The sequence below is a fragment of the Anaerococcus hydrogenalis genome, from assembly GCF_002871895.1.
Taxonomy (GTDB): Bacteria; Bacillota; Clostridia; order Tissierellales; family Peptoniphilaceae; genus Anaerococcus; species Anaerococcus hydrogenalis.
The window spans coordinates 173,015-230,685 of the sequence record NZ_PNHP01000001.1; the positions used below are offsets into that span (position 1 = coordinate 173,015).

Below are 57,671 nucleotides of genomic sequence, written 5' to 3' on the forward strand. Positions count from 1 at the left end.
CAGAACACGCAATGGATGCTGAGTATGCAAAAAGATTGGGAGTAAATATTGATGAATTAATTTTGGCTCAACCAGATACAGGTGAACAAGCACTTGATATTGCAGAATCTTTGGTAAGATCTGCTGCAGTTGATCTTATTGTTGTCGATTCAGTTGCTGCCCTTGTACCAAGAGCAGAAATTGAAGGTGAAATGGGAGATAGCCACATGGGTCTTCAAGCAAGACTTATGAGTCAAGCCTTAAGAAGATTAACAGGAATTATTTCAAAATCAAATACAACTGTAATTTTTATCAACCAATTAAGAGAAAAAATTGGTGTTATGTTTGGAAATCCTGAAACAACAACAGGTGGTAGGGCCCTTAAATTTTATTCTTCAGTAAGACTTGATATTAGAAGAATAAAAACTATCCAACAAGGCGATAACATGGTTGGAAATAGAACTAGGGTAAAGGTTGTAAAAAATAAGGTGGCTCCGCCATTTAAAGTCGTAGAATTTGATATCATGTATGGAACAGGAATTTCTAAATCAGGTGTGATTTTAGATTCTGCCGTTGATAAAGATATAGTAGAAAAAGCAGGTTCTTGGTATTCTTATAATGGAGAAAAACTAGGTCAAGGTAGGGAAAATGTAAAACAATATCTTGAGGAAAATGAAGATATCTTAAATGAAATTGAAAACAAATTAAGAGAAAGTATAAATCCAGACTCTAATAAAGAAGAAAAAAAAGAAGAAGAAATCCAAGAGGATGAAGAATAAAAAAATAAACACGAATTAATAGAAATTCTATTGTTCGTGTTTTTTTATTTGTCAAATAGGCTTAATTGTTTGTGGTCTTTTTGGGATAAATTTGATAAAGAAATTCCAAGAAGTCTTAATTTTTCATTAGAAATAATTTGATCTAATAAGTCTTTTCCAATTTCAGAAATTTCTTCTTTTTTTGAAATAGGTGATGAAAGGGTCAAAGATTTGGTGTGGGTTTTAAAGTATTCTGTTTTTATTTTTAAATTTATTGTGTAGGCTTTTATATCTTTTGCTCTCAAGTCATCTTCAATTTTTTCTGAAATCTCATCTATATAGGAATATAAGATTTTCATATCCTTGGTATTTTTTCTAAAGGTGAATTCTCTTCCAATAGATTTTCTTTTTGAATATGTTTCAACTTTTCTCTTATCTTCACCCCTTATAACCTTATAAATGTATCTGCCCTGTTTTCCAAAAAGAGATTCTAGAAATTCTTGGTCTAATTTTAATAAATCTCTTATTTTATAGATTCCTATATCCTTTAATTTTTCAACTGATTTATTTCCAAGTCCGTGGACTTTTTTTATATCTAAGTCTTCTAGTATATTAGGTATATCATCTTCATTAATTTCTTTAATTCCAAAGGGTTTGTTCCAGTCACTTGCAAGTTTTGCCAAAAACTTGTTGTAGGAAATTCCTATAGAAACCCCAATACCCGTTTGTTTTAAAACTTGATTTTGAATTTTTTTTGCAATGATTTTTTTATCTTCATTATTATCAATAAAAATATAGGCTTCATCAATTGAAACTTGTTCTTTAATATGAGAATAAGATTCTATAATGTCAAAAACTTCTTTTGATTTTTCCTTATAATAAGTCCTATCTACCTTTATAATAATTAAGTTTGGGCAAAGTTGCCTTGCAATAAAAACTGGCATAGCAGAATGGATTCCGTATTCTCTTGCCTTATAATTTGCAGTTGTAATTATTGATTTATTGGAAAGTCCTCCCACAGCCATGGGATGATTTTTTAATTTTGGATTTCTTAGCTCTTCACACGATGCATAAAAGGCATCACAGTCTATATGTAAAATTTTATTCATGATATCACCATTGTCATTATACTATAATTAATAATTTGTGAAATTGTTTTATAATGGACTAAAAGGGTTAATATTTGTTATAATAAGCTAAGGTGATTAAATGAGAATAGATAAGTTTTTAAAAAATTCAAGAATAATTAAAAGAAGACAAGTTGCAAAGAATGCCTGCCTAAATGAAAGAGTAAAAATCAATGGTGATATTGCCAAGGCGGGTACAAATGTAAATCCTGGTGATATTATAGAAGTAAGCTTTGGAAAAAGAAATCTCAAGGTTAAGGTTTTAGACCTAATTGATGGGGCTAAGAAAAACGATGCTGGTGAGATGTTTGAGGTTATAGATGAATAAGTACGAAAGATATATAAAAAATAGGTCTAAAAAAAATACCAGATTTTTAATCATGGTTTTTCTTGTATTTATTTTAACATTTTTTCTAACAAGAGCCTTTAATAAGAATATGAACAGGCAAAGACTTAGTTTAAAAGAAAATATTACCGAGACAAATACAAAAATTTCCAAGGTTAAAAAAGAAATAGATACTATAAAAAAAGACTATGAAAATAGAAACACAGATGACTTTAAGGAAAAAATAGCTAGAGAAAAGCTTGGAATGATTAAGAAAGACGAGTATGTGTACAAAGACGAAAATAATAAGTAGCTTTAAAAATACTGTAGAAAAACATAGGCTTATTGAAGAAAATGATACCATAATTGTTGGGGCAAGTGGGGGACCTGATAGCCAATTTTTAATCTATTTGTTAAATGAGTTAAAAGATTTTTATAAGATTGATATCATCCTTGCTCACTTAAACCATATGCATAGACAAGATGCGATTGATGATGAGAATTTGGTAATAGAAACTGGGAAAAAATTATCTCTTAAAACTTATGTTTCCCACAAATCTATGGATGATTATGCTAAAGAGAAAAAAATTTCATCAGAAAATGCTGGTAGAATATTAAGGTATGAATTTTTTAATTCTCTTAAAAAAAATTATAAAAATGCAAAAATTGCGGTAGCCCATAATATGGATGACCAAGCTGAGACTGTTCTAATGAGAATTATTAGAGGTTCAGGCCTTGATGGGCTAAAGGCTATGTATTATAAAAATGGCCCTATAATAAGGCCTATAATGGATTTTAAAAAAAGCCAAATTCTAAAATTTTTGGACTATAATAAGATAGACTACCATATAGACTACACAAATTTACAAAGAGACTACACAAGAAATAAGATAAGACTTGATATAATACCACAAATTGAAAAAATAAATCCTAATTTCAAAAAGTCCTTGGTTAATTTATCGGAAGTTTCAAAAAATGACTATGAAATCTTAAAAGATATAGAAGATGATATTTTTGAAAAAATTCTTGTAAAAAAAGTAAAAAACAAATTAAGTTTTGATAAAATAAAATTTGAGAACCTATCAGATCCTTTAAAAATGAGACTTATAAGAAGGGCTATTTTTGTTTTATATGGAAATATTAAAGATTTTTCAAAGATAAATATAGAAGAGTTACTTAAAATTACAGATCTTGATACTGGTAAAAAAATAATAAAAAACAATTTAACCTTACAAAAAAATTATAAGACTTATGACTTTTTTATAAAAGAAAAAGAAAATAAAGAGAAAAATCAAAAAGAAATATATTTGACAATTAATGATGATAAAATTTTCAACTCTTTTAAGTTTAAAACAAGTATAATATCTTATGAAATATATAAAAAAATTGAAAAGGGGAAAAGAGAATTTTTTGCTCTTGATGATTTGGATGATATTTCAATTAAGGTAAGGTATAGGATAAATGGAGATTATTTTACCTACCTTAAAGATGGTAAGAGAAAAAAGCTCAAAAATTATTTTATAGATGAAAAAGTTGATAAAAATTTGAGAGATAAGATTCCACTTTTATTTATTAATGATAAGCTTTGTCTTATTGTGGGTAAAAGACGAAGTGAGGATTTTAAGGTAAGTGAAAAAAGTAAAAAAATTTTAATGGTAAGTGTGGAGGAGTTATGAAAACCGATTTAGAAGAAATTATAGACCAAGTGCTAATTGATGAGGAAAGCTTAAATAAAAGGATAAAAAAACTTGCAAATCAGGTAAATGAATATTACGAGGACAAAAACGAATTGGTACTTGTAGGAATTTTGAAAGGCTCAATTATGTTTATGGCCCAACTTGCCAAAAGTATTAAAATCAATTGTACCTTAGAATTTATGGATGTATCTTCATATGCAGATGGGACAGAATCATCTGGTAATGTAAAAATAATAAAAGATTTGGACACTGATATTTCTGGAAAAGAAGTTTTGATAGTAGAAGATATAATTGATACAGGAAGAACTCTTGATGCCCTAAGACATTCTCTAATAAAAAGAGGAGCAAATTCTGTAAAAATTATTACCCTATTGGATAAACCTGAAAGAAGGGTTATAGAGATAAAACCAGATTGGACAGGTTTTAAAATTCCAAACGAATTTGTAGTAGGATATGGACTTGATTACCAACAAAAATATAGAAACTTACCTTTTATTGGAGTTTTGAAAAGAGAAGTTTACGAGTAAGATAAAGATTAGAAATTTTAAAAAAATTGGCTTTATTTCATTTTTGAAAAAAGCCTTATTTTTTAAGTTAAAATAAAAAATAGGAGGAAATATGAACAATCAATTTGACAGATTCATAATATTAATTTATTTAGGACTTATAGCTTGGCTTGGATATAAATTTTTTAAAAGCATTAAATCCAAGAAAAATTTAGAAGGTCAGGTAAGTAGTTTTGGTAAAAGATCAAGTACAATGGAGTATATTTTATTTGGACTTTTAATTTTAACAGGTGCAATAAACCTATACCAAGGTATAAAAACAAATAATAAATCAGCCTTGATGACAGCATCTGTAATGATAGTTATGGGCCTTGTATTTTTCCTAAATACAAAGACAAAAATATATATTGCTGAAAACGGAATTTTATTAAATGATTCTTTCTTTACTTATAAACAATTAAAAAGATGGGGCTTTGACAAAGAACGTGGAAATTTAGTTATTCTAACAAAAAAAGACCATCAAGAAAGTCAAGAATCAACCCAAGTTAAAAAAGAAGATATAAATGAAATAAATAATCTAATTAGAAAATACAAACTAGGCAAGTAATCTTGAAATAATGGGCAAGATGATGTATCATAAAAGAGTTAATGTTTAGATTATAGAAATTTAGGAGAAAATATGCTACTAGTAGTAGATGTCGGCAATACAAATACAGTAATTGGCGTTTACAATAAAAAGAAATTAAAAACAAAATTTAGGATAACTACAAATCAAGTTGTAACTAGCGATGAATTAGTGCAAATTTTATATAATATTCTTGCAATCCACAAAATTGATAAGGATAATATAGAAGATACAATCATCTCATCAGTAGCTCCAGATGTTTTATATTCATGGCAATCTGCAAATAGGAAATTTTTTGGCAGAGAAGCAATAATTGTAGGAATAGGAACAAAAACTGGAATTGATATAAAATATGATAATCCAAGAGAAGTTGGAGCTGATAGGATTGTAGATGCTGTTGCAGCTTATGAAATGTATGGTGGACCTACTATAGTAGTAGATCTTGGAACGGCATCAACCTTTGATGTTGTAAATAAAAAAGGCCAATACTTGGGAGGATCAATTGCTCCGGGACTTAAAACAAGTCTTGATGCTTTGATAAATAGAACAGCTCAACTTCCAAGAATTGAACTTCATGATCCAAAAACAGCCATTGCAAAAAGCACAACAGAGGCTATTAATGCTGGAATGATTTTTGGATATATTGGTCTAATAGATGGAATAATCGAACAACTAATAAAAGAAATTATAAAAAAAGAGAAGATATCAAAAGAAGAAATAAAAATAGTTTCAACAGGAGGCTATTCAGAACTTCTGGCATCAGAATCAAGATATATAGAAATAGTAGAAAATGATCTTACTTTAGAAGGCTTAAGATTAATATATGAGAGAACAATTAAAAAATAAACAAATAATGCTTGCTCCCTTGGCTGGAGTTTCAGATGTTGGTTTTAGGTTGATCTCAGAAAAATATGGGGCAGACAAAACATTTACAGAAATGGTATCAGTAAACGCCCTATATTATGATAACAAGAAGACTAATGATCTTCTTTTTATTTCAGAAAATGAAAAAAATTGTAACATACAATTATTTGGATCAAAACCTGAAGTAATAGAAAAAGTAATTAAAGACAAAATAAATTATATAGACAGTTCCAAAGAAATTTCCTTTAATATGGGTTGTCCCGTTGCAAAAATCACAAAAAATGGTGAGGGAAGTCAACTTATGGCAAATCCAAAATTAGTTGAGGAAATTTGTAAAACTTTGAGAAAATCTACTGACAAAAAATTAAATATAAAATTTAGGCTAGGAATTGACGATAAACATATAAATTACCTAGACATAGGGAAAATTGCCCAAGATACAGGAATTGATTATGTAATTTTGCACGCAAGAACAAAAGATCAAATGTACTCTGGACATGCAAACTGGGATCATATAAGAAAATTAAAAGAAAATCTACAAATTCCAGTTATAGCTAATGGGGATATTTTTTCAGTAGAAGACTTTATAAAGGTAATTGATCTTACAAAAGCTGATGGAGTTATGCTTGCAAGAGGAGCTATGGGTAATCCTTTCTTGTTTAAAGAGATAAAAGATTATATAAAAACAGGAAATTATAATAAGCCAAGCCCCATAGAAATAGTTGATCAACTTATAGACCAATACAAGTTGGAATTAAAATATAAAGAAGAAAAATTAGTAGTCACACAAATGAGAAAACACCTATCATGGTATATAAAAGGACTTGAAAATTCTAGTAAAATACGTGATTTGGTTAATAAATTAAAAACAATAGATGAAGTGATGGATGAGCTTGAAAATTATAAATCCACACTGAAAGGATGAGAAAATGACAGAACAAAAAGAAGTAATTCTATCAAAAGAATATTTACAAAAACTACAAGACGAATTAGAATATTTAAAAACAAAAAGAAGACCAGAAATTGCTGAAAAAATTAAAGAAGCAAGATCATTTGGAGACCTTTCTGAAAATGCTGATTATGACGAAGCGAAAAATGAACAAGGTGAAGTAGAATCAAGAATTGCAAAAGTTGAGGATATGATAAGACATGCAAAAACTTTTGAAGATTCTACAAATAAAGATGAAGTAAGTGTAGGAAGTAAAGTATTAATTCACGATGAAGAATTTGACGAAGATTTTGAATATAAAATTGTAGGAACTGCAGAATCTAACCCACTTGAAGGATTTATTTCTAATGAATCACCAGTTGGTGAAGCCTTGATTGGAAAGAAAAAAGGGGATAAGGTAGAAGTAGCTACACCAAACGGAAAGTGCTATTACACAATTAAAGAAATAAGATAGGAGTGAATATGGCAAATAAAAATCAAGACCTAAATGAAATGCTTCAAATAAGAAGAGAAAAGCTAGAAAAATTAAAAGCTGACGGCAAAAATCCTCACGCAATTGTAAATTTTAGAAATAGAACCCTATCAAAAGAAATTAAAGATAATTTTGAAGAATTTGAAGGAAAAGTTGTAAGAGTAGCTGGTAGAATTATGGCTAGACGTGGTCATGGTAATATGAGCTTTATGGATGTACAAGATTCTCTTGGTCAAATTCAAGTTGTAAATCGTAAAAATGTTATGGGTGATAATTTTAAAGAAACAAAGGGCTATGACATTGGAGATTTGATTGGAATTGAAGGTAAAGTTTTTAAAACTAACCAAGGGGAAGTTTCAATTGAAACAGAACATGCAGATTTATTGACTAAATCTTTACAAATTTTACCAGAAAAATGGCACGGATTAAAAGACCCTGACATTAGATATAGGCAAAGATATGTTGATTTAATTGTAAATCCAGAAGTAAAAGATGTATTTGTTCTTAGAAGTAAAATAATTTCTGAAATCAGAAGATTTTTAGAAAACAGAGGCTTCTTGGAAGTAGAAACTCCAATTTTAAATACCATAGCAGGTGGAGCTACAGCAAGACCATTTATAACTCACCACAATAGTTTAGATATAGGTATGTATTTAAGAATTGCATCAGAGCTTTATCTAAAAAGATTGATAGTTGGTGGATTTGATAAGGTTTATGAAATAGGCAGAATGTTTAGAAACGAAGGAATGGATGCTACCCATAACCCAGAATTTACAACTATGGAATTATACCAAGCCTATGGTGATTTTGAAGATATGATGGAAATCACAGAAACTATGGTAGAATATGTAGCAAATAAAGTTAAGGGATCAACAGTTGTTGAATTTGACGGAAATGAAATAGAACTTAAGGCTCCTTGGAGAAGAGTTTCTATGATTGATGCCGTAAAAGAATTCTCTGGAGTAGACTTTAACGAAATTACAGAATACGAAGATGCAGTAAAGATTGCTAAAGAAAAAAATATAGAAGTTAAGGATTCAAGAGGAGAAATCATTGCAGAATTTTTCGATGAATTTGTTGAAGAAAAACTTATCCAACCTACATTTATAGTTGATTATCCTGTAGAAATTTCTCCACTTGCAAAAAGAAAAAATGATGATCCTAGCTTAACTTATAGGTTTGAAGCCTTTATAAATGGTTCAGAAATTGCAAATGCCTTCTCAGAATTAAATGATGCTGTTGATCAAAAAGAAAGATTCTTAGATCAAGTAGCAAAAAGAGAAGCAGGCGATGACGAAGCTCAAATGATGGATTATGACTTTGTAAATGCTCTTGAAGTTGGTATGCCTCCAACAGGTGGACTTGGAATCGGAATTGATAGGTTAATTATGATTCTTACAGGTCAACATTCAATCAGAGACGTCCTACTTTTCCCAACAATGAAGCCAATAGGTGAAGAGAAAAAAGCAATAGAGAAAAATCAACATTCAATTGAAGAAGCAGCAGAAGAAATAGATTTTACTAATGTTGTTGTAGAAGATTTATTTGAAGATCAAGTAGATTTTGAAACATTTTCAAAATCAGATTTTAGGGCTGTAAAAGTTTTAGATTGTAAAGAAGTTCCAAAATCTAAAAAATTGTTAGAATTTACTCTTGATGATGGAAGTGGAAAAAATAGAACTATCTTATCAGGCATAAAGGCTTACTATAGTCCTGAAGAATTAGTTGGAAAAACACTTCTAGCAATTACAAATCTTCCTCCAAGAAAAATGATGGGAATAGATTCATGTGGAATGATTTTATCAGCTATCCATGAAAAAGATGGGGAAGAAAAACTAAACCTAATAATTTTGAAAAATAATATTCCAGCTGGAGCAAAAATTTATTAATAAACTTTAAGAAGTAGTTTTACTAATTCTCATACTGTTGACAAACTAAATTTTCAGCCATTTCGAGCGAACGTAGTGAGTCGAGAAATCTCATGAGATCTCTCCATGCGTTCGTTTCACTCACTTAGTCGAGATGGTACTTAGCTTAATTTTTATTTCGAAATAAAATATTAGCTGAATTCATACTTTGTCTACGCTCTGAGAAGTAGTTTTACTACTTCTTTTTTTGTAAAAATTTTTAGTGCTTTTATAAATTAAAAAATATCGTAAGATAAATACTAGATAGAAAGGATTATTTATGATAAAAAATATTATTTTTGACCTTGATGGTACAATTTCAAAGTCAGCTGATGGGATTTTGAATGCTTTTGAATATGCCTTGGACAAGATGGGTAAGGCTTATGATAGGGATGAATTATTTAAATATATTGGTCCTCCTTTGAGAGATTCTTTTGTAAAGGAATTAGGGGAAGACTTGGCAGATGATGGGGTAGAATTTTATAGGTCATATTATTTTGAAAAAGGAAAATACCAGGCATCTATTTATGATGGTATGAAAGATGTGATTAAAAACTTATATGATAAGGATTATAAAATTTATCTAGCTACAAGCAAGGGCAGAAATTCAAGTCTTGAAGTTTTAGAATCTTATGGAATTTTACAATATTTTTCCTATGTAGAAGGATCTACAGATATCTTAAATACTAAGAAAAAAGTATTGGAAAATATAATAATAGGAAATAAGTTAAAAAAAGACCAATCCCTTATGATAGGTGATAGGTCTTATGATATAGATGCTGGTTTTGATTTAGGTATTAAAACTATTGCAGCATCTTATGGATATGGAAAAGATGAAGAATATAAAAATGCAAGTTTTATTGCAGATTCTCCATCTGATATAGAAACTATAATTAAAAATATTTAAAATCTTGTTTTATAAAAGATTCATAGCGTAGACAAACCCTCAAGCACGAATATCTAACTCCCAAAATTATTGATTTCTAAATTTTAAAATTCTAAAATCGCAAACTCGCTAAGGCGAGGACAGATAAATAGCTTAAAATTGTGCCAGTGGCACGATTTTAATATTTATCCCTCGGAATAAAACTAAGAATTAAAATCTAATTGAATTTAATTTATTTAATAAATAATCATAGCTTTAAATTTTAGAGTGCGATTTTTGACGAATTTTTAAATTTGAAATCAAATCAATTTTTTCCGTATGCTATTCTTAGCGTGAGGATTTGTTTACTTTGTCAAAAGTCTGAAATCTTGTTTTTACAAGATTTTTTTATTGAAAAAATTCCTTGTATAGTTTTTCTATGGCAATTTTTTCATATTTTTTGTTTATAAAGACAAAGACAGAATTTTTGCTTGCTCCTTGAATTATAGACTCAAGTTTTATATCTTCTTCATACAAAACTTTTGAAATTTTATAAAGGGTATTTCCTACCCTTTGGCTTAGGCCTTCTCCAACTATAGCAATTGCAGAAATATCATCTATAATTTCAAATTCATCAAAGGAGAAGTTTGCCTTTATTGTATTTAATATATTTTGCATTTGAAATTCAGAGCTTATATATTTTTTCCTAACCAAAATTGCAAGAGAGTCTATTCCTGTTGGAATATGCTCAACTGGTATATGTTGGTATTCGAAAATATCCAAAAGTTTATTAATATATCCAATCTTTTTATTCATCAAATATTCAGTAATATTAAAGGCAATAAAGTCACCAACATTTGAAATTCCTATTATTGGATTTTGACCGACGTCTTCTCTTTTTGTCTCAATAATTGTCCCACCATTATTAGGATCATTTGTATTTTTTACATGGATTTTTATATTGTGAGAAAGTAAGGGAGCAACAGCATCTTCTTGGAAAATCTCAAAACCATTGTAGGATAGCTCTCTCATCTCCTTATAGGTAATATTTGTAATCTCTTTTGGATTTTCAATTAATTTTGGGTGGGCAGTATAAATATAGGACATATCTGTATAATTTTCATAAATGTCACAGTCAAGGCCCCTTGCAATTATAGAACCTGTTATATCAGATCCACCCCTTTGGAAGGTTATAATTTTTCCCTGAGGAGTATAGGCAAAAAATCCTGGTATAATAAAAAGCTCATCCCTATCCTTAAATTTATTTAAATTTTCATAAGTTTTTTCTAAAATTACAGGCTCACTTAGGGTGTGTTCAACTAATATCCCAGCATCTTTTGGAGAAAGATAAGCACAATTTATTCCTAAAGATTTTATGTATTTTGCAATTAGTCTAGCATTAAAATCTTCCCCACAAGCCTTGATTGCATTTTCTAAATAAAAAGAATCCTCTATGTTTTCCAAATAAGAATTTAAAATATCCCTATAATCTTGTAAAATTTTTTCATCAAGCTTTAAATCATTTACAATTTCTTGGTATCTTTTTATAACTGCTTCTAGGCTATCCTTGTATTTTGGATCCTTATTTCTAAATTTTTCATATAAGTCTATCAACATATCGGTAACTTTTATGTCTTCATCAAATCTTTTTCCTGGAGCAGAAACAGTTACTGCCCTTATGCTTTCATCAGACAAAACTATATTACAAACTTTTTTTATTTGTTCGGCGTTGGCCACAGATGAGCCCCCAAATTTGCACATTTTTTCATACTTATTCCTTTCTAATTATTTATTAAATTTTTAAAATTATTATACATGATATTTCTAATATAACACAATTTTAAAAATATTTCTGATTATTTTTTAATTTTATTATAAAATTGATAGAGGAGGAAGTATGTTAGAAAAAAATTTTTATAAAAAAGATACCCTATCTCTTGCCAAAGATTTATTAGGAAAAATAATGGTTAGGAGGGTTAATGATAAAATAATGAAGGCCAAAATTGTTGAAACTGAGGCTTATCTTGGAATAAAGGACAGGGCCTGCCACACTTTTAATAATAATAAAACTGAGAGAAATAAAATTTTATATATGGATTGTGGGACCTTATATGTTTACCAAACTTATGGAATTCATTTTTTATTAAATATTTCAAGTGTTGGAGAAAATATTCCAGAGGGAGTTTTGATAAGGGCAGTCGAACCCTTATCAGATTTAAATATTTTTAGCCAAAATAGGTTTAAGAAAGATTACAAGGATTTATCATCATATCAAAAAAAGAATTTAACAAATGGCCCTGCCAAACTTACCAAGGCCCTTTTAATTGATAAGAGCCTTAATGGAAAAGATATTTTTGGAAAAAATTTATATATAGAAGATGCAGATTCTTCATTTGAAATTTCCGTCGACAGGAGGGTTGGAATTGATTATGCAAAAGAAGCTAGGGACTTGTCCTATAGATTTTTTATAAAAAATAATCCTTACATTTCCCTAAATATGCAAGATTAAAATATAATTATGAATTTTTTTAAATAAAATCCATGATTTATTTGACGAATGTGAATATTAATGATAAATTATTACATAACAACTTAACAATATAGTCAAGAGGTTGCGGTTATGATTAGTAAAGATTGAAAGGCATAACCGCCGAAATGCCCATGGCGTTGGTTGTATTCAAAATATGGATACAACTGTCAATAAGAATATGCCAAATCTTATTGGAGGACTTACTATGTTGCGGCGAAAGGAATCGTGGGCCTTTTGCTCACGATTTTTTTAAAAATTTGCTTTAAAGATTTAATTTATTAAATCTGATGGAGGATTTATGTTAGAAAACAACTTTAAAAATAATAAGGGCTTATTAGAAATTGGGGGAGTAAGTGTAGAAAAACTTGCCCAAAAATACAAGACGCCCCTTTACATATACGATCAAAAACTCATAAAAGATACGGCATCATCTTTTGTAGAAAATTTTAAATAAGAAAAATTTGATACAGAAATAATTTATGCGACCAAGGCCTTTTCAAACCTTTATGTCTTAGGACTTTTAAATGAATATAAACTTGTTTTTGATTGCGTATCCAAAGAAGAAATTTTTGTAGCCTTAAAGGCTGGCATCAAAGGAGCAAATATTCATTTTCATGGAAATAATAAGACAAAAGAAGAATTGATATATGCAATAGATAATGATATTAGCCTAATAATTATTGATTCAGAAGATGAATATTATTTATTAGATAAAATTTTAAAAGAGAAAAAGAAAAAAACATCTTGCCTATTAAGGATAAACCCAGATGAAAAAACAGACACCCACAAATTTATCCAAACTTCAAATGCAGATTCAAAATTTGGACTAAATATTAGAGATGAAAATACAGAAAAAATTATAGAAAAGATAATAGAAAACCCAAACATCAATCTTCTAGGCTTTCATGCCCACATTGGAAGTAAGGTTAAAAACTTGGAATTTTTCAAGGAAGAAGCAAAAATTATGGCTGATTTTACAAAAAATATCCAAGATAAATTTAAGAAATGTTTTTCCCACTTAAACTTGGGAGGAGGATTTGGAACTAGGGAAAATCTTCAAGATGAGGACCTTGATTTGGAAAAATTTCTTAAAGGTTTGATTGTTTTTATGGAAGACTTGTTTGAAAAAAATAAACTTTCTATTACAAATCTTTCCATAGAACCAGGAAGATCTTTGATTTCAAAAGCAGGCTCAATTCTTTATAGGGTTGGTTCAACAAAAGTCACAATGGAAGGCTATCCCTTGATTTTTGTTGATGGAGGAATATCAGATAATATTAGACCAAGCCTTTATGGGGCAAGATATTCTGCTATCCTTGCCAACAAACTAGATAATGAAAAAAATCAAACCTATAGGGTTGGTGGAAAACTTTGCGAATCGGGAGATATATTGATAGAAAAAGTTAAGCTTGCAAAAGTAGAAAGGGATGATTTATTATTAGTTCTCTTTGCAGGAGCCTATACCTATTCCATGAGTTCTAATTATAATAAACTCCTTAAACCAGCAGTTGTTTTTGTGGAAGATGGGAAAGATTATTGTGCAGTAAAAAGACAAAGTTTAGAAGATTTGATAAAAAGAGATTTGAAATATAAAAAAGGAGATCAATAATGGAAAATTTAAATGTAGCAGTAGTTGGAGCAACAGGACTTGTAGGAAGAAAGATTCTTGAAATTTTAGAAGAAAGAAATTTCCCAATCAAAAATTTAAGGGCCTTTGCAAGTGAAAAAAGTGCAGGAAAAAAGCTTGATTTTAAAAATGAAAAAATTACAGTAGAAAAATTAGATGAAAATTCATTCTCAGATGGTGACATTGATATAGCAATCTTTTCTGCTGGAGGATCAGTTTCAGAAAAATACATACCAATAGCAATAGAAAATAAGGTGAAATGTGTAGACAATTCATCATTTTTCAGGATGGATAAAAATACTCCCTTGGTTGTGCCAGAAATAAATAAAAATGAGATAAATAAGGACACCATGCTTATTGCAAACCCAAACTGTTCAACAATCCAATCAGTTCTTGCAATTAAGCCTATTTTTGACAATTTTTCAATAAAAAGAATTGTCTATAACACTTACCAAGCAGTATCTGGTGGTGGAGAAAAGGCCTTGGAAGATTTGTACAATAAAACAAACAAAAAATGGAAGTACAAAATTTACAACAATGTCCTCCCACAAATAGATGATTTTACAGAAAATGGCTACACAAAAGAAGAGCTAAAAATGATAAATGAAACAAGAAAAATTCTTGGAGATGAAAATTTAAAAATTACAGCAACTACAGCCAGAGTTCCAGTAGAAAATTCTCACGCTATTTCAATAAATATAGAATTAGATAGGGATTTCGACCTAGATGAGATTAAAAATTTAATAAAAAATCAAGAAGGCGTAGTTCTTATGGATGATATAGAAAAGGAAATTTATCCCCTACCAACAAAGGCTACAGGCCATGATGAGGTTTATGTAGGAAGAATCAGAAGAGACTATTCTCTTGGTTATGGAATAAATTTATGGTGTGTGGCTGATAATATAAGAAAAGGAGCAGCTACAAATGCAGTGGAAAATGCGGAAATTTTATTGGAAGTATAAATGTTATTCGAAGGTAGTGGGGTTGCCATAATTACCCCATTTAACGATGATAAAAGCGTAGATTAAAAGTCTTATGAAAATTTATTAGACTTTCATTTAAAAAATAATACAGATGCAATAATTGCCCTTGGCACAACAGCAGAAGCCGCTTGCCTAACAGAAGAAGAAAAATTAAAAATTGTTGATATAAGCGTTGAAAAAATTCAAGAAAAATCAGATGTAATTATTGATTTCTCATCAAAAGATAGCCTAAATCAACTTTTGACCTATGCCACAAAAAATAAAATTCCCCTAGTCCTTGCTTCAACAGGTTATGATGAAAAAGACCTAGGAAATATAAAAAAAGCCAGTGAAAAAATCCCAATAATTCAAACAGGAAATTACTCCTTGGGTGTAAATGTTATAGTCTATGTATCAAAAATTTTGGCAAACCTATTAGAAGGATTTGATATAGAAATAATAGAAGCCCACCACAATAAGAAAAAAGATGCCCCAAGTGGTACAGCAAATATGATTTTTGATGCAGTAAACCAAGCAAAGGGAGGAAATTTAGAAAAAATTTATGGAAGAAGTGGCTTTACAGAAAATAAAGATCCAAACGAGGTTGGCATCCATGCCCTAAGAGCAGGAACAATAAACGGAGACCATGAAATTATTTTTGCAGGTCAAGATGAAGTCATAAAACTTTCCCACCATGCCCAAAGCAAAAAAATATTTGCCCTAGGATCATTAAAAGCTGCGAAATATATAATAAAAGAAAAAAAGGGCTTAATTGATATAAAAGATGTATTAAATATAGGAGAATAAGATGATAAGAATAGGAATAGTTGGTTACGGAAATTTAGGAAAATCTTGTGAGAAATTAGTAGAAAAAACTGAAGATATGAAACTTGTAGGAATATTTTCAAGAAGAGAAATAAAAAAAGACGGCTTTTACAAAATAGAAAATATAGAAAAATTCAAAGATGACATTGATGTTTTGATTCTTTGTGGATCCTCAGATAAGGACATAAGAGTCCAAGCTCCACTCTTAATCAAAAATTTTAATACAGTAGATAGCTTTGATACCCACAAAAATATCCCGTCATATGAAGAGAAAATGGGAAAGCTTGCAGAAGAAAATGAAAAAATAGCAATAATATCTACAGGCTGGGATCCAGGTTTATTTTCAATAATTAGAACATACTCAGAGGCCATTCTAGAAGAAGGAAAAACTTACACTTTTTGGGGTAAGGGCATAAGCCAAGGTCACTCTGCAGCAGTAAGAAATATTGAAGGAATAAAAGATGCAAGCCAATACACAATTCCAAAAGAAGAATTTATTGAAAAAATAAAAAATGGAGAAAATCCAAAATTTACTCCAGAAGCAGCCCACATTAGAGAAGTTTTTGCAGTGGCAGAAGAAGGCTATGACAAAAAAGACCTAGAAGAAAAAATAAAATCAATACCAAATTATTTTGACAAATACCACACCATAGTCCACTTCATAAGCCAAGAAGAACTAAATAAAAATCATAAGGGCATGCCTCATGGGGGAAAAGTAATTAGGGTAGGACAAAGTCCAAACCAAAACCAATCAACCATAGAATTGTCCCTAGTCTTAGAAAATAATCCAGACTTTACAGCAGCAGTAAACATAGCCTACGCAAGGGCAGCCTACAAGCTAAAAAAAGAAAATAAAAAAGGAGCCTTTACAGTATTAGACATAGCTCCAAAATATCTATTAAAAGAAACAAGACAAGAATTAATAAAAAAATTCATATAAAATTTTCCCTCCGTACATATAAGGAGGGAATTTTTAATTTATAAAACTTTTTAAATGCCTTAGTTTTTTTAAAAAAAGATAACAAAAAAATAATAATAAATAAAAATGGAAAAACCTATGACATAATTTTTTGTCATGGTATAATGATACCAAGTTTGTACTAAATTGAAAATAAAGTAAGAAAGGTAAAAAAATGAACAAGAAAAAAGATATTATAGCATTGGCCTTATCTGTTTCATTTGTAATGGGAGGCGCAAGTATAGCCCAAGCAGATGAAATAAATCCAGATAACCCAAGCTATATAAGTGAAAATCAACAAAGAGAAGATGAACCATCTGTTCAAAATCTTGGAAATGATGATAAAAATATTACAGAAGTAAATAATTCTGACACAAAAGAAGAAAATCTTCTTCTATCAGAAGAAAAAACACCTGAAGCTCAAGGAGCTGGAGAATCTGGAAGTCAAGCTCAAGAAGATAAAAACCTTCAAAAAGCAGATGATCCAAACTATGGTGAAGATGAAGGAAAAATCAAAGACTACGATGGATCTGAACGTTATAAACAAACAGACCTCCAACCGGGAGATCCAAATCAGACTCAATATAAAACTGATGAGAAGAAAGTAAAAGACGGTTTTAAATTCGAATTTAAAAACCCATCTTCTACATCACCAAGTAAGACTGAATATGGTTACCAAATTACCATAGACAAGAAAACTGGTCAAAGAACCTATACCAGTATTACTGTTACAGACGGTGGAAAGGTATCTGTACCAACAGGTGAAAAACCTATGATGGGCCAAGGAGAAAAACTTACTCCTGAATCTCCTGATGTAACATACCAACCAACAGAGAATAGTACGATGGACAGTGCTGGACCACAAAGAAATTTAAACTACGAAGCCAGCGAAGAAACCCTAAAGCACATTAATAACAAAGAAAATTCTTCCACCTCCTTTGGTATGAAGGATAATTACACTCAAGATAACCCAGGAGTTAAGTTTTTTGCTGGTAACTTCGCCTTAGGTTACAAGGTAAATCCATGGCCAAATGAAAATGATAAGCTTGAGCTATTAAAATTAAATGGGTCCTACAACAAAAAGGTTTTTGTCCAAGGCCAAGATATAGATACCGGAATCAAGGTAGATAATATTGATGAAAATGCCAAAGAAAGACTAGTAGGCCAAGTTTATAACCCAATTACAGGAGATATTGTTCCCGGAGCAAGTGCCTATATTGGAGATAATGGCAATATCCACATCAAGATGCCGGAAGGTGCCCTAAAGAAGGATGAATCTGGTAAAACTATCATCAATGAAGACTCAATCTTCAATACACCTGACTACAAGGCCCTTCAAAACCTTGATGTCAAATTCTTTGCCCGTCCAAGAACAGCAGAAGAATTTAAAAAGATAGCAGAAACACCAGACGAATTTGGTTACACAGGAACCTACACAGGATCAGAGGCAGGTACTTCCGACATCAATCATAAGGGAACTAATGTCACAATTGACAAGCAAGGCATCGACCGCTACGACCACTACAACCTAATTGGTGGCTTCAAGCTAAACCTAGATGATACAAGATACTATGACCAATCATTTGAAGATGGCAATGGTAAGGATACATCTAAGGTGACATCATCAGAAGTAAAACCAGGCGAACCATTTAAGGTAGGTATGGTAAAACCAGAAAAACCAAAAGAGACTGATAAGTCGGCAGCTGAAATGAATGCAGCTGAAGGCAGGGGAGAAGCTTCAGGTAGGCTTATCATGGACTTTATAAACAAAGAAAATAAAGGCAAGGCACCAGAAGACCAATGGAAAGTTGAATTAGGCAAGGGTGACATTGCAAACTTTACAATCACACCTCCAAAGTCTGCCAAGGCAGGAGACTTTGTAGCTATCCCTATAGAATACACCTACACAAACGGGTCAAAGGACGTACACTGGTTCCACTTTGTAGTCCAAGAATCAACTTATATCAAGCCAGAATACGATGCCCAAGTTAACTTCCCAGTTAATGAGCAAACATCTGAGGCAAAAGTAACAGAAGATGGTAAGAGATTAACACCAGAACACTACACTCTTCCAGACACCCTAGAAACTGATGAAGCCGGCAATAAACTAGCTACAGATGATAAGGGAAATAAATGGACTGTAAAAGTTGATGAAAAAACAGGTAAAGTTTCTGCTAAGCCAGTGGACCCTACAGCCTTTGACGGTGGAGAAAAACTTACAGTACCTGTAGTTGCTCACTATGTAGATGAACAAAAACCAGGAGAGGACATAACCGAAGAATCATACGCCTACTTCGTAATCGAAGAAAGAGCAAACATGACCGCTCGTTATAATGCAAAAGCTGGTAAATCAGGAGATAAGCTTTCTTCAGATGTAATCCTAAATACAGAAGATCATTACAACAGAAGACCAGGTAAGTTTACCATTGATTCACCAACCTACACAGATGATAAGGGTAATGTTTGGAATGTAAGTATCGATGAAAAAACTGGTAAGATAACTGCTACAGTACCAAATGCTGAAGAAGGCAGGACAGTAGACGGAGCTCTCCTAAATGTACCAGTAACAGCTCATTATTATGAAGAAGATGGCAAGCTAGAAGTAGGCACAAAGAAGACAGAAGCTCAATTTATGGCTTATGGGACTAACGGAAAAGTTGAAAAAACTGAAGAGATTCCTTTTGAAACAAAAGTAGAAAAAGATCGAAATCTTAAAAAAGGCGAAATCAAAGTCATCACCGAAGGTAAAAAAGGATCTAAGAAAGTAACCTATACAATCGAAGATTCAAAAATTACAAAAGAAGATGAGCAAGAACTAGAAGCACCTCAAGAACGTCTAATCCACGTTGGTGAAGGTGTAAATGACGGTACTCACAAGATTGAAGAAAAAGTTGAAGTAGGTTTTGAAACTGAAATCCAATTTGACGACAGTCTTGCTCCAGGGGAAACCAAAGAAATTCAAAAAGGTGAAGCCGGAGAAAAGAAGAGGGATATCACTCTTACAATCGAAGATGGCAATGTAACAAAGACTGAAACAGGAGAATTTACTGAAACAAAGGCTCCTACAAAGAGAATTATAAAAGTAGGTAGAAATACCGAAGGCAAGGTAGAACACAAGGAAGAATTACCATTTAAATATAAGGTTGAAGAAGTAGATACACTTAAAAAAGGTGAATACAAGATCGTAAAACCAGGTAAGGTTGGTACAAAAACAACAACTTGGACAATCAAAAACTCCAAAGTCGATGGCGAGCCAACCGTCACAGAAGACCCTGCAGAAGATGCCCTAATCCAAGTAGGTAAGGGAACAAATGAAGGTACTCACGAAATAGTTGAAAAGAAAAACATAGATTACAAGACCGTAATCGAATACGATGAGAACCTAGATGCTGATCAACAAGAAGTTGTTAAGGAAGGAAATCCAGGAGAACAAGAAAGAACAAACACACTTGTTATCAAGGATGGAAAAGTTTCTGAAACTAAAGAAGGCGAATTTAAAACAACTAAAGAAGCAACTGATAGAGTTGTAAAAGTTGGTACAAAACCAGTAACAAAAGTTGTAGAAAAACCATTCAACACAGAATATGTTTATGACGAAAACCTCGAATCTGGAAAGACTGAAGAAGTGACTCCAGGTAAAAATGGCAAGGTAACTATTACAACAACTTATGATAAGGACCAAAAGAAGGTCGTAACTTCTGAAACAGAAGAAGAAGGTCAAAACAGAGTTGTTAAAATCGGTGGTAAGACTAATGGTACTGAAAAAATCAAAGAAGAAATTCCTTTTGAAGTAGAAGTTAGAAAAGACCCATCACTTAAGAAGGGCGAATGGAAATATGCTACTGATGATGAAGGAAATGAATTAAAGGGAGAAAAGGGAGAACAAGAAAAAAACCTAACTATCGTTAATTCAAAGGTAACAGAAACATCTGAACCAATAGTAACAAAGAAGGCTAAGAAGGCAGTAATCTTAGTTGGTGATGAAGACTTCACAGGCAAGATTAAATCTGTTGACAAAGACCCAATTCCATTTGAAACTGAGGTAACAGTTGATCCTAGCCTAAAACCAGGTGAAATTGTAGAAGATCAAAAGGGAGAGCTAGGCGAACAAGAAACCGAGCTAACAAGAGAAATTAAAAATGGTACAGCTGGTGAAGAAGTTCGTGGAGAAACAAAACGAACAAAAGAACCAGTTAAAAGAAAGATTAGAGTTGGTGCAAAATCTGATGGAACTCACACTTACACCAATAAGAAACCATTTGAAGTAGAAGTAAGGGTAAACCCTGAACTTAAGAAGGGTGAACACAAGGTAGTTCAAAAAGGTGTTGAAGGTGAAGAAGAATTTACAGTAACTATCGAAAACTCTAAAGTAACAAAAACTTCAGAACCAAAAGAAACAAAAGCACCAGTTAAAGAAATTATCGAAGTGGGTAGTGATGACTTTACAGGTACTTTTGAAACTAAGAAAACTAAAGCAGTTGAATTTGAAACTGAATATATCGTAGATGAAACTCTAGAACCAGGTAAAACAGTAGTCGATAAAGAAGGAAAACTTGGTGAAGAAGAAATAACTGTAACTCATACTATAGTAAATGGAAAAGTAACTAAATCAGAAGAAAGTAAACCAGTACAAACAAAAGCTCCAGAAAAGAGAATTGTAAGAGTAGGTAAGAAACCATCTGAAGGTGAAACTACAAAGACTATCGAAAGAGAAATTCCTTATGAAACAAAAGTAATCTATGATGAAAACCTTGAAGCTGGATTCCAAAAAATCGAAAATGAAGGAAAAGCAGGCAAGGAAGAAGTTACAATTACCCAAAAGATAAAAGATTCTAAGCCAGTTGGAGAAGCAACAGAAACTACAAAGACTATCATAGAAAAAGAAGATAGGGTAGTTAGAATCGGTGTTAAGCCAGTTGTTAAGGAAACTGAACTTGGTAACAACACTGAGTATAGACACAACCCAGAGCTTAAAGCTGGTGAAGAAAAAGTTATCGAAGAAGGCTCTAAGGGATCTGTGAAATATACAACAACCTTCAATAAGGAAACTGGTAAGCTTGAAGTAAAAGAAGAAAGAACTGAGCCAAAGAATAGAGTTGTAGAATATGGTTCTAAGACTGATGGCGAATTCACTTACGAAAGCGAAAAAGCTTACGATATCATCATTAGAGAAAACCCAAATCTTGAAGCTGGAAAAACTAAGGTCATTCAAGAAGGAAAACCAGGTAAGACAGAAACCACTGTTAAGATAGAAAACAGCGAGGAAGTGTCAAGGGATACTAAGACAATCACAGAAAAACAAGATAAGATTATAGAAATCGGAACTAAAAATGTCTGCGAAATTCCACCAGTAAAACCAGAAGATCCAACAAAACCAGACGAAAAAGATCCAGAAGATCCAAATAAACCAGGCGAAAAAGATCCAGAAGATCCAAATAAACCAGGTGAAGAAAATCCAAAAGATCCAGAAAAACCAGGCGAGGAAGATCCAAAAGATCCAGAAAAACCAGGCGAAGAAGATCCGAAAGATCCAGAAAAACCAGGTAAAGAAGATCCGAAAGATCCAGGAAATCCAGGCGAAGAAAAACCAAAAGAACCAGGCACACCAGGTGAAACACCAGAAAAGCCAGGTGAACCAAATAAACCAGGAAACCCAGGTGAAGAAGATCCAAAAGATCCAGGAAATCCAGGCGAAGAAAAACCAAAAGAACCAGGCACAACAGGCGAAACACCTGAAAAACCAAATGAACCAGGCACACCAGGTGAAACACCAGAAAAACCAAATAAATCTGGACAAAGACCTGAAAATCCTAAAAAACCTGAAGATAAAAATGTAAATGAAAGTAAAGATAAGCAAATTAATCCATCAAGAAAATTGGAGAAAACAAAAACAGTAATAAATAAGGATAATACTAATAAAAATCCAAGTACTGGAGTTGCAAGCTTATCAACAGTTTTATCAAGTCTAGGAATTTCATTGTCAGCTTTGGGCTTTTCAAAGAAAAAAAGAAAAAATAAATAAGAACAATAAAAAAATGTTAGATTTTTAGTCTAACATTTTTTTGTGTCTTATCAAAATAAGTCCAAGTCAAGGAATTTTCTAGTATTTGAAAATTTATTTTCTTACTTTCAAATATTTCACCGTCAATATTGGCGAGTATTTTTTCACTTGACCTTATTTGACCCTTTTTAATTTTTATTTCGTCTAAATATTTTGATTTTTCCAATAAACCAAACTTGTACCTAATAATAAGGGAAGGCAACAAAAGATTTGGTAGTTTTTTGGCATAAACTAAGTTTAAAAGTCCATCATCAATCTTTGCACTTGGGGCAGGATTAAAACCAGACCCATAATAGCCACCATTGCAGATAGCAGATAGTAAAAATTTATCTTCAAATTCTATAGCCTTATTATCCTTATCATAAATTTTAAAAGATAGGTCCTTGTAGGATAAATGTTTTAGAGCTTTTATAACTCCAAGAAGGTAGGCTTTTTTTCCTAAATGTGGATTTTTATTCAAAAATTCATAAGCTTTTTCTAATACTAGGGTATCAAATCCTATGGAGAGAACATTTATACCGATTTTATTGTTTACTTTTATTAGGTCGATTTTTCTATCTTTCAAATTTAAAAGATTTTCCACTTTAAAATTTTTGTAGGAAAAGTTTTTGGAAAAGTCGTTTCCTGTTCCCATCGGTATAAGGCCTAGACTAGTATTTTCTAAATCATTTTCGTATATTACATTTGCAATTTCATTTAAAGACCCATCTCCACCTGCAACTATTATTGTTTTTTTTAAGTTTTTGTATTTATAAATAAAATTTTTGGCAGCAATTTTCCCATGGTCTTTATAAGAAGTGTGAATAATTTCTACATTTTCTTCTAGGTCTTTTTTATTATATATTTTTTCTATATCATGTTTTTTTATATCGAACTCGGTTTTTCCAGCCTTAGACGATAAAATAAATAAGATTTTTCTCATAAAATTTCCTTTGCCTATAAATTATACCATTTTTATATTTTTTACAAAAAATGATATAATTGCCCTATTGAATAGAAAGGAAGTTTTATGAATTTTGTTGATTTTTTAGAAATGGAATATGTAAAAGGCGATGATGGATCTATAATTACAAAAATTCCAATCAAGGATTATTGTATGAATATTAACGGCATTATCCATGGGGGCGTAACTATGACCTTGATTGATACGGCTTGTGGCAAAGAAGCTTCTAAATATTTTGATGGAGAATTTGTGACTAGCGACGGCTATGTTAATTTTTTAAGGGCAGGTAAGGATACTGAATTTTTGTATGCAAAATGTATGGCAAAAAAAGTTGGTAGTAGGCTAATTAATATTGATTGTGATGTTTTTGATGATAGGAGAAAAGTGATTGCTATTGGCAGGTTTACTTTTATGAAATTGTAGGAAAATGTTGTATTTAATTCTTTTTTAAATTTATTTTACAAATTTGAAATGTATGATATAATGAAACAAGTTCAATAGGACACCAACACCTTGGTGTACTAAAGTAAAAAGGAGTTAAATATGAACAAGGAAAAAAAATTTTCATCTAGGTTAGGTTTTATCCTAACAGCAGTAGGAAGTGCCGTGGGCATGGCAAATGTTTGGGGATTTCCTTACAAATTTCAAGAAGGTGGGATGTTTTTCTTATTATTTTATTTAGTTTTTGTTTCTCTTTTTGCTTATGTAGGTTTATCAAGTGAATTTGCAATAGGTAGAAGAGCTGAAACTGGAACATTGGGCTCTTATGAATATGCCTTAAATTCAAAAAATAATAATAAAATTCATTCTTTTTTTAGTAAAAATATAGGGATTTTACCTTTGATAGGGTCTTTATTTATAGCTATAGGATATGCTGTTATAGTTTCTTATGTCTTGAAGGCCTTGGTGGATTCTATTACTGGTGAGCTTATGGTTGTTAATACCAAAACTTGGTTTGAGTCTTTTGCTAATAAAGATTATTCTGTAGTTTTTTATCATTTTATTATAATTTTAGCTACACTTCTAACATGTCTTAAGGGAGCTCATACTATTGAAAAATCTAATAAGATCATGATGCCATCATTTTTCATTTTGTTTTTAATTATTGCAATTTTTATTTTGACTTTGCCAAATGCTATTGATGGTTACAAGTATATGTTTAGGTTTGATTATGATAAACTATCTTTAAATACAGTGATAAATGCTATGGGTCAAGCTTTCTTTTCTCTTTCTGTTACTGGAAGTGGGATGATTGTTTGTGGATCTTATCTAGATAAAAAGGAAGATATTTTATCAGCAGCAAAATCAACAGCAATTTTTGATACCTTGGCGGCCCTTTTATCATCTTGTGTTATTGTTCCATCTATTTTAGTTTTTGGACTTTCACAAGCTGGTGGTCCTGGTCTTTTGTTTGAGGTCTTGCCAACAATTTTACAAAATATTAGGGGTGGAAGAATTTTTGCTATAATTCTTTATACAGCAGTTGTTTTTGCAGGAATTTCTTCTCTACAAAATATGTTCGAAGTAATTGTTGAATCATTGATGCATAGATACAAAAAAATAAAGAGAGTTTATGCTTTACTTATTATTGGTCTTATTACATTTTTGGTTGGTATGAATATGGAAACAATAGGAAAATGGGGCCCATGGATGGATCTTGTGTCAATTTACATTATTCCAATAGGAGCATCAATTGGAGCTATAACTTGGTTTTATTTTTGGAAAAAAGAAGAACATTTGGAAGAAGTCAATATGGGAGCTAAGAAAAAAGTTGGAGAAAAATGGCACAAGCTTGGAAAATTTGTATATGTTCCAATAGCTATTGGCCTATCAATACTTGCCTTAGTATTTAAGGTTACTTTTTAAAATTTATGGAGATTAATAATGGAAAATAATTCGAAATTTACTAACAAATGGGGATTTATTATGGCATGCGTTGGAAGTGCAGTAGGACTTGCCAACGTATGGGCATTTCCCTACAAAATAGGAATGAATGGGGGACTATCTTTTTTATTACCTTATTTGTTCTTTGTATTTTTATTTGGTCGTGTGGGACTTTCTGCAGAAAGTGCAGTTGGAAGAAAATATAAGTCAGGTCCTATGGGAGTTTTTAGAGAAGTTTGGAAATCTAGAAACAAGGAAGGAGTTGGAAGAGTTTTAAGATGGATTCCCTTGGTTGGAGTTGTTCTTCTAGCTATTGGATATACTGTTGTAATTACTTATGTTCTTAAAGCTTTGATTGATTCGATAACAGGAACTTTGTTAACTCAAGATCCTAATCTTTGGTTTGAATCAATTTCTTCAAAAGATTTTGTTTTAGCAAAAGAGCATTTCTTATTAATAATTATAGTATTTTTCACGCTTGCCTATGGAACAAAGGGAATTGAAAAAACAAATTCTTTTATGATGCCATTATTCTTTATTTTATTTATAATTTTGGCAATAAGAATTGCATTTTTAAATAAGGCTATTGAAGGGTACAAGTTTATTTTTACAATGGATCCTAGAAAATTACTTGATATAAGATTATGGATTGCTGCAATGGGACAAGCCTTCTTTTCCCTATCAATTGTATCAACGGTAATGGTTGTTTATGGGTCATACCTTCCTGATAGTGAAGATATAGTTCATTCATCAACAATAACATCAAGTCTTGACACAACAGCAGCCATGCTTTCAACATTTGTAATGCTTCCTGCAACTTTCGCCTTTGGCTTTTCCCAATCAGAAGGACCAAAATTAATTTTTGTTGTATTACCAAAAGTTTTACAAGAAATAGCAGGAGGAAGAATTTTTGCAATAATTTTATACATTGCAATTGTATTTGCAGGAGTTTTATCTGTTCAATCAATGATTGAAACAGTTGCCGAAGCAATAACATCAAAATTTGAAAAATTAAACAGGCTTCATGTTTTAATTGCCCTAATGACAATAGTATTTGTTTGTGGATTGTTTTTACACCCAATAGCAAAATGGGGTACTTGGATGAACTTTGTAACAATTTATATCCTACCTATTTCTGCTATTATGGGAGCTATATCATGGTTTTGGGTTATGAAAAAAGAAGATTTGTTAGAAGAAATTAATAAAAATGCAAAATATAAACATGGAGATGGCTGGTATAATTTGGGAAGATACTTTTATGTCCCACTTGCAGTAATTCTTTGTATAATTGCAATCAGATATCAAATTTCATTTTAATATTACATTATTTATAAAATAATATATAATAAAGAAAATATATTGATTTTATAAATAAAGGAGTAGAAATGAAAAAATATAGGAAAATTTTAAGTCTTTTATTAGTTTTTTTAATGGCATTTTCTTTATCTTCTTGTAAAAAACAGGATGGAAAATCTAATATTTCTTCAGATATTTCTGTTTCAAATAAGGAAGTAAAAAAAGAAAATGATAAGAACAAGGGCATTGTAAAAATTGATAAGAAAAGGCCTAAAAAATTTGATGAGAAAAGTAAGGATGAAATAATTAATATAAAAGCTGGTGGAGATTTGATGGCTCATATGGGCCAAGTTGACTATGCTAGAAATTATGGAAATGGTAAATATGATTTTTCAAATCAATTTGAATATGTAAAAGATTTTCTATCAGATTCAGACCTTACTATTGGAAATTTTGAAACAAGTGTAAGTAAAACTAGAGAACCTTCCGGATATCCTCAATTTACAACACCAAAAGAATATATTAGAGATATAAAGAATGCTGGTTTTGATATGCTATCAACAGCCAACAACAACTCAGTAGATTCTTTTGAAGAGGGTATTTTTGATACAATTGATGCTATGGATGAATATAAAGTAGCACATACTGGTACAAGAAAACCAGGAGAAGATAGGTTTATTTATAGAAATGTTAAAGGATTAAAAGTTGCCTTTATGTCTTATACTTATGGAGTAAATGGACTTGATAGTCTAGTTACAGAAAATAAACCCGAAGATGTAATCAATTATTTAGAGCCAGAAAAAATAAAAGCTGATATAAAAGAGGCTAAGAAAAATAAGGCAGATTTAATAATTGTTTATCCTCACTGGGGAGTTGAATATCAATCTTATCCAACAGATGAGCAAATAAAGCTTGGAAGAGATATGATAGATTGGGGAGCAGACCTTGTAATAGGAAACCATCCTCACGTTACTCAACCTGCTGAAAGGTATAAGACTAAAGATGGAAAAGAAGGATACATGCTTATTCTTGTGGAAATTTTATAGCTTGCCAATCTTACGATGTATTGGGAGATATAAGAACTGAGCAATCAGTTCTTTATGATATAAATATTCTTAGAAATAATAAAACAGGAAAAATAAAACTTGGAGATGTCAAAATACATCCAATTTGGAATGGCCATATGCGTGATGAAAATGGATATTTGGCAAAAGATTTTATGACAGAAGACTTTCTTGAGGGTGGCAAATATTATGATAAAGTAAATGAGGCCCAAAGAGAAAGAATCAGAAAATGTGATGAAATGATAAGAAAAACTGTAAATACAAAAGTAGAATAAAAAGACTGCAAGAGCAGTCTCAGTATGTTGGCAAAGTAAAAAACTTACCCATTTCGACCGAGTGCAACGAGCGGAGAAATCTCATGAGATCTCTCCATGCGTTCGTTTTACTCACACTAAAACAAGTTTGATTCTCAAACTTACTCTTGCTTTCGCACTTAGTTTTAGGGATGATTGTGCCAAATCAAGGCACAATCATCTAGTCGAGATGGTACGTAGCTTGATTTTTATTTTAAAATAAAATATTATCTACATTCGTACTTTGTCTATGCTCTGAGACTGCAAGGGCAGTCTTTTTTATTTTCTTTCTTTATGATAAAATTATTCAAAAGATATAAAGGGGAAAATATGAATTTTATAACAAAAATAGATATTTCTATTTTAAATTTTATACAAGGCTTGAAAAGTCCCTTGATGGACAAGATGATGACAACAGTAACTGCCCTTGGTAATATGGGGATTTTTTGGATATTATTAATTTTGATTTTTCTTACAACAAAAGAATATAAAAAAATGGCAAAGCTAATGGTTCTTTGTCTTTTGGTTAATACTATTATTGTAAATTTAATATTAAAACCTGCTGTTGGAAGAACAAGACCCTTTGAACTTGTTGATGGGATAAAATTATTAGTTTTAAAACCGCAAGACCCATCCTTTCCATCAGGACATTCAGCAATTTCATTTTGCATGCTAACAGTAATATTATTTTTTTCAAAGTCAAAAACTATCAAGATAATGTCCACTATACTTGCAATTTTAATTGCTTTTTCTAGGCTATACTTATATGTACATTTTCCATCAGATGTAATTTGTGGAATACTTATAGGCATACTTTCAGCTCTTGGAACTTTAAAATTTATTTATTCGGACAAAGGAAAGAAATTAATAAAAAGCCTAAGAGAAATTTATGTAGATTTTAAAAGATTGAGAAAAATGTAAAAAAATTTGCAAATATAAAATTATGGTGTTATAATATACAGGTAGTGTTAATGCTGGTGTGTCGGAATTGGCAGACGAGACAGACTCAAACTCTGTTGTTCTCCGGAACGTGTGGGTTCAAGTCCCACCACCAGCACCATTAATTTTTTTATTTTTTTCATATTTAGACAGGTCATTGTAGCCTGTCTTTTTTTAATGAAATTTTTTAAATTTCTTTATTTTACAAAAAAATATTAGTGTGTTAGAATTTATTTGAAATTCAAGGATTATATAAGGATAAAAAATGAAAGATATTATAGTTTTAATACCAGCCTTAAATCCTCCCAGACATATCTTAACTAATTATCTTAAAGAGTTGAGAGAAAAAGGATTTGAAAGGATTATTCTGGTAAATGATGGAAGTAGGAATGAATATAAAGAATATTTTGCTAGCTTAAAAAATCAAGGTATAGATGTTTTTGACCATTATAAAAATTTTGGTAAGGGAAGGGCCTTAAAAAATTCTTTTAATTACATATTAAATAATTACTCTGACTTTTCCTATGTAATTACTGCAGATTCTGATGGTCAACATAGGGCTGAAGATCTTTTTAATATTGCAAAGATAGCAAGTAGGTCAAAAGAAAATATTTTATTTTTGGGTTCTAGGGACTTTAATGAAGAAAATGTACCCTTCAAAAGTTCTTTTGGAAATAAGTTAACCAGTTTTATCTATAAGTTGATGTTTAAGGATAAGATAAGGGATACCCAGACAGGGCTTAGGGCAATTTGTAAAAGTCATATGGAAGACTTTCTAGATCTTGATGGTGAAAGATTTGAGTATGAAATTAATATGCTTATAAATTGTTCTAAAAGTGGAAAGAAAATCAAAGAAATCCCAATAGAGACAGTTTATTTTGATAATAACAGCGAAACCCACTTTAATCCAGTTAAGGATTCTATAAAAATATATTCAGTAATGTTTAAAACCTTCTTTAAATTTATCTTATCATCACTTTCTTCTTGGCTAGTTGACATAGGATTTTTTAGGTTATTTACTAAAACTTTGATAAATATTGTAAAAAGTCAGTCCATAATAATTTGGATATCTACAATAGGTGCTAGGATAATTTCTGGACTTTTCAATTATAATGTGAATAAAAACATAGTCTTTAAGGATGAATCTGATTCTAAAAGTGTTTTTTACAAATATATTATTTTATGGCTATGCCAAATGATTTTATCAGCGTTTTTAGTGGATAGGCTATTTTTATCTTTGGGTCTTGATTCATCATTGATAAAAATATTTGTAGATTGTTTGATTTTCTTGTTATCTTATAGGATACAAGATAGGTATATTTTTAATTAGGATATTTATATGATATTTATAAAAATAATATTTTTACTCTTAGCTTTTTTAGGCTTTTCATTATTTATAAAAGAAAAATTTTCTGTCGATACGGTTTTCATACCATTTATATATGTATCAACATTGTCTAGTTTAGTATATATACTTGCTATGTTGTCAATGATGAAAGAAGGAGTTTATATATTTCATATATCTTTTTTTGTTATTTTCTTCTACTATATATATAAGAAAAAAGATATTGCGATTATTTTTAAAGACTTATATTTGTTTTTTATAATAGGTCTATTACTTACTTTTTATTTATACAATAAAGAATTTATCCACTATGATAATTTCAGTCATTGGGGTCGTATAAGTAGGTTTTTAATTGAAAATGATAGGATAAATGATTCAAGGGATACAATAATTTCATTTAATTCCTATCCACAAATGAGTGCATACTTTATCTATGGACTTACAAGACCACTTGGTTTTTCAGAAAATTATAACTTAATTGCCAACGCACTAGCGATTTTTAGTGGATACTTTGTTTTTTATAAAGCTTGTAAGAAAAGTATTTTAAATACTCTAATGTTTTGTATTTTTTCTATTTATATATTTTTTGATAATATATCAATAGATACTTTATTAGTTGATACTTTAATTTCAACAAGTTCCTTTGCACTATTTTCTTTCATATATGAATACACTTTTAATAAAAAAGATAAAAATTATTATTTATTATTTCCAATGTTTATTTTTGTTACCTTGATAAAAAATTCTAGTATCTACTTTTCTATGATTGCAATAGCTTATTTATGTATAAGAAATAGGAAAGATAATATTAAGATAGCAATATCTTGTTTTTTAACTACTCTATTTAGTCAAAAAATATGGTCTAACCATGTAAAACATACATTTGATAGCTTGGGAAAACATAGTATGAATCTAACAGAGTATAGGAATGTATTTGGTGAAAAAAATAAAAGTGATATTATTAATATAACAAAAAATTTTATTAAAGCTGTTTTTGATGATAAAATAATTTTTATTTTATTACTTATAATAATTGTTGCTTATTTTTGCAATAAAAGATCCACTATTTTAAAAAAATTGCTGATTTTTACTGTTGTTTCATACGCTTTGTATCAACTTGGAAATTACTTTATGTATATATTTTCTATGCCAAAGGGAGAAGCACTCCAATTAGCTGGATATGGAAGATATTTAAAAACGATAAGATTTTACCTAATTTTAGTTGTGTCATATATTATATTTTTAAACTATAAGACATTTTGCAGTAAAATTATGATATGGGGTCTAATGATTTATTTAACACTTAATCCATTAAAAGCACTTATGAACAAAAATACAGATAAAACTGCCCAAATCAATAAAAAAATGTTAGAAAAATATAGGGATGAAAATCATATAGGTGCAAATAAAAATATTTTAGTAAAAATGAAAGAAAAAGATGGGTCGTATTACTATGCATATATGGGACAATATATTTTTAAGACCAATAAGGTTAAAATAACATATATTGATGATGAAGAAAAAATAAATAAAAATGACTATGATTACTTTATAGATTTAAGTAAGTAGATTTTTCTACTTACTTTTTTTGTGAAAAATAAAATATGTTATACTAATAGAAAGGAGATTTATATGAGTAAAAAAGTAATGCTGATTGATGGGTCTAGTTTGATTTTTAGAGCTTTTTTTGCCCTTCCTAATCTTACCAATGCTGATGGGGTTATGACCAATGGTGTTTATGGATTCTTAACCATGTATTTTAGGGCTGTTGAGGAATATAAACCTGACTATATTTTGGTTGCCTTTGATAAAAAAACAAAAACTTTTAGGCACAAGGAGTTTGAAGATTATAAGGCAAATAGGGATAAGGCTCCAAGCGAGTTAAATTATCAATTTGGAATTTTAAAAGATATTCTTGACTCACTAAATGTCAAGTATTTAGATATAGATGGCTTTGAGGCTGATGATATTGTTGGGACTTATTCAAAAATCGCAAGAGATGAGGGCCTTGAAACTGTAATAATAACTGGAGATAAGGATTATTTTCAACTTGTAAATGATGATGTTATTGTTTATCTTACAAGAAAGGGAATTTCTCAAATGGAAGAAATTACTGAAGAAAAAATCAAGGATGATTATGGCCTAAGTCCAAAACAATTAATTGATGTTAAGGGCCTTATGGGTGATAAGTCTGATAATATTCCAGGCGTTGATGGAATTGGGGAAAAAACTGCCCTTAAATATATAAAAAAATACGGGTCAATGGAAGCCTTGTATGAAAATTTAGATGATATTAGTGGTAAAAAAACCAAGGAAAATCTTGAAAATTCAAGACAAATTGCCTTTTTGTCTAAAAAAATTGGAACTATAGTAACAAATGCACCAGTCGATTATGAGATTAGCGATTTGAGGGTCGAAAATCCAGATATGGAATCCTTGAAGAAGAAATTTTCAAAATATAATTTCAATAAGTTTTTGGAAAAATTTGAAGATGGAAGTAAAGAGCAAAGAGAAGAATTAGACTTTTCTTATTCCTTTACAGATGATGATTTTTCAATAATAGAAGATATTGAAAAAGAAAATATTTTTTATTTTAAGACTATTTTTGAAAATGATAATTATATACATTCAAAAGCTTTTAAAATTGCAATCAAATCACCATCATCAAAAACTTTTATCTATAATCCAGACCAAAAATTTGTAGAAAATTTCAAAAAATATTTTGAAGATGAAAATATTAATAAGGTTTCTTTTGATATAAAAGAAGATATAGTACTTTTTAATAAGTTGGGAATAGAAATAAATTTTCCTTATGATGATATTATGCTTATGCACTATCTTATCGACCCTTCCAGGTCTTCCTATGATTTAAAAACTTTTAGTCAAGCATTTTTGAAATATGAAGTTTTAAATGAAGAAGACTTGTTGGGCAAGGGAAGGAACAAAAAATCCTATAAGGATTTAAGTGAAAAAGAACTTGGAAAATATTTATCATCAATTATAAATGCAATAGAGGATAGTCTAGATATATTAACCGACAAGTTAAAAGAGCTTTCAATGTATGAGCTTTACAAAGATTGTGAAATAAAATTATCCAAAGTTTTGGCAGATATGGAAATAACAGGTTTTGTATGTGATAAAAATGAACTAGAAAAGATAAAAGATGAAGTTTCAGTAGAACTTGAAGGATTAGAAAAAATAATTTATGAGCTTGCTGGGTCTGAATTTAATATAAATTCACCAAAGCAGCTTTCAATAATTTTATTTGAAGACTTAGAACTTCCAATTATCAAAAAAACTAAGACTGGTTATTCAACAGATGCAAAAGTTTTGGAAAAATTAAGGGATAAACACCCTATTATAGGAAAAATTGAAAGATATAGGGAGATGTATAAGTTAAAATCTACCTATCTTGAAAGTTTGGAAGAATGTATTGATAAGGATGGAAGAATAAGATCAACTTTCAAGCAAAATGTAACAGCTACAGGTAGACTTTCATCAACTGAGCCAAACCTACAAAATCTTCCAATTAGAACAGAAGAGGGAAGAAAAATCAGAAAGGCCTTCAAGGCAGATAAGTATAAAGTCCTAATAGATGCAGACTATTCACAAATAGAGTTAAGAGTTTTAGCTCACCTTGCAAATGATAAAAAAATGCAAGAAGCTTTTTCTCATGATATAGACATTCATACAAAAACAGCATCAGAAGTCTTTGATACACCAATTGATGAGGTTACAAAATTACAAAGAAGTGAAGCAAAGGCTGTGAATTTTGGAATAATTTATGGCATAAGTGATTACGGTCTAAGCCAAAATTTAAATATTCCTAGAAAAAAAGCTAAAGAATACATTGAAAATTACTTGGATACCTATCCTCAAATAAAAAAATATATGAAAGATATTGTAAAAAAAGCCAAGGAAGATGGCTTCGTAAACACCATATTTAATAGAAGAAGGTATGTTCCAGAAATAAATTCTAAAAATTTCAACGTAAGAAGTTTTGGTGAAAGAGTTGCCTTAAATACTCCAATCCAAGGATCTGCTGCAGATATCATAAAATTTGCTATGATAAATTCATATGAAAATCTAAAAAAAGCAAAAGTAGATGCAAAAATTGTCCTACAAATCCATGATGAAATAATCATAGAGGCAAGTAAAAAAGATTTACAAAAGGCAAAAGAAATATTGAAATCATCTATGGAAGAAGCAGTCAATTTAAAGGTTCCACTTCTAGTAGATATTGACAGTGGAGATAGCATGTATGAATCAAAATAAAATTGTAATAACAGGAACTATAGCAAGTGGCAAGTCTTCCTTATCAGAAATTTTGAAAAATAAGGGATATGAGGTAATAGATAGTGACAAGATTAACTCGAAACTTTTGGAAAAAGATCAAATTAATTACAGAGAAATTCTATCATCAGGGGCATTTGATGAGGCCTTTGAAGATGGAATTATAAACAAAAAAACTTTAGGAAAGATTATCTTTAATGATACTAAAAAAAGAGAATTAATAAATAAAATCACTCATAAAAATATAATTTCATATATTAATAAAATAATAGAAAAATCGAATGAAAAAAATATTTTTATAGAAATACCCTTATTTTTTCAAATGAAAGAAAAATTTCCCTGTGATTATGTCTGGTTGGTTGTAGCAAATAAGGATGTACAAGTCCAAAGGCTTATGCAAAGGGATAAAATTGATGAGGATTTTGCCTTAAAAAAAATAAATAGTCAAAATTTTTCAGAAATGAAAGAAAAATCAGACCTGATTTTTGATAATAGTACAAGTCTTTATGATTTAGAAAAAAAAGTAGAAGTAGCTTTAGATAATTTGGAGTAAAAATGAAAGCTTTAAAAAGTATTTTTAAAATTATAGGATTAATAATAATAAGCGTAGTTATGGCGATAATAATAAGTTTTTCAATAGTTGCCTACCAAACATCAAGGCAAAAAATCGCCTACCAAGATCAAATAAAAAAATATTCTAAAAAATATAATATGGATCCATTGTTGATAGCATCAATAATAAAGGTTGAAAGTGATTATGACAATGAAGCCCACTCTAACCAAAATGCCAAAGGTTTGATGCAATTATTAGACACATCAGCAAAACATAGTGCTGAATTAATTGGGGAAGAATATTATCCAGATAAGCTAAAAGATGTAGATTACAATTTAAATTTGGGAGTTGGATATTTTAACTACCTATATAAATATTATAATGATGTTGATTTGGCATTAGCTGCTTACAATGGTGGAATAGGTAATGTAGATAAGTGGATTCAAGAGAAAAAAATTGACAAACATGACCCAGACCCTACAAAAATACCCGTAGAAGAAACAAGACAATATGTTATAAAAATAAATTCAAACTATGATTTGATGAAAGTTTTTTATGATGATGGCCTTCCTAGTGAAAAAGAATTAAAAAATAGAAAAGACTTATCGATAAAAAATTATAAGAAATTTGTTAAAAAAATATTATTTGATGTCCTATAGACATTGAATAATATTTTGAAATAATTTATAATGCTTATATACGTATTAAATGAAAGGAGAGAGTATGGCTCTAGAAAATTTGTCATTTGACAATGGAGTTAAGATTCCAGAGTATAAGGAATTAAGCGAAAATAAAGGCTTAATAGTTGCAAAGGTCCCAAAAACTGTAACAATTCCACTTACTCAACATATCGGAGCTCCAAGCAAATGTTTAGTTAAGAAAAACGATGAAGTGAAAGTAGGAGAGCTTATAGGTGAGGCTGTAGGTAATTTTTCTTGTAACATTCACTCATCAGTAAGCGGTAAAGTTACTAGTGTAATCGATATCCAAACAGCGTCTGGTAAAAATGCAAAAGCTGTTGTAATCGATACAGAAGGCTACGACCAAGAAATTAACTATGAAAGAAAAGATGTTACTAACCTTACTAAAGAAAAAATTGTTGAGGCTATGAAAGAAAATGGTCTTGTAGGTATGGGAGGGGCAGCATTTCCTGCACATATAAAATATTCACCAAATAAAGCAGTAGATACTGTAATTATAAATGGTGCAGAGTGTGAACCTTATGTTACTTGCGATGATTATATTTTAAAAACAAAGCCTGAAATAATTGTAGATGCTTTGGAACTTCTTGTAAAAGCAGTAGATGCTAAAAAAGGAATTATAGCAATAGAAGATAATAAACAAGAAGCCATAGAAAAAGTAAGAAAAGCAATAACAGATAAAAATTCGCCAAAGTTAGAACTTGCTACAATGGTTACCAAATACCCACAAGGGGATGAAAAAAGAATAATAAATGCAGTATTACATAGAGAAGTACCATCAGGTGGTCTTCCAATGGATGTTGGAGTTATAGTATCAAATGTTTCTTCAGCAAACGCAGTTTATGAAGCAGTTTATTATGGAAAACCACTAATAGAAAGATATATGACAGTAACAGGTCATGGAATCAAAAATCCTTCTAATTTTTTAGTAAGACTTGGAACAAGCTTTGATCATATGATTGAAGAAGCTGGTGGAATGACAGAAGATGCTGGAAAAGTTATAAATGGTGGACCTATGATGGGAATTGCCCAACCAAATATCAATCAACCAGTTGAAAAAGCTAGTAACTGTATACTAGTATTAAACAAAGAAGAATCAAAAGCACCAGTTACAAATCCATGTATAAGATGTGCAAAATGTGTAAATGTTTGTCCAGTTGGACTAATGCCACTTCTAATTCATAAATTTTCATTAAAAGAAAAATTTGATAAGGCACAAGATTTACATATTTTAGATTGTATAGAATGTGGTTCATGTTCATACATTTGTCCATCCAAAAGACCATTAGTTGAAGCTATTAGGTTTGGTAAAAGACAAATTCGTCAAGCAGGAAAGTAGAGGAGAATTAAATGGAAGCAAAAAAATTATTAGTATCATCCTCTCCTCATATGAGAAGCGAGAGAACTGTTACTAAAGAAATGTTAGATGTAATAATTGCTCTTATTCCAACAGGACTCGTAGGAGTTTACTTTTTTGGAACAAAAGCACTAGCTTTAATCCTAGCATCAGTAATAAGCTGTGTAATAGCAGAATTTATTTCTAACAAGGTTATGAAAAGAGATTCATCAATAAATGATTTATCAGCAGTAGTTACAGGCTTACTTTTAGCCTACAATATTCCAGTAACAATGCCAATTTGGCAAACAGTTATAGGAGCTGTATTTGCTATAGTAATTTGTAAGCAATTTTTCGGTGGAATAGGTCAAAATATTGTAAACCCAGCACTTGGAGCAAGGGCATTTTTACTTGCATCTTGGTCAAAGAATATGTCAAATTACGTAGCTCCTGGAAAAGTTTCTGCAGTTTCAGCAGCAACTGTTTTATCAGGTGGAGATAAACCAGCCCTACTAGATATGTTTATAGGTAATATGGGAGGATGTATTGGAGAAGTTTCAACCCTTGCTATATTATTAGGAGCAGCATACCTAGTATTTAGAAAAGTTATTTCATTAAGAATACCTGCAGTATACATAATAACAACAGCAGTTTTATTGATAATTTTCAATAAGTCTGTAGATGGAATACTTGAGCAATTATTATCAGGTGGACTTATGCTTGGAGCATTTTTCATGGCAACTGACTATACAACAAGTCCAGTAACTAAAAAAGGAGAGATAATATTTGCCTTTGGATGTGGACTTATAACTTCACTTATAAGAGTTTATGGAGGATATCCAGAAGGTGTTTCATATTCAATTTTATTAATGAACTTATTAGTTCCTCTTATAGATAGTAGAACAATGCCTAAGGTATTTGGTGTAGCTAATAAAGGGGTAAAAGATGAATAAAGCATTAAAATTAGGAATTAAATTATTAATAATTACAGCTGTATCAGCTTTGGTATTGGCCTTTACAAATTCAGTTACAGATCCAATTATTAAAAAAGCTGAAAAAGAAAAACTAAATGAATCATTAAAAATAGCATTTCCAGATGGCAAAAGCTTTGAAGAAGTAAAAGGAAAATTTCCTGATTCAGTAAAAGGAGTTTATAAGGCTGACGGAGATAAGGGCTATGTATTTGATGTAAATGCCAAGGGTGGATACGGTGGAGATATTGAATTTATCGTTGGTGTTGATAAAGATAACAAATTAACAGGATTCAGTCCTTTAAAACATTCAGAATCTGCTGGATTTGGTCTTCAAATGGAAGAAGATTGGTTCAAAAAAGGAGTTAAGGGTGTAAGCATGGATAAAAAAGTTGGAGCATCTGAATCTGGATCTGAAAATGAAATTGTTGGAATTTCAGGAGCTACATATTCAACAAATGCTATTTTAAGCGGAATAAATACAGCTCGTGATGTTTTAAAGGAAATTAAGTAGGAGGTTAAAAATGGAAAGACAAACGGGAAAACCAATTGATGTTCAAAAAGAAAAAGAAAAAAGAAAGAAAAAATCTCCTAATTTATTAAAAGTTTTTAAAGACGGTATATTTTCAAATAACCCTGTATTTGTACAAATGGTAGGTATGTGTTCTGTACTTGCTATTTCATCATCACTTTCAAATGCGATTGGAATGGGAGCTGCAGTAATATTTGTACTTACACTTTCAAACTTGGTAATATCTGTTTTGAGAAATTTTATACCTGATGAAGTAAGAATACCAGCCTTTATTGTTGTTATTGCATCATTCGTAACAATGGTTCAAATGATAATAAAAGCCTACTTACCAGCACTTGACCAATCACTGGGAATTTTTATTCCACTTATAGTTGTAAACTGTATTATTCTTGCAAGAGCTGAAGGTTTTGCATCACAAAATGGACCAATTGCATCAATAATTGACGGACTTGGACAAGGTTTGGGTTATACTGTTGCCATTTCAATTCTTGCAGCTATTAGAGAATTGTTTGGAAATGGTACTTTACTAGATAATAGAATAATTCCTGAAGATTTTACAATTGGATTTTTAATTCAACCAGCATCTTCATTTATTATCCTAGGAATCATGTTTGCAGTAGCTAATGCTATTTCAAACAAGAAGAAAAATAATAAGTAGGAGGGAATTATGTCAAATTTATTTTCAATAATTATTGCATCAATTTTTGTTAATAACTATGTATTAGGACAATTTTTGGGAATTTGTCCAACTCTTGGTGTAACAAGCAAGGTAGAAACTGCCAAGGGAATGGGAGCTGCAGTAATTTTTGTAGTTACCTTATCATCAATTATCACTTGGGTTATCCAATACTACATACTAGATCCTTTAAAAATTGGATATTTGCAAACAGTAGTATTTATTTTGGTAATTGCTTCATTAGTTCAAACTGTAGAAATGATAATGAAAAAATCTATGCCAAATCTTTATGAGGCTCTTGGTGTATATTTACCATTAATTACTACTAACTGTATTGTTCTTGGTGTTGCTATTAAAAATATAAATGAAAATTATAATTTATTAGAAACAACTATAAATTCAGCTGCAGCTGCAGTAGGATTTTTAATAGCTTTAGTAATACTAGCTTCTATAAGAGAAAAAATCGAAGATAACGACTTGCCAGAAGCTTTCAAGGGTGGACCTATTACATTAATAACTCTAGGTCTAATGTCAATTGCCTTTATGGGCTTTGCAGGATTAGCATAGAGGGAGAAAATAATGAATAATATATTAATTCCAACACTTGTATTAGCTGTTTTAGGTTTTGTTCTAGCAAGCTTATTGGGTGTTATAAGTAAAAAATTTGAAGTTGAAACTGATCCAATTGTGGAAAGGGTAAGAGAAGCTCTTCCAGGGGCAAACTGTGGAGCTTGTGGATATCCTGGATGTGATGGATGTGCAAATGCAATTGCAAAAGGGGAAGCTGCTGTTTCTGCTTGTGTAATTGGTGGACAATCTGTAACAGATGCTGTTGCTAGTGCTATGGGAGTAGAATCTGCAGGTGCTGGTGAAAAGAAAGTTGCAGTTGTAAAATGTAATGGTACATGCGAAAATGCAAAAGACTTATATGATTATGCTGGTCTTGAAGATTGTAGAGCACAAATTGCACTTTTCGGCGGAAAAAAAGCCTGCAATTATGGTTGTGTTGGATGCGGTTCTTGTGTTAAAGCTTGTGAGTTTGATGCTATACATATGGTTAATGGGGTAAGTGTAGTTGATAAAGAGAAATGTGTAGCTTGTGGAGCTTGTGTTAAAATTTGTCCGAAAAATATAATAGACCTTGTTCCTTATTCACAAAAAGCAATTGTAAAATGCTCATCACATGATAAAGGAAAAGATGTTAGAGGAAATTGTAAAGTTGGATGTATTGGTTGTTCAATTTGTGCAAGGACTTATCCTGAAGGATTTGCAATGGACAATTTCTTATCTAAAGAAAAAATTTCAGATAATTTAGATATTGAACTATTAAAACAAGCTGCTGAAAAATGTCCAGCTAAATGTATAGATGTAGAATAAAATTATGATCACCGATTATTTTCGGTGGTCTTTTTTTATTAAATTGACATCGATATATTTTAAATGATAAACTCTAATAAGAGGTGTTTATGAAAGTTAAAAGAAAAGATATAATAGTTGTTGTATTACTTTTAGTTTTAAGTATATTTATGGCTTTTTTTGTGCAAAAATTTAAATCTGATCAAAATGGAAGCTATTTGAGAGTAGAACTTAATGGAAAAGAATATGGCAAATATCCTCTAAATAAAAATAAAACTTTTAAGATTAAAGTTGATAATGATGAATATAATGTAGTTGAGATAAAAAATGGAAAGGTTAAGATGATAGAGGCAAATTGTAGGGATTTGATTTGTACTCATATGCCAAAAATTAGTAAGGTTGGGGAGACTATAGTTTGTCTACCTCATAGACTTATCTTAGAAATTGTCAATGATGATACAAATGATGATGAAATTGATAAGGTGGTTAAATGAATAAAAAATATTTGAAAATTTATATGAATTTAGCACTTTTAACAGCTTTATCTCTTGCTATTTCTTTGATTGAATCTATGGTCCCAATGCCAGTGCCAATTCCTGGTGCGAGATTGGGATTTTCTAATATAATAATATTAATTGCTATTTATTTTTATGATTATAAAAAAGCTTTGACTGTTAGTATTTTAAAATCATTTTTATTGGTTTTGATTACAGGTTCAGTAATGAGCTTTTTTTATTCGATTGTAGGTGCGATTTTTTCGACAAGTGCTATGTATTTTGCTATTAAAAAATTAGATGATGATTTTTCTCTAATAGGAGTTAGTGAAATAGGGGCATTTTCCCATAATTTAGGTCAAATTATAGTAGCTATATTTTTCATGCAAAATATTAAAATGTTTTATTATTTCCCGATTTTAGTATTTATTGGTATATTTACTGGATTTTTTGTTGGTTTAAGTACAGACTTTATGATAAAGCATTTGGAAAAAATTGGTGTTTTTAATGAATAAGAAGATTAAAGATTTAGATATAAGTCAAAGACCAAGAGAAAAACTTAAAAGTGAAGGATTTGATTGTCTAAGTGACGAGGAATTATTGGCTATTTTAATAGGGACTGGGTCTAAAAAGAAAAATGCCATTGAGCTTAGCAGAGAAATTTTCTCAAAATTTACTACTGACGAGCTCTTGTCAATTTCTATTGAGGAGCTTTCGACAGTAGAAGGAATTAAACTAGCTAAGGCTAGTAAGATTGTAGCATCAATTCAGCTTGGTAAAAGGCTTAGTGAAAAGATGGCTAATAAGAAAATTAGGCAAATAACTTGTGGTGACGATGTTTATGAACTTATGAAAAATAAATTTTTAGACACAAAAAAAGAACATTTCTATGCTATATTATTAGATACAAAAAATGTTATTATAAGTAAGGAATTAATATCTACAGGAGATTTGAATTCTTCTATTGTAAATCCTAGGGAATGTTTTATAGCTGCAGTTAGAAAGAGTGCTAATGCTATAATTTTTGTACATAATCATCCAAGTGGAAATTGTAATCCTTCTAGAAATGATAAAATAATTACAGATAGACTTGTTCAAGCTGGAAAAATTTTAGATATTAGTGTATTAGACCATATTGTTATTGGAAATGGTAAATATTTTAGCTTTAAAAAAGAGTGTTTAATGTAGGAGAAGAAGATGAAGTTTAGAATTAAGGCTGAAGATCTAGCTATAGATTTAGGTACTAGCAGTATAAAGGTTTTTAAAAAAGAGGATGGTGTTATAATCAATGAACCAAGCGTTTTGGTTTTGGACCATCAAAATAGGCAAATAAAAGCAATTGGCCAAGAGGCGAAAGATATGATTGGAAAGACTCCTGATGAAATTATAATTCAAAGACCGATTGAAAAGGGGGTAATTTCTGATTTTAATTTGACTGAAGCTATGCTTAATCATTATTTTCAACAGATAAACCCAGGTTTTTCTTTGTTACAATCAAGGGCAGTCGTTTGTGTTCCTAGTGGAATTACTGATATAGAACAAAGGGCTGTTGAAGATGCGGCTTTACATGCAGGAAGTAGGGATGTAATCATGGTTGATGAATCTCTTGCATCTTGTTTTGGAATAGGCCTAAGCCCAGAAGATCCAAGGGGAATTTTGGTTATAAATCTTGGTGCTGGAAATAGCGAGGTTTGTGTAGTTAGTTTAAATGGAATTGTGGCTAGTAAGACCTTAAAAATAGGTGGAGATGATATTGATAAAAATATCCAAACTTTTTTAAAGGAAAATAAAAAAATAGAAATAGGTTTAAACACTGCTGAAAAAATCAAAAAAGAAATACTATCTCTTAGAATCAAGGATAAAAATTTATCTATGGATGTTGAAGGAAGAGATTTATCAGATGCTAAACCAAAAAGAATTAAATTAAAAAGTGAAGAAATTGCAGCTTGTTTGAGTGAATTTGCAGATTCTTTGGTTGAAATGATATATCTCGTTTTAGAAAAAACTCCACCAGAGTTATCGAGTGATATTAAAAATGATGGTTTTATTCTAACAGGTGGAATGGCAAAGGTTAAGGGTCTTGGAGAATATATTGAAAAGAAAATTAATTTAAAGTCAAAAATATCAGAAAATCCTGAACTTGATGCTATAAAAGGTGCAGGACTTATCATGGAAAATCCAGATAGGTTTTTAAAATATCAAAGTAGGTAAGTATGTCATATAGAAGAAAAAAGAAAAGTAACAAATCTTTTATTATCACAATAATTTTATTGGTTTTATTAATCTTTGTATCAAGCATTTCTGATGGTTTGGTTAAAGCTGGTAATAATGCGGTTAATACTATATTTATGCCAGTAAATAAAATTTCGTATTCAATTTCATCTGAGTTGATTAAGGCTGTAGAAGATACAATAGGATCTAAGCAAACAAGGTCTGAAATCGAAAAGTTGAAAATTGAAAATAAAAATCTCTTAAAAGAAAATGCAAATTTAAATGAAATCATCAATAGAAAAGATTTTCTTAAGGCTGAAAAAAAGGCTATGAAAAATGAAAAATATGATTATATTAAGGCTCAAATAATCAGCTCTGATGTAAAAAGTATGCAAGAATCATTTTTTATTGATAAGGGAAAGAAAGATGGCTTAAAGGTTAATGATGTAATTTTACAGGCTATAGGTGATAGCGAATATTCTTCAGCTGTTATTGGAAAGGTTGTAAAAGTCAATGCTACTACAAGTAAGGTTGAAACTATCAAAAATTCATCAAATGATGTATCATTTATAAATTCTAGAAGTGGAGATTATGGGGTAATTGATGATTTTAAAAATAAAACCATATCAGGCTATATGTTAGAAGTTTCAAGCGATGCTAAAAAATCAGATATTCTTCTAACAAGTGGAATAGGTGGAGTTTATCCTAAAGGCTTATATTTGGGAGAAATTTCAAATGTTTATATGAGCAAGGATTCTTTGAGAAAAAATGTAAATATAGATTCTCCTGTTGATTTCACTCATTTGTATAGGGTTTTGGTTTTAAGAAGGTAAGGTGCTTATATGAATAAATTAAAAACATTTATAGTTTCATTAATATCTTTTATCTTACAAATAACTGTTTTTTCAAAGATAGATATATTTGGCGCTAATATAAATATAATTATTGGACTAGTTATTTCACTTTCTCTTATCTTAGGATCAAAAAGCGGGGCTTATGCCGGTCTTATAATTGGATTATTGGAAGATTTGATGTTTTCTAAAATAATTGGAATTAGGGCCTTATCATATTTTTTGATTGGCTATATTGTAGGAGATGAAAGATTTAGATTTAATAGTGACAAAAATACTGGATTAATTTTAAGTTTTGCCTTTACCATAGCTAATTTTATTTTTGTAAGCCTAATCACTTACTTATTTAAGTCAGATATGATTGTTATAAAAAATTATCTATTTTTACCACTATTGGTAGAAGCAGTATTAAACACTATAATTTATCTAGTTTATCATTTTATAGTGAAAAAATTAATGTATATTCCAACATATAGAATATAGGGGTGTAAGTTTTGAAAAAACAAAAAGAAAGTAGGATTACCCTATTACAAATTGTTTTTGCCTTGATGTTTGTGGCAGTATTTATAAAATTATTTATACTAATGATAAACCAAGGTGATCATTATAGGGACCTATCTGATAATAGAAAAGTTCAAGAAGTGGACGAAATAGCAAGTAGGGGAGATATTTTAGATAGAAATGGAAATATCCTTGCTACAACTGTTCCTTCATTTGCTGTGCAATTATACAAAGATCAATTAACAAATTTAGATGATAAAGAAAGAATTGATGCTGTAACTACCTTAGTTAATATATTAGAAGAAGCTGGAGTTAATTATCAAAATGATTTTGATATTAGATTAAATTCTTTTCAATATAAAACAACAGATGATTATTTTAAAGAAGAAAAATCTCCAGAGGATAAAATAGTAGATACTATAATAGATAATAATTTAATAAGAGAATTAGTAGAATCTACTAGTAATAAGAATGGTATAAAATATGAAACCATGAAAACAGCTCTTCTTGCCTTGAAAAAAAGAGGAATAGATATACCACTTTTAGTCAGCCAAAAAGATAGCGAGATAAAGCTAAGCTATAAAGATAATGCAAAAAGTAAATTAAAGTCTATAAATCACACAATAAACGAAGATCCAGTAGATGTTGTAGTTAGCGAAATTGGAGAAGATAAATCAGTAATAAGGAATATTCTTGAAAATAATCAAGCAAGAATTCTAGCTTATAATATATTAAAAGATAAAAATTTAGAGTCTAATGTTATTTTAAAAGATTATACCCTTGCTGCTGATGAAAAATTTATCCAAAAAAAGGCTAGCTTACATCACGGATATCCAGAAATAAAATTAAATACAAAGGCAAGCGATGATTTTTATAATATAGTCAAAAAAACTTCTATTAAAGAATTTTTAAAATCAGCATCCTTAAACGAAGATGACGGTTCTTACAAGATACCAGCAGATGTTTTGATAGAAAAGCTAGAAAATAAAGGTGTCTATGCAAATTTTACCACAGAAGTAAAGACAGAGACTAAGGATGATAAAAATATTTACTCTGTTGACTTAAATTTCAAAAACTCTCAAGCAGGAGACCCTGCCGAAGAATTAGCTAATCTTGCAGATAAACATCACTTGCTAAAAGATGTTGTTCTAGATAAGGATTTTAAATATTTAGCACAAAATGCAAATGTTAAAAATAGTGTATATCCTTCAATAGATATAAGTGATGACAAAATAGAAAAATGGGACTACACCTTTAATGTCGGTAAAAAAGATTTCTTTGAACATTATGCAAGTCTGGATAAAAATCAATCGAGAGATAAGGCTATAAAAAAATTATCAAAGGCTAAAGATGCAAAAGAAATTTTAGATTACATCAAAAAAGTCTCAAATATTAAAAATAATAATAAATATGAAGCCTGTGGGATTTTAACAATCGACAATATAATTAACAGGCAAGGCTCATATGGATTTAGGCCAATAAATTTAGTTTATAACCTTGATGAGTCTACAGTTCTAAGGATAGAAGAAAATATCGATAAGGCTAAGGGAATAAATGTTGCAACTATTCCTATTAGATCTTATCCAAACAGAAATCTCGCAAGTCACGTCTTAGGATACATGGGACCAATTGCTACAGATGATGAAGTAGAAAGATATGTAAATCAGGATTCTTATTTAAGAGATGAAATTGTAGGAAAAACCGGAATAGAAGAATCATATCAAGATACCCTAAGGGGGAAAAATGGAAAAAGTATAGTTACTGTGGATTCATCTGGAAATAGAATCCAAACTTTATCACAAATCCCATCAGAACCTGGAAATGATGTTTACCTAACTATTGATGCGAATTTGCAAAATCAAGCAGAAAAGTCACTAGCAAAAATATTAGAATCAATAAGAACTGGAAAGGCTTATACTTCTGAATATGGTGATTTTACACCTGAAAAATCAGCATCATATGCAACAAGTGGGGCTGTAGTTGTAAGTAATGTAAAAACTGGGGAAGTATTAGCAATGGCATCATATCCGAATTATGATCCAAATTTATTTTCTACAGGTATATCAGAAACTGATTGGGATAGCTTACAAGTTCCAGATAATTCTTCAGTAATAGAAGCTAGGCCTATGATGAACTTGGCTAGTCAAACTGCGGTGATGCCAGGTTCTACATTTAAGCTAGTAACATCCCTTGCAGCTTTAGAAAAAGGCTTAGACCCACAAAGATTAAACTACTGTAATGGCTTTATGGATATTGGGAACAAGAGATTTTCTTGCTTGATTTGGTCGACTACAGGTCAGACTCATGGTGAGGAAAATTTATATGGTGCAATAAGAGATTCATGTAACTATTATTTTTATTGTTTAGCATTAGGTGAGAATCCATCAACACATAAAAGTTTAGGAGTGAAATTAGAATTAAATGATATAAAAAAAGCTGCTGAAATACTAGGTTTAAATAAAACTACTGGGATTGAAATAAATATCCCACAAGAGACAGTTGGCAATATACCTTCAACCGAAAAAAAACTTGAAGTAACCAAGTCTATGATGAAAAAATATCTTGAAAAAGATTTGGCTAATTATATTAAGGGAAATACTAAAAAATCAAAAAAAGATATTGAAAATGATATATCTAAGCTAATTAAATTAGCTGACAATCCTAAGGCTGTAGATAGAGTGAGATTAGCGGAAATAGTTGATGGAATGGGATATGAGCCATTCAAAATCAAAAATGGTGATACAGCAGGGCTAGTAGATACATTAAAATATACTTTTTTAAATCAAGCTAAATGGGATATTACTGATATGTTAAATATTGTAATTGGACAGGGACAAAATTCATATACACCATTACAAATGAATAGGGTGATTTCAACAATATCAAATGGTGGATATTTAAATAAATATACTTTAATCAATCAGGTTAAAGACCATAACTCTAAAAATACTTTATTTAAAAATCAGGTTAAAAATAAAAAAATAAATATTAAAAATTTTAGATATTTAGAAGATATTAAACATGGAACATTATTAGTTGCACAAAATAATGCTATTTTGAATAAGATGCCATTAGAGGTTGGAGTGAAAACTGGAACAGCAGAAGTAGAGGGTAAAAATCCAGATGGTAGTGATTATGAGCCATATGCATGGATGGTTGGATTTGCTCCGTATGATGATCCAGAAATAGCTATTTCTATAATTTTAACTCAAGGTATTATTTCATCAAATGTTTCACCAGTATTCAGAGATATAGTTTGTAAATATTTTGATATAAAAATAAATCCTGAAGAGCAAAGTATTGTTGTTGATAAAAAAGATGACAATAAAGATGAAAACACAAATAAGCAGGATCAAAACAATATAGAAAATCAAGATAATATAGAAAATAATGAAAATACAAATGGAGAATAGTATGAAGGTATTTTTAATAAATTCGAAAAATCATAATGAAGGTAAATTTATAAAAGAACTTTCTGATAAACTATCTAAAGATAAATCCTTATTACTTCTTTCTTTTCAAAGACAAAAAGATGAAAATATAGAAGATTTATTCGATATGGGAGGGATGATCACATATGATATATGTGATTATTTCCTTGATATTGTTGGACTTGATAAGATTATCAAAAAATATAAGGGGAACTTAGATTTTGCAATATCACCCTTAGTTCAAGGAAAATATGATATAAAAAAAGAAGATATTGATAAGTTGTTAAAGGAAGTTTCAAAATATGATTATTTGATAATCTATAGTCTGGATTCAAAATTATTAGATGATAAAAAAGAAATTCAGATATTAAATGAAGAAGAATTGGAAAGGGAAATAAATTCAGATTATTTTTGTATAGAAAGTGATGATAAATATTTTGATATCAGAGAAAAAAGAGACTTAATACTTGGAAAATCTTCGAAATTTATCGGCCTAAAAACAAAAAATAATTCTTATGACAAGATAATTTCTAATTTATTAGAAGATAAGAAAGAAGAAATTGATAAAATCGGATTTTTTGAAAAATTAAAGAAGAAACTTGCCCAATGAAGTCTTTCGTATTCATAGATTACAAAGAAAAAGCCTTTGGAAAAATTATTGATAATAAATTATACGAATTTAAATTTTATTCACCATACCTATATAATATTTATAGGGCTAAGGTTGTGGGTAAAATTGATTCTATAAATGCTTATTTTTTATTATATGATAAGGACAAAAAGGCTTTTTTAAAATCTAATAAAAAATTTAAAATTGGAGATAGCCTAATAGGGCAAATCGTAAAAGAAGAATTTGACGACAAGCTTGCCACTTTTAGTGCTAACTTTAGGATTGAAAACCAAGATTATTTTTTATATAGGTTTAAAAATAAGGGCTATCCAATCTTAAAAAAAGGAAGAAAGAAAAATCCTAAGACTTATAAAGACCTTTTAGATATTAAAAATTCACTTATTGATGAGGAAAATTTTACACCTTCTCCAAAATTATTAAAAACCTATAATGAATTTGACTTATATTTAGAAGAGAACGAAGCTTACGACTGCAAAGAAGTTGATATAAGAAATAATAAAATAATTTATGATTGTCTAAAAACTATTGGTGATGAAAAAATATATAAGGATGACCTATCAATAATAATAAATAAATTAGAAACCTTATGTTTTGTAGATGTAAATTCCTCAAAGAAAAGATCTACAATGGATAAGGATGACTTTTATTATAAGGTAAATGAGGGCTTGATTGATTTCATTTTTTACAATTTAAAACTTAGAAATATTGGGGGGATGATTGTAATAGATTTCTTAAAGTCTTCTTTAAATGAAAAATTAGTAGAAAAAATAAATGAATGTTTAAAAAAATACTTCAAAATATATACTATTTACGGCTTTACCAATATGGGATTATTTGAAATATCTATAAAAAGAGAAGGCGAAAGCCTTATAAAAAAACTTAAAGAAAAAGAGCTTATCTAATCGATAAGCTCTAATTTTTTTCTATCAAAATTATCTACTATGTTTTCCTTATACTTTTTATTTAATCTTTTAATTCTATACTCAATCTGCATGGCCTTATTTTTGTTATTTACTTTTTTATAGAAAACAAGCTTGCAAGGCCTTCTTGCTCTAGTATATTTTGCTCCTTTTCCTTTATTGTGTTTATCTAACCTATTTTTAATATCATTGGTCCAACCAGTATATAGGCTATTATCAGAACATCTTAATATATAAACGTATGCGTCATCCATTAAAACAAATCACCCAAAACATTTTTAATAATATCGTAAGAAAATCCCTTAGATGCCAAAAATCTATAAAGCTTATTCTTGTCATCGGTACTTTCTTTTTTTCTAAGAGCAAAATTATAGGCTTTTCCATATTCCTCATCATAGGAAATTTGATTTAAATACTTATCAATAAGTTTGTCATCAATAAATTTGGCCTTTAACTTATACCTTATCTTGCCTTTAGACCAATTTGCTATAGATGATTTATCGTTAATATAAGACTTTACATAATTTTCATCATCAATCAATTTGTATTCATTCAAAAAATCAATAACCCTATCAATTGACTCAGAAGAATAATTTTTTTTCTTTAACTTATAAATAAGGTCATAAGAAGTCTTAGGCCTATAAGAAATTTGCCTTAAAGCTTCATTCTTGCATCTATTAAAATCATCCTCACTTAAAATTTTCTTATAAAGATCAAAATCTAAATCCTCATCTTTTGTAATATTTAAATCATTAAAAAAATCATAAGAAATATAAAAAAATTCCCTAGATATGGTAAGTTTTACCAGATTATACTTATCAGAATACTCAATATTTTCAACAATCATAAAGACTCAATAGCATTCATAACAATAGGAATTACCATTGATAGGGCAACAACTACAGCAAAAATTCTTAGAATTACTTTACTTTTAGATTTCTTTTTCATTAAATCACCTCTAAATCTCTCTTTCTTAACAGTATTTTACTATAAGTCTAATTTTTTGTAAAACTTAAAAAAATATCAAAAAAAAATTTGAAAAAAATTTTTGTTTATGGTATTATATTTAAGTCGAAAGAGACAGGCCATAGTAAATATAAAAAATTTTCAAAATTATTTTTAAATTTACTTGACAAGTGATTCAATTGGATGTATACTTATATAGTAAGTTATTATTTGGTGGGTATGGTCCAGTTGGTTAAGACACCTGGTTGTGGCCCAGGAGATCGAGAGTTCGAATCTCTCTACTCACCCCATATGCGGGATTGGCGGAATTGGCAGACGCGCTAGACTTAGGATCTAGTGAGATTTTCTCGTGAAGGTTCAACTCCTTTATCCCGCACCAGAAATTTTTAGACGTTGGAAACAACGTCTTTTTTTGTGCTCATTTTTACAAATTTTTTACTTTTTTATAACGATTTTATTACTTATCCTATGCTAGAATTATTAAAAGGAGAAGACTATGGTTGATAAAGTTATTGAAGTTAGGTCTTTGGTTAAAAGATACAAAAATTTTCTTGCTGTTGATAATTTAGATTTGGATTTGTATAAGGGAGAAATTTTGGGACTTTTGGGTCCTAATGGATCTGGAAAATCTACTACTATTTCTTGTATTCTTTCTTTGCTTAGCAATAATGGGGGATCTATTAAAATTTTTGGAGAAGAAATGACTCCTGATTCTTTTGATATTAAGGAAAAAATTGGTGTTGTTTTTCAAGATGTTGGTGTTTATGATGAGCTAAGTGTTTATGAAAATATAGATTATTTTTGCGCTTTATACATAAAAGATAAAAATAAAAGAAAAATTCTCGTAAAAAATACAATAGATCTTGTTGGTCTTGGTGATTTTGTTAAATTTAAACCTAAGCAATTATCTGGTGGGCTTATAAGAAGGCTAAATATAGCTTGTGGAATTTCTCACAAACCTGATTTAATTATTTTTGATGAGCCTACTGTTGCAGTTGATCCTCAATCTAGAAATAATATTTTGGAAGGAATAAAAAAATTAAATAAGGAAGGGGCTAGCATTATCTATACTTCTCATTATATGGATGAGGTTGAAAGTATCTGTGATTATATAGTTATTCTTGATAAGGGGAAAATAATAGCAAAAGGTGATGCTGAGAGTTTAAAAGATATCATTGATTTAAAGGAAAAAATTTCTTTTGAATCTGATGATTTATCAGATGACTTGATTGAAAAAATAAAAGCTATGGATTCTTTGATTGATTTTTCTATAAAGGGGAGAAATTGCAAATTAAGTTTTTCTAAAGATTCAAATATTTTAAATCTTGTTGATATATTAAATTCATGCAATACAAAATATGACCATTTAAGTTCAAGTAGACCTAGTTTAAATGATGTATTTCTAGAATTAACTGGAAAAGAATTGAGGGATTAGTATGTTCTTACATAGTTTTAAAAATACTTTTAAAATTTTAATTAGGGATAAGACTCTTATTTTTTGGTCTTTAATCTTTCCTCTAATCTTGGGGTTTTTCTTTAATATTGCTCTTGGAAATATAAAAAATTCTATGAAATTTGAGCCTATAAATGTTAGTGTAAAAGATGGTTTAAGAGATGATAAATATTTTGATGATTTCTTAAATAAATTAGAGAAAGAAAAAATATTTAAGCTGCATGATGAAAAAAATATGGATGATGAAAAAATAATTGCTTACATAAAAGATTATGATAAAGTCGAGTTAAAAAAATCTGGTCTATATGAATCTATCGTAGAAAGCGTAATGAATGCTTATTTAAGAAAAGGCATGATGGCAGAAAAAATTTTTAGAAAAAATCCTAATTTTAATTCTAAGATTTTAACTGAAAGTTCAAACTATATAATAGATAATTCAAAGAAAAATATTGATATTGTTAATACATTTTTCTATTGCCTAATAGGTATGCAAGCTTTGTATGGCTTTAGTTTTGGACTTTTGATTATTTATAGGTATGAAGCAAACCTATCAAGTCTTGCAAAAAGAAATGCCATAGCTCCTATAAAAAAATCCGTAAGCCTTTTAGCTTCAATTTTAGCAGGATTTATAATAAATTTTTCCATAGTTTTATTTACAATTTTATTTTTTAATAAAATTTATAAAATAGATTTTTCTAGTAAGCTTATTCCATTAATTTTTCTTATTGGACTTGCTAGTTTATTTGGTGTTTTGGTTGGTGCTTTGATTGCTTTATCAAATAAATCGAGCATAGAAGTTAAAAATGGTATAGGAATAGCTATAAGTATGGTTTTTTCATATTTTGCTGGAATGATGAATTCGGACATGAAAATAATGGTTCAAGAAAATTATCCAATAATAAACAAACTTAACCCAGCATCTTTAATTAATGATGGTATTTACAGTCTTTATTATTATGATAATTTGGACAGGTATTGGGAAAATATTAAATATTTATTATTTTTAACTTTGCTATTTGGATTAATTTCTTATTTGTTAACAAGGGGTAGGCAATATGACAGTATTTAAAAATTATTTCAAAATAATAAGAGGCCATACTAAGGCTATAGCCTTATACACAATAATTTTCATGTCCTTACTTATATTTTCTAATTCTACTAATACCAATACCAATGTTTATAAAAAAGAAAAGGCAAAAATTTATATAGAAGATTTATGTCAAAGTGATTTATCAAAATCTTTTATTACCTATATGGAAAAAGAAAATAAAATTGTTGATCTTAAAGGAAAAAATATTGACGATAATTTATTTTATGAAATAGTAACAGCTTATATAAAAATTCCAGAAAATTTTGATAAAGAAAAAAAGGTTGAGATAAAAAAGAGTCAAAGTGCTAAGCATTATCAATATGTAAAAGAATCAGTAAATTTATATTTGGATCAAATTTCAGCCTATGAAAAAGCAGGTTTTACTACGAAAGATGCAATAAAAAATACGAAAAAAGATTTTCAAAAGAAAGTAAAAATTTCCTTAAAAAAAGATAAAGGACCAGTATTGCCAGAAAGGACTTTATTTTTCTTTAATTTTTTATCCTACGTGTTTTTAAGTCAAATAATTTTGGTAGTATCCTTAGTAAGTCTAACATATAAAAATAAAAATATTAAACAGAGAAATATGATTTCTCCTATGAGTAAGACGAAAATAAATTTTCAAATACTTTTGGCAAATATTTCTTTTGCACTTTTTTCGTGGTTTCTTTATATGCTAGCTTTTTTCATTTTAAATAGAAAAGTAGACTTATCAAATAGAATATTGTATTTAATGATAAATTCCTTGGTCTTTGCCCTATCCACAGTTAGTATTGCTTCTTTTATATCTAAACTAATAAATAATACTAATATCATGATGGCTGTAATGAATATTTTTTCTCTTGGCTCATCGTTTTTAACAGGTGTTTTTGTTCCTCAAGAGATTTTAAGTAAAAATGCTCTTTTATTAGGACAAATATTTCCAAGCTTTTATTATGTAGCAAATAGTAATATGATAGCAAATGATTTTACAAAAGAAATGTTTTTTAATAATATCCTTGTCCTTGTTGGTTTCGCTATAATTTTTTCTATAATAAGTTTAATATTAGATAAGTTTTTAATTTTTGATAGGTCTAAAAATTTATAAATTTCCTAAGAGGATTTATTTGTTTAAATTTGGGTATTTATTAATATAGTAAACTATCTAATAAATTTTAATAGCATATAACTTTATCAATATTTAAAAATAGTATATAATTTTACTAATAGGAGGAAAAGTTTTGCGAGATATTAAAAGAGTAGTTTTAAAATTAAGTGGTGAAGCACTTGCAAAGGATAAGGGATTTGGTTTTGATGACGAAACTATTGATCTTATCTGTGAAAATATTAAAAGAGCCAAGGACAAGGGGTTAGAAATTGCCATAGTTGTTGGTGGTGGAAATTTCTGGAGAGGAAGAAGCGGAAAACATATTGAAAGAGCAACTAGCGATACTATAGGTATGCTAGGAACTGTAATGAATGGTTTAAGACTTCAAGATACTTTAGAAAAAATGGGAATTGAAACAAGGCTTATGACAGCTATTAATATGCAAGAAGTTGCAGAGCCTTATATAAGAAGAAGGGCTGTAAGACATCTTGAAAAGGGAAGAATTGTTATTTTTTCTGCAGGAACAGGATTACCATATTTTTCAACTGATACAACAGCATCTCTTAGAGCTTTGGAAATTGGCGCTGACATGATTTTATTAGGTAAAAAAGGTACTGACGGAATTTATGATAAAGATCCTAATAAATTCGATGATGCCATCAAATATGAAAAATTAACCTATAGTGAAATTTTACAAAAAAGATTAACAATTATGGATTCTACAGCTACTAGTTTGTGTATGGATAATGAAATGCCAATTCTTGCTTTTGGAATCGATAATCCAGAAAATTTGGTTAGGATAGTTGAAGGAAAAGATATTGGAACAATTGTAAAGGAGAGTTTTGATGTACGATAAAATTATTAAAGATACAGAAAGTGCTATGAAAAAGGCTTGCGAGTCTTTTGAAATTAGAATTTCTAAAATTAGAGCAGGAAGAGCCAATGATTCAATTTTGGATGGATTAACATTTTCATATTATGGATCTCAAACACCTATTAATCAAGCTGCTACAATTTCTACACCAGAACCAAGACTTTTAGTTATCAAACCTTGGGATAAGTCAAATATTAAAGAAATTGAAAAGGCTATTAATAAGTCTGATATCGGTATTAATCCACAAAATGATGGAGAAGTAATAAGACTTCCATTTCCAGCTTTGACTGAGGAAAGAAGAAAAGATTTAACAAAACAAGTTAATGATTATTCTGAAGATAGTAAGATTCAAATTAGAAATATAAGAAGAGATTCTTTGGATGTTGCAAAAAAAGGAGAAAAATCAGCTGACTTAACAGAAGATGATTTATTCTCAATAGAAGAAGATATTCAAAAAATCACTAAAAAATATATAGATAATATTGAAAAAATAGCAGAAAATAAAAACAAAGAATTACTAGAAGTATAAGTGAATAAATTTGATAAGTTAAGGGCTTTTTTAAATAAAGATATAGGCATAAGAAAGATTAATTCAAATATATTATCCTTATTTTTAAAGCAATTAAGCCTACTTATTGACTCATCGGTATCTATATACGATAGTCTAATGATTATAATTGACCAAAGTCTTGACAAAAAATTAAACAAGGCTTTGGTCAAAGTATCCTTAGCATTAAAAGATGGACATGGAGCTTATGAAGCTTTCTTAAAAGAGGAAAAATCTTTTGGTCCAATTATTACAGCCTTTATTAAAAGTGGAGATGCAAGTGGTAAAATGCCTGAAATACTCGATGAGTTATCAGGATATTTGACCGAAGAAAGCAAATATAAAAATAAAATTATAGAAGCGCTAATTTATCCTATAATTTTATTAGTTGTTACAATTGTTGTAGTTATTATTATACTTATAAAAGTTTTGCCTACTTTTATAGAAGTTTTTGAGGATAATGGGACAAAGCTTCCTAAGTCTACAAAAATTCTTTTAGAAAGCTCATCATTTATAAGTGAAAATGGCCTATACATACTTTTATTTGTATTGATTTTTGTATTTTTAATTTTCTTACTTAGGCAAAGAGAAGATTATAGGTTTAAAATCGATAAATTTTTGTTTAATAGTATATTTTTTAATAAGTTTAGGATGATAAATATAGAATATAAGATTACATCCTTGTTATTTATTTTAAAAAAAGGTGATATAGATATAATTGAGAGTATAAATATAATAAAAAAATCTTTTAAGAATTTATATCTTAGATATATTTTAGATAATGTTCAATACAGTCTAGAATTAGGAAATTCCTTGTCAGATTCACTTGAAAATGAAAATGTTTTTACAAAATTATTTATAGCTATGATAAAAGTTGGGGAAGATAGTGGAGATATGGTTGGATCTCTAAAAAAGGCAGCAGACTATTATGCCAACGAATACATATATAGGTTAAAAAGACTTTCAAGTATGGCTGAACCATTTTTGATTTTATTTATGGCTTTGCTTGTAGGTTTTGTTGTTTTTTCGGTTGCTATTCCCATGTTTGATTCAGTTAATAATGTTAATTTTTAAGGAGCAGTCTATGGTAAAAAAATTAAAAAGTAAAAAGAAAGCTTTCACATTAATTGAACTTATTATAGTAATTGCAATTATAGCCTTACTTGCTGCAATTGCTATACCAAAATACAAAATGTCAAAAGAAAAAGCTGCAATTACTGCCCATAATGCAAATATTTCAATGCTAAAAACAGCAGCTAGTTTAAAATTAAATGAATCTAGTTCGAGTGATGAAACTATAGAATGGTCAGATGGGAAAGGTGATTATAAAAATTATATAGATAAATGGCCAAAAGTTCCTAAAGGATTAAAAGATATAAAAGCTGACAAATATACA

55 protein-coding genes, 3 tRNA genes, 1 pseudogene and 1 riboswitch (2 of these 60 running past the window's edge) are annotated in these 57,671 nt (G+C 29.6%); of the genes and pseudogenes, 54 read left to right on the top strand and 5 right to left on the bottom strand.

Annotated elements, in window-relative coordinates; genetic code table 11:
• On the top strand, positions 1-758 hold the 3' portion of the coding sequence (gene recA, locus CJ192_RS00800) for a recombinase RecA (protein WP_102197402.1). Its footprint begins 292 nt before the window's first position; the window shows 758 of its 1,050 coding nt (coding positions 293-1,050); its start codon lies off the left edge, out of view; its stop codon occupies positions 756-758.
• A gap of 44 nt (positions 759-802) precedes the next feature.
• On the opposite strand, the gene CJ192_RS00805 is transcribed toward recA, so the two are convergent.
• Positions 803-1,846: a DNA polymerase IV gene (locus CJ192_RS00805; protein ID WP_102197403.1), complete on the bottom strand. Its 1,044-nt coding sequence runs from the start codon at positions 1,844-1,846 to the stop codon at positions 803-805.
• Between the two features lie 100 nt (positions 1,847-1,946).
• Here CJ192_RS00805 and CJ192_RS00810 point away from each other — a divergent pair, with 100 nt between their 5' ends.
• The 10 genes from CJ192_RS00810 to CJ192_RS00855 all read left to right on the top strand — a co-directional run bounded on the left by CJ192_RS00810 (position 1,947) and on the right by CJ192_RS00855 (position 10,116).
• Entirely contained in the window at positions 1,947-2,192 is a 246-nt protein-coding gene (locus CJ192_RS00810; protein ID WP_102197404.1) for an RNA-binding S4 domain-containing protein, read from the top strand.
• Positions 2,185-2,502, top strand: coding sequence for an FtsB family cell division protein (locus CJ192_RS00815; protein ID WP_102197405.1), 318 nt, complete (start codon positions 2,185-2,187; stop codon positions 2,500-2,502). The genes CJ192_RS00810 and CJ192_RS00815 overlap by 8 nt, the downstream gene beginning before the upstream one ends.
• Positions 2,474-3,865, top strand: coding sequence for a tRNA lysidine(34) synthetase TilS (tilS, locus tag CJ192_RS00820; protein WP_102197406.1), 1,392 nt, complete (start codon positions 2,474-2,476; stop codon positions 3,863-3,865). Before CJ192_RS00815 ends, tilS begins: the two co-directional genes overlap by 29 nt.
• Positions 3,862-4,413: a hypoxanthine phosphoribosyltransferase gene (hpt, locus tag CJ192_RS00825; protein ID WP_102197407.1), complete on the top strand. Its 552-nt coding sequence runs from the start codon at positions 3,862-3,864 to the stop codon at positions 4,411-4,413. Before tilS ends, hpt begins: the two co-directional genes overlap by 4 nt.
• A 91-nt stretch (positions 4,414-4,504) precedes the next feature.
• On the top strand, positions 4,505-4,999 hold the full coding sequence (locus tag CJ192_RS00830; protein ID WP_102197408.1) for a DUF5673 domain-containing protein: 495 nt from the start codon (positions 4,505-4,507) through the stop codon (positions 4,997-4,999).
• Positions 5,000-5,071: 72 nt separating this feature from the next.
• The gene (locus CJ192_RS00835; RefSeq protein ID WP_004814104.1) at positions 5,072-5,863 is read left to right on the top strand and encodes a type III pantothenate kinase; all 792 of its coding nucleotides are present in this window, start codon (positions 5,072-5,074) and stop codon (positions 5,861-5,863) included.
• Positions 5,841-6,806, top strand: coding sequence for a tRNA dihydrouridine synthase DusB (dusB, locus tag CJ192_RS00840; protein WP_102197409.1), 966 nt, complete (start codon positions 5,841-5,843; stop codon positions 6,804-6,806). The genes CJ192_RS00835 and dusB overlap by 23 nt, the downstream gene beginning before the upstream one ends.
• 4 nt (positions 6,807-6,810) lie before the next feature.
• Positions 6,811-7,284 carry a transcription elongation factor GreA gene (gene greA / locus CJ192_RS00845; RefSeq protein ID WP_004814098.1) on the top strand — a complete coding sequence of 158 codons (474 nt, stop codon included), beginning with the start codon at positions 6,811-6,813 and terminating at the stop codon, positions 7,282-7,284.
• Between the two features lie 8 nt (positions 7,285-7,292).
• The gene (gene lysS, locus CJ192_RS00850) at positions 7,293-9,191 is read left to right on the top strand and encodes a lysine--tRNA ligase (RefSeq protein ID WP_102197410.1); all 1,899 of its coding nucleotides are present in this window, start codon (positions 7,293-7,295) and stop codon (positions 9,189-9,191) included.
• A 298-nt stretch (positions 9,192-9,489) separates the two neighbouring features.
• A complete protein-coding gene (locus CJ192_RS00855) occupies positions 9,490-10,116 on the top strand; it encodes an HAD-IA family hydrolase (protein WP_102197411.1) in 627 nt (208 codons plus the stop codon).
• 366 nt (positions 10,117-10,482) lie between these two features.
• On the opposite strand, the gene CJ192_RS00860 is transcribed toward CJ192_RS00855, so the two are convergent.
• Positions 10,483-11,835, bottom strand: a complete 1,353-nt coding sequence (locus CJ192_RS00860) for an aspartate kinase (RefSeq protein ID WP_102197412.1) — start codon at positions 11,833-11,835, stop codon at positions 10,483-10,485.
• A 136-nt stretch (positions 11,836-11,971) separates the two neighbouring features.
• On the opposite strand from CJ192_RS00860, the gene CJ192_RS00865 reads away from it, so the two are divergent.
• From CJ192_RS00865 to CJ192_RS00890, 7 genes and pseudogenes are all read left to right on the top strand, one after another.
• On the top strand, positions 11,972-12,583 hold the full coding sequence (locus CJ192_RS00865) for a DNA-3-methyladenine glycosylase (protein WP_004818874.1): 612 nt from the start codon (positions 11,972-11,974) through the stop codon (positions 12,581-12,583).
• 88 nt (positions 12,584-12,671) lie between these two features.
• A riboswitch (Lysine riboswitch) is annotated at positions 12,672-12,814 on the top strand.
• A gap of 88 nt (positions 12,815-12,902) precedes the next feature.
• A complete protein-coding gene (locus CJ192_RS09250) occupies positions 12,903-13,058 on the top strand; it encodes a hypothetical protein (RefSeq protein ID WP_004818930.1) in 156 nt (51 codons plus the stop codon).
• A 21-nt stretch (positions 13,059-13,079) separates the two neighbouring features.
• Positions 13,080-14,213, top strand: coding sequence for a diaminopimelate decarboxylase (gene lysA / locus CJ192_RS00870; RefSeq protein ID WP_244897268.1), 1,134 nt, complete (start codon positions 13,080-13,082; stop codon positions 14,211-14,213).
• Entirely contained in the window at positions 14,213-15,193 is a 981-nt protein-coding gene (locus CJ192_RS00875) for an aspartate-semialdehyde dehydrogenase (protein ID WP_102197414.1), read from the top strand. The genes lysA and CJ192_RS00875 overlap by 1 nt, the downstream gene beginning before the upstream one ends.
• An 81-nt stretch (positions 15,194-15,274) precedes the next feature.
• Positions 15,275-16,000 (top strand): annotated as a pseudogene (gene dapB / locus CJ192_RS00880) (4-hydroxy-tetrahydrodipicolinate reductase); the annotation flags it as partial.
• Between the two features lies 1 nt (position 16,001).
• On the top strand, positions 16,002-16,958 hold the full coding sequence (locus CJ192_RS00885) for a diaminopimelate dehydrogenase (RefSeq protein ID WP_102197416.1): 957 nt from the start codon (positions 16,002-16,004) through the stop codon (positions 16,956-16,958).
• 193 nt (positions 16,959-17,151) lie between these two features.
• Entirely contained in the window at positions 17,152-22,998 is a 5,847-nt protein-coding gene (locus tag CJ192_RS00890; RefSeq protein WP_244897258.1) for a G5 domain-containing protein, read from the top strand.
• 16 nt (positions 22,999-23,014) lie between these two features.
• Here the strand turns inward: CJ192_RS00890 and CJ192_RS00895 are convergent, their stop codons facing one another.
• Complete coding sequence (locus CJ192_RS00895) at positions 23,015-23,959, bottom strand: diacylglycerol/lipid kinase family protein (RefSeq protein ID WP_102197417.1); 945 nt, start codon at positions 23,957-23,959, stop codon at positions 23,015-23,017.
• A gap of 87 nt (positions 23,960-24,046) precedes the next feature.
• Between CJ192_RS00895 and CJ192_RS00900 the strand changes: the two genes are divergently transcribed.
• From CJ192_RS00900 to CJ192_RS01025, 27 genes are all read left to right on the top strand, one after another.
• Entirely contained in the window at positions 24,047-24,403 is a 357-nt protein-coding gene (locus tag CJ192_RS00900; protein ID WP_004818894.1) for a PaaI family thioesterase, read from the top strand.
• A 120-nt stretch (positions 24,404-24,523) separates the two neighbouring features.
• Positions 24,524-25,846 carry a sodium-dependent transporter gene (locus tag CJ192_RS00905; RefSeq protein ID WP_102197418.1) on the top strand — a complete coding sequence of 441 codons (1,323 nt, stop codon included), beginning with the start codon at positions 24,524-24,526 and terminating at the stop codon, positions 25,844-25,846.
• An 18-nt stretch (positions 25,847-25,864) separates the two neighbouring features.
• On the top strand, positions 25,865-27,181 hold the full coding sequence (locus tag CJ192_RS00910; RefSeq protein WP_102197419.1) for a sodium-dependent transporter: 1,317 nt from the start codon (positions 25,865-25,867) through the stop codon (positions 27,179-27,181).
• Positions 27,182-27,249: 68 nt separating this feature from the next.
• Positions 27,250-28,206 carry a CapA family protein gene (locus tag CJ192_RS00915; protein ID WP_244897259.1) on the top strand — a complete coding sequence of 319 codons (957 nt, stop codon included), beginning with the start codon at positions 27,250-27,252 and terminating at the stop codon, positions 28,204-28,206.
• 20 nt (positions 28,207-28,226) lie between these two features.
• A complete protein-coding gene (locus CJ192_RS09400) occupies positions 28,227-28,499 on the top strand; it encodes a hypothetical protein (RefSeq protein WP_244897260.1) in 273 nt (90 codons plus the stop codon).
• A 348-nt stretch (positions 28,500-28,847) separates the two neighbouring features.
• Positions 28,848-29,438 (top strand): phosphatase PAP2 family protein, encoded by a 591-nt coding sequence (locus tag CJ192_RS00920; protein WP_102197420.1) that lies wholly within the window; start codon positions 28,848-28,850, stop codon positions 29,436-29,438.
• 52 nt (positions 29,439-29,490) lie between these two features.
• Positions 29,491-29,577, top strand: a tRNA-Leu gene (locus CJ192_RS00925).
• A 144-nt stretch (positions 29,578-29,721) separates the two neighbouring features.
• Positions 29,722-30,786, top strand: a complete 1,065-nt coding sequence (locus CJ192_RS00930; RefSeq protein WP_102197421.1) for a glycosyltransferase — start codon at positions 29,722-29,724, stop codon at positions 30,784-30,786.
• A gap of 9 nt (positions 30,787-30,795) precedes the next feature.
• Positions 30,796-32,370 (top strand): hypothetical protein, encoded by a 1,575-nt coding sequence (locus CJ192_RS00935; protein ID WP_102197422.1) that lies wholly within the window; start codon positions 30,796-30,798, stop codon positions 32,368-32,370.
• A 63-nt stretch (positions 32,371-32,433) separates the two neighbouring features.
• Entirely contained in the window at positions 32,434-35,076 is a 2,643-nt protein-coding gene (polA, locus tag CJ192_RS00940; protein WP_102197423.1) for a DNA polymerase I, read from the top strand.
• A complete protein-coding gene (gene coaE / locus CJ192_RS00945; protein ID WP_004818837.1) occupies positions 35,063-35,647 on the top strand; it encodes a dephospho-CoA kinase in 585 nt (194 codons plus the stop codon). Before polA ends, coaE begins: the two co-directional genes overlap by 14 nt.
• A gap of 2 nt (positions 35,648-35,649) precedes the next feature.
• Positions 35,650-36,306, top strand: coding sequence for a lytic transglycosylase domain-containing protein (locus CJ192_RS00950; RefSeq protein ID WP_102197424.1), 657 nt, complete (start codon positions 35,650-35,652; stop codon positions 36,304-36,306).
• Between the two features lie 64 nt (positions 36,307-36,370).
• Positions 36,371-37,687, top strand: a complete 1,317-nt coding sequence (gene rsxC / locus CJ192_RS00955) for an electron transport complex subunit RsxC (protein WP_102197425.1) — start codon at positions 36,371-36,373, stop codon at positions 37,685-37,687.
• Positions 37,688-37,698: 11 nt separating this feature from the next.
• Complete coding sequence (locus tag CJ192_RS00960; RefSeq protein ID WP_102197426.1) at positions 37,699-38,637, top strand: RnfABCDGE type electron transport complex subunit D; 939 nt, start codon at positions 37,699-37,701, stop codon at positions 38,635-38,637.
• Positions 38,630-39,169, top strand: coding sequence for an RnfABCDGE type electron transport complex subunit G (locus tag CJ192_RS00965; protein ID WP_102197427.1), 540 nt, complete (start codon positions 38,630-38,632; stop codon positions 39,167-39,169). Before CJ192_RS00960 ends, CJ192_RS00965 begins: the two co-directional genes overlap by 8 nt.
• Positions 39,170-39,179: 10 nt before the next feature.
• Positions 39,180-39,845: an electron transport complex subunit RsxE gene (gene rsxE / locus CJ192_RS00970; RefSeq protein ID WP_102197428.1), complete on the top strand. Its 666-nt coding sequence runs from the start codon at positions 39,180-39,182 to the stop codon at positions 39,843-39,845.
• Between the two features lie 9 nt (positions 39,846-39,854).
• On the top strand, positions 39,855-40,430 hold the full coding sequence (gene rsxA / locus CJ192_RS00975) for an electron transport complex subunit RsxA (protein WP_004818926.1): 576 nt from the start codon (positions 39,855-39,857) through the stop codon (positions 40,428-40,430).
• Positions 40,431-40,442: 12 nt separating this feature from the next.
• Complete coding sequence (locus CJ192_RS00980) at positions 40,443-41,240, top strand: RnfABCDGE type electron transport complex subunit B (RefSeq protein ID WP_102197429.1); 798 nt, start codon at positions 40,443-40,445, stop codon at positions 41,238-41,240.
• 89 nt (positions 41,241-41,329) lie between these two features.
• The gene (locus tag CJ192_RS00985; protein ID WP_102197430.1) at positions 41,330-41,713 is read left to right on the top strand and encodes a NusG domain II-containing protein; all 384 of its coding nucleotides are present in this window, start codon (positions 41,330-41,332) and stop codon (positions 41,711-41,713) included.
• Positions 41,710-42,228: a Gx transporter family protein gene (locus CJ192_RS00990; protein ID WP_102197431.1), complete on the top strand. Its 519-nt coding sequence runs from the start codon at positions 41,710-41,712 to the stop codon at positions 42,226-42,228. Before CJ192_RS00985 ends, CJ192_RS00990 begins: the two co-directional genes overlap by 4 nt.
• Entirely contained in the window at positions 42,221-42,901 is a 681-nt protein-coding gene (gene radC, locus CJ192_RS00995; RefSeq protein ID WP_102197432.1) for a RadC family protein, read from the top strand. The genes CJ192_RS00990 and radC overlap by 8 nt, the downstream gene beginning before the upstream one ends.
• A 9-nt stretch (positions 42,902-42,910) precedes the next feature.
• Positions 42,911-43,924 (top strand): rod shape-determining protein, encoded by a 1,014-nt coding sequence (gene mreB, locus CJ192_RS01000; protein WP_102197433.1) that lies wholly within the window; start codon positions 42,911-42,913, stop codon positions 43,922-43,924.
• A 2-nt stretch (positions 43,925-43,926) separates the two neighbouring features.
• Positions 43,927-44,757, top strand: coding sequence for a rod shape-determining protein MreC (gene mreC / locus CJ192_RS01005; RefSeq protein ID WP_004812515.1), 831 nt, complete (start codon positions 43,927-43,929; stop codon positions 44,755-44,757).
• A gap of 9 nt (positions 44,758-44,766) precedes the next feature.
• The gene (mreD, locus tag CJ192_RS01010; RefSeq protein ID WP_102197434.1) at positions 44,767-45,258 is read left to right on the top strand and encodes a rod shape-determining protein MreD; all 492 of its coding nucleotides are present in this window, start codon (positions 44,767-44,769) and stop codon (positions 45,256-45,258) included.
• Positions 45,259-45,269: 11 nt separating this feature from the next.
• Positions 45,270-48,689 (top strand): penicillin-binding transpeptidase domain-containing protein, encoded by a 3,420-nt coding sequence (locus CJ192_RS01015; protein WP_102197435.1) that lies wholly within the window; start codon positions 45,270-45,272, stop codon positions 48,687-48,689.
• A 1-nt stretch (position 48,690) separates the two neighbouring features.
• On the top strand, positions 48,691-49,317 hold the full coding sequence (locus CJ192_RS01020) for a P-loop NTPase family protein (protein WP_102197436.1): 627 nt from the start codon (positions 48,691-48,693) through the stop codon (positions 49,315-49,317).
• Complete coding sequence (locus CJ192_RS01025; protein ID WP_102197437.1) at positions 49,314-50,240, top strand: ribonuclease E/G; 927 nt, start codon at positions 49,314-49,316, stop codon at positions 50,238-50,240. The genes CJ192_RS01020 and CJ192_RS01025 overlap by 4 nt, the downstream gene beginning before the upstream one ends.
• On the opposite strand, the gene CJ192_RS01030 is transcribed toward CJ192_RS01025, so the two are convergent.
• On the bottom strand, positions 50,237-50,512 hold the full coding sequence (locus CJ192_RS01030; protein WP_102197438.1) for a GIY-YIG nuclease family protein: 276 nt from the start codon (positions 50,510-50,512) through the stop codon (positions 50,237-50,239). The genes CJ192_RS01025 and CJ192_RS01030 overlap by 4 nt on opposite strands.
• A complete protein-coding gene (locus CJ192_RS01035) occupies positions 50,512-51,105 on the bottom strand; it encodes a regulatory protein RecX (RefSeq protein ID WP_102197439.1) in 594 nt (197 codons plus the stop codon). Before CJ192_RS01035 ends, CJ192_RS01030 begins: the two co-directional genes overlap by 1 nt.
• Before the next feature lie 332 nt (positions 51,106-51,437).
• On the opposite strand from CJ192_RS01035, the gene CJ192_RS01040 reads away from it, so the two are divergent.
• The 9 genes from CJ192_RS01040 to CJ192_RS01080 all read left to right on the top strand — a co-directional run.
• A tRNA-His gene (locus CJ192_RS01040) sits at positions 51,438-51,514 on the top strand.
• A gap of 3 nt (positions 51,515-51,517) precedes the next feature.
• Positions 51,518-51,603: transfer RNA gene (locus tag CJ192_RS01045), tRNA-Leu, on the top strand.
• A gap of 117 nt (positions 51,604-51,720) precedes the next feature.
• Positions 51,721-52,659 (top strand): ABC transporter ATP-binding protein, encoded by a 939-nt coding sequence (locus tag CJ192_RS01050; RefSeq protein WP_102197440.1) that lies wholly within the window; start codon positions 51,721-51,723, stop codon positions 52,657-52,659.
• 1 nt (position 52,660) lies between these two features.
• The gene (locus CJ192_RS01055) at positions 52,661-53,746 is read left to right on the top strand and encodes an ABC transporter permease (RefSeq protein ID WP_102197441.1); all 1,086 of its coding nucleotides are present in this window, start codon (positions 52,661-52,663) and stop codon (positions 53,744-53,746) included.
• On the top strand, positions 53,733-54,854 hold the full coding sequence (locus tag CJ192_RS01060; RefSeq protein WP_102197442.1) for an ABC transporter permease: 1,122 nt from the start codon (positions 53,733-53,735) through the stop codon (positions 54,852-54,854). Before CJ192_RS01055 ends, CJ192_RS01060 begins: the two co-directional genes overlap by 14 nt.
• A gap of 133 nt (positions 54,855-54,987) precedes the next feature.
• Positions 54,988-55,710 (top strand): UMP kinase, encoded by a 723-nt coding sequence (gene pyrH, locus CJ192_RS01065; RefSeq protein ID WP_004812494.1) that lies wholly within the window; start codon positions 54,988-54,990, stop codon positions 55,708-55,710.
• Positions 55,700-56,257: a ribosome recycling factor gene (frr, locus tag CJ192_RS01070; RefSeq protein WP_004818075.1), complete on the top strand. Its 558-nt coding sequence runs from the start codon at positions 55,700-55,702 to the stop codon at positions 56,255-56,257. The genes pyrH and frr overlap by 11 nt, the downstream gene beginning before the upstream one ends.
• On the top strand, positions 56,258-57,349 hold the full coding sequence (locus tag CJ192_RS01075; RefSeq protein ID WP_102197443.1) for a type II secretion system F family protein: 1,092 nt from the start codon (positions 56,258-56,260) through the stop codon (positions 57,347-57,349).
• A 10-nt stretch (positions 57,350-57,359) separates the two neighbouring features.
• Positions 57,360-57,671, top strand: partial view of a prepilin-type N-terminal cleavage/methylation domain-containing protein gene (locus tag CJ192_RS01080; protein ID WP_102197444.1) — the 5' portion only. Its footprint extends 57 nt past the window's final position; the window shows 312 of its 369 coding nt (coding positions 1-312); it begins with the start codon at positions 57,360-57,362; the stop codon falls past the right edge of the window.

What these genes read in the sequence shown, in the direction of transcription:
- CJ192_RS00960 (WP_102197426.1), top strand. Translation starts at nt 37,699, where the DNA reads ATGGAAGCAAAAAAATTATTAGTATCATCCTCTCCTCATATGAGAAGC.
- rsxE (WP_102197428.1), top strand. Translation starts at nt 39,180, where the DNA reads ATGGAAAGACAAACGGGAAAACCAATTGATGTTCAAAAAGAAAAAGAA.
- CJ192_RS00810 (WP_102197404.1), top strand. Translation starts at nt 1,947, where the DNA reads ATGAGAATAGATAAGTTTTTAAAAAATTCAAGAATAATTAAAAGAAGA.
- CJ192_RS01035 (WP_102197439.1), bottom strand. Translation starts at nt 51,105, where the DNA reads ATGATTGTTGAAAATATTGAGTATTCTGATAAGTATAATCTGGTAAAA.
- greA (WP_004814098.1), top strand. Translation starts at nt 6,811, where the DNA reads ATGACAGAACAAAAAGAAGTAATTCTATCAAAAGAATATTTACAAAAA.
- CJ192_RS01060 (WP_102197442.1), top strand. Translation starts at nt 53,733, where the DNA reads ATGACAGTATTTAAAAATTATTTCAAAATAATAAGAGGCCATACTAAG.
- CJ192_RS09250 (WP_004818930.1), top strand. Translation starts at nt 12,903, where the DNA reads ATGTTAGAAAACAACTTTAAAAATAATAAGGGCTTATTAGAAATTGGG.
- CJ192_RS00895 (WP_102197417.1), bottom strand. Translation starts at nt 23,959, where the DNA reads ATGAGAAAAATCTTATTTATTTTATCGTCTAAGGCTGGAAAAACCGAG.
- CJ192_RS00910 (WP_102197419.1), top strand. Translation starts at nt 25,865, where the DNA reads ATGGAAAATAATTCGAAATTTACTAACAAATGGGGATTTATTATGGCA.
- CJ192_RS00990 (WP_102197431.1), top strand. Translation starts at nt 41,710, where the DNA reads ATGAATAAAAAATATTTGAAAATTTATATGAATTTAGCACTTTTAACA.
- CJ192_RS01055 (WP_102197441.1), top strand. Translation starts at nt 52,661, where the DNA reads ATGTTCTTACATAGTTTTAAAAATACTTTTAAAATTTTAATTAGGGAT.
- rsxA (WP_004818926.1), top strand. Translation starts at nt 39,855, where the DNA reads ATGTCAAATTTATTTTCAATAATTATTGCATCAATTTTTGTTAATAAC.
- CJ192_RS00875 (WP_102197414.1), top strand. Translation starts at nt 14,213, where the DNA reads ATGGAAAATTTAAATGTAGCAGTAGTTGGAGCAACAGGACTTGTAGGA.
- dusB (WP_102197409.1), top strand. Translation starts at nt 5,841, where the DNA reads ATGAGAGAACAATTAAAAAATAAACAAATAATGCTTGCTCCCTTGGCT.
- CJ192_RS00915 (WP_244897259.1), top strand. Translation starts at nt 27,250, where the DNA reads ATGAAAAAATATAGGAAAATTTTAAGTCTTTTATTAGTTTTTTTAATG.
- CJ192_RS01030 (WP_102197438.1), bottom strand. Translation starts at nt 50,512, where the DNA reads ATGGATGACGCATACGTTTATATATTAAGATGTTCTGATAATAGCCTA.
- tilS (WP_102197406.1), top strand. Translation starts at nt 2,474, where the DNA reads ATGTGTACAAAGACGAAAATAATAAGTAGCTTTAAAAATACTGTAGAA.
- CJ192_RS00920 (WP_102197420.1), top strand. Translation starts at nt 28,848, where the DNA reads ATGAATTTTATAACAAAAATAGATATTTCTATTTTAAATTTTATACAA.
- polA (WP_102197423.1), top strand. Translation starts at nt 32,434, where the DNA reads ATGAGTAAAAAAGTAATGCTGATTGATGGGTCTAGTTTGATTTTTAGA.
- mreD (WP_102197434.1), top strand. Translation starts at nt 44,767, where the DNA reads ATGAATAAATTAAAAACATTTATAGTTTCATTAATATCTTTTATCTTA.
- radC (WP_102197432.1), top strand. Translation starts at nt 42,221, where the DNA reads ATGAATAAGAAGATTAAAGATTTAGATATAAGTCAAAGACCAAGAGAA.
- frr (WP_004818075.1), top strand. Translation starts at nt 55,700, where the DNA reads ATGTACGATAAAATTATTAAAGATACAGAAAGTGCTATGAAAAAGGCT.
- CJ192_RS00985 (WP_102197430.1), top strand. Translation starts at nt 41,330, where the DNA reads ATGAAAGTTAAAAGAAAAGATATAATAGTTGTTGTATTACTTTTAGTT.
- CJ192_RS00965 (WP_102197427.1), top strand. Translation starts at nt 38,630, where the DNA reads ATGAATAAAGCATTAAAATTAGGAATTAAATTATTAATAATTACAGCT.
- CJ192_RS01025 (WP_102197437.1), top strand. Translation starts at nt 49,314, where the DNA reads ATGAAGTCTTTCGTATTCATAGATTACAAAGAAAAAGCCTTTGGAAAA.
- CJ192_RS00855 (WP_102197411.1), top strand. Translation starts at nt 9,490, where the DNA reads ATGATAAAAAATATTATTTTTGACCTTGATGGTACAATTTCAAAGTCA.
- mreC (WP_004812515.1), top strand. Translation starts at nt 43,927, where the DNA reads ATGTCATATAGAAGAAAAAAGAAAAGTAACAAATCTTTTATTATCACA.
- CJ192_RS01020 (WP_102197436.1), top strand. Translation starts at nt 48,691, where the DNA reads ATGAAGGTATTTTTAATAAATTCGAAAAATCATAATGAAGGTAAATTT.
- mreB (WP_102197433.1), top strand. Translation starts at nt 42,911, where the DNA reads ATGAAGTTTAGAATTAAGGCTGAAGATCTAGCTATAGATTTAGGTACT.
- CJ192_RS00935 (WP_102197422.1), top strand. Translation starts at nt 30,796, where the DNA reads ATGATATTTATAAAAATAATATTTTTACTCTTAGCTTTTTTAGGCTTT.
- CJ192_RS00830 (WP_102197408.1), top strand. Translation starts at nt 4,505, where the DNA reads ATGAACAATCAATTTGACAGATTCATAATATTAATTTATTTAGGACTT.
- CJ192_RS00860 (WP_102197412.1), bottom strand. Translation starts at nt 11,835, where the DNA reads ATGTGCAAATTTGGGGGCTCATCTGTGGCCAACGCCGAACAAATAAAA.
- CJ192_RS00815 (WP_102197405.1), top strand. Translation starts at nt 2,185, where the DNA reads ATGAATAAGTACGAAAGATATATAAAAAATAGGTCTAAAAAAAATACC.
- CJ192_RS00905 (WP_102197418.1), top strand. Translation starts at nt 24,524, where the DNA reads ATGAACAAGGAAAAAAAATTTTCATCTAGGTTAGGTTTTATCCTAACA.
- lysS (WP_102197410.1), top strand. Translation starts at nt 7,293, where the DNA reads ATGGCAAATAAAAATCAAGACCTAAATGAAATGCTTCAAATAAGAAGA.
- coaE (WP_004818837.1), top strand. Translation starts at nt 35,063, where the DNA reads ATGAATCAAAATAAAATTGTAATAACAGGAACTATAGCAAGTGGCAAG.
- CJ192_RS00980 (WP_102197429.1), top strand. Translation starts at nt 40,443, where the DNA reads ATGAATAATATATTAATTCCAACACTTGTATTAGCTGTTTTAGGTTTT.
- CJ192_RS00950 (WP_102197424.1), top strand. Translation starts at nt 35,650, where the DNA reads ATGAAAGCTTTAAAAAGTATTTTTAAAATTATAGGATTAATAATAATA.
- rsxC (WP_102197425.1), top strand. Translation starts at nt 36,371, where the DNA reads ATGGCTCTAGAAAATTTGTCATTTGACAATGGAGTTAAGATTCCAGAG.
- CJ192_RS00900 (WP_004818894.1), top strand. Translation starts at nt 24,047, where the DNA reads ATGAATTTTGTTGATTTTTTAGAAATGGAATATGTAAAAGGCGATGAT.
- CJ192_RS01050 (WP_102197440.1), top strand. Translation starts at nt 51,721, where the DNA reads ATGGTTGATAAAGTTATTGAAGTTAGGTCTTTGGTTAAAAGATACAAA.
- CJ192_RS00865 (WP_004818874.1), top strand. Translation starts at nt 11,972, where the DNA reads ATGTTAGAAAAAAATTTTTATAAAAAAGATACCCTATCTCTTGCCAAA.
- CJ192_RS00805 (WP_102197403.1), bottom strand. Translation starts at nt 1,846, where the DNA reads ATGAATAAAATTTTACATATAGACTGTGATGCCTTTTATGCATCGTGT.
- CJ192_RS00930 (WP_102197421.1), top strand. Translation starts at nt 29,722, where the DNA reads ATGAAAGATATTATAGTTTTAATACCAGCCTTAAATCCTCCCAGACAT.
- CJ192_RS00835 (WP_004814104.1), top strand. Translation starts at nt 5,072, where the DNA reads ATGCTACTAGTAGTAGATGTCGGCAATACAAATACAGTAATTGGCGTT.
- hpt (WP_102197407.1), top strand. Translation starts at nt 3,862, where the DNA reads ATGAAAACCGATTTAGAAGAAATTATAGACCAAGTGCTAATTGATGAG.
- CJ192_RS00890 (WP_244897258.1), top strand. Translation starts at nt 17,152, where the DNA reads ATGAACAAGAAAAAAGATATTATAGCATTGGCCTTATCTGTTTCATTT.
- CJ192_RS00885 (WP_102197416.1), top strand. Translation starts at nt 16,002, where the DNA reads ATGATAAGAATAGGAATAGTTGGTTACGGAAATTTAGGAAAATCTTGT.